Annotated in this window: 57 protein-coding genes, 1 tRNA gene and 1 riboswitch (1 of these 59 running past the window's edge); of the genes, 57 read left to right on the top strand and 1 reads right to left on the bottom strand. The window is 45.3% G+C overall.

Annotated features, from left to right (window positions below; genetic code table 11):
• From GC093_RS35060 to rsmI, 6 genes are all read left to right on the top strand, one after another.
• Positions 1-226 carry the 3' portion of a YaaR family protein gene (locus GC093_RS35060; protein ID WP_171656597.1) on the top strand. Its footprint begins 221 nt before the window's first position, so only the last 226 of its 447 coding nucleotides appear in the window; its start codon lies beyond the left edge, outside the window; the stop codon is at positions 224-226.
• Between the two features lie 52 nt (positions 227-278).
• A complete protein-coding gene (gene holB / locus GC093_RS35055) occupies positions 279-1,256 on the top strand; it encodes a DNA polymerase III subunit delta' (RefSeq protein WP_171656596.1) in 978 nt (325 codons plus the stop codon).
• 1 nt (position 1,257) lies between these two features.
• On the top strand, positions 1,258-2,061 hold the full coding sequence (locus tag GC093_RS35050; RefSeq protein ID WP_171656595.1) for a PSP1 domain-containing protein: 804 nt from the start codon (positions 1,258-1,260) through the stop codon (positions 2,059-2,061).
• Positions 2,062-2,078: 17 nt separating this feature from the next.
• Complete coding sequence (gene yabA, locus GC093_RS35045; RefSeq protein WP_171656594.1) at positions 2,079-2,432, top strand: DNA replication initiation control protein YabA; 354 nt, start codon at positions 2,079-2,081, stop codon at positions 2,430-2,432.
• 98 nt (positions 2,433-2,530) lie between these two features.
• Positions 2,531-3,307 (top strand): tRNA1(Val) (adenine(37)-N6)-methyltransferase, encoded by a 777-nt coding sequence (locus GC093_RS35040; protein WP_171656593.1) that lies wholly within the window; start codon positions 2,531-2,533, stop codon positions 3,305-3,307.
• A gap of 13 nt (positions 3,308-3,320) precedes the next feature.
• The gene (gene rsmI / locus GC093_RS35035; protein WP_312886702.1) at positions 3,321-4,193 is read left to right on the top strand and encodes a 16S rRNA (cytidine(1402)-2'-O)-methyltransferase; all 873 of its coding nucleotides are present in this window, start codon (positions 3,321-3,323) and stop codon (positions 4,191-4,193) included.
• Between the two features lie 753 nt (positions 4,194-4,946).
• On the opposite strand, the gene GC093_RS35030 is transcribed toward rsmI, so the two are convergent.
• Positions 4,947-5,201: an AbrB/MazE/SpoVT family DNA-binding domain-containing protein gene (locus GC093_RS35030; protein WP_010501678.1), complete on the bottom strand. Its 255-nt coding sequence runs from the start codon at positions 5,199-5,201 to the stop codon at positions 4,947-4,949.
• Positions 5,202-5,563: 362 nt separating this feature from the next.
• On the opposite strand from GC093_RS35030, the gene GC093_RS35025 reads away from it, so the two are divergent.
• The 51 genes from GC093_RS35025 to lysS all read left to right on the top strand — a co-directional run bounded on the left by GC093_RS35025 (position 5,564) and on the right by lysS (position 57,382).
• Positions 5,564-6,853: an HD domain-containing protein gene (locus GC093_RS35025; protein ID WP_171656591.1), complete on the top strand. Its 1,290-nt coding sequence runs from the start codon at positions 5,564-5,566 to the stop codon at positions 6,851-6,853.
• Positions 6,854-6,902: 49 nt separating this feature from the next.
• The gene (locus GC093_RS35020) at positions 6,903-7,670 is read left to right on the top strand and encodes a TatD family hydrolase (protein WP_171656590.1); all 768 of its coding nucleotides are present in this window, start codon (positions 6,903-6,905) and stop codon (positions 7,668-7,670) included.
• 225 nt (positions 7,671-7,895) lie between these two features.
• Positions 7,896-8,090: riboswitch (cyclic di-AMP (ydaO/yuaA leader) on the top strand.
• Positions 8,091-8,468: 378 nt separating this feature from the next.
• Complete coding sequence (locus GC093_RS35015) at positions 8,469-9,608, top strand: resuscitation-promoting factor (protein ID WP_312886701.1); 1,140 nt, start codon at positions 8,469-8,471, stop codon at positions 9,606-9,608.
• 743 nt (positions 9,609-10,351) lie between these two features.
• Entirely contained in the window at positions 10,352-10,897 is a 546-nt protein-coding gene (rnmV, locus tag GC093_RS35010) for a ribonuclease M5 (RefSeq protein ID WP_171656589.1), read from the top strand.
• An 11-nt stretch (positions 10,898-10,908) separates the two neighbouring features.
• On the top strand, positions 10,909-11,811 hold the full coding sequence (rsmA, locus tag GC093_RS35005; protein WP_171656588.1) for a 16S rRNA (adenine(1518)-N(6)/adenine(1519)-N(6))-dimethyltransferase RsmA: 903 nt from the start codon (positions 10,909-10,911) through the stop codon (positions 11,809-11,811).
• Positions 11,812-11,933: 122 nt separating this feature from the next.
• On the top strand, positions 11,934-12,812 hold the full coding sequence (gene yabG, locus GC093_RS35000) for a sporulation peptidase YabG (protein WP_171656587.1): 879 nt from the start codon (positions 11,934-11,936) through the stop codon (positions 12,810-12,812).
• A gap of 186 nt (positions 12,813-12,998) precedes the next feature.
• Positions 12,999-13,271, top strand: a complete 273-nt coding sequence (gene veg, locus GC093_RS34995; protein WP_133236016.1) for a biofilm formation stimulator Veg — start codon at positions 12,999-13,001, stop codon at positions 13,269-13,271.
• Positions 13,272-13,460: 189 nt separating this feature from the next.
• On the top strand, positions 13,461-13,658 hold the full coding sequence (locus GC093_RS34990; protein WP_171656586.1) for a small, acid-soluble spore protein, alpha/beta type: 198 nt from the start codon (positions 13,461-13,463) through the stop codon (positions 13,656-13,658).
• A gap of 167 nt (positions 13,659-13,825) precedes the next feature.
• Entirely contained in the window at positions 13,826-14,680 is an 855-nt protein-coding gene (gene ispE, locus GC093_RS34985; RefSeq protein WP_171656585.1) for a 4-(cytidine 5'-diphospho)-2-C-methyl-D-erythritol kinase, read from the top strand.
• Positions 14,681-14,812: 132 nt separating this feature from the next.
• Positions 14,813-15,640, top strand: a complete 828-nt coding sequence (gene purR, locus GC093_RS34980) for a pur operon repressor (RefSeq protein WP_171656584.1) — start codon at positions 14,813-14,815, stop codon at positions 15,638-15,640.
• Between the two features lie 6 nt (positions 15,641-15,646).
• Positions 15,647-16,033: a RidA family protein gene (locus tag GC093_RS34975; RefSeq protein WP_171656583.1), complete on the top strand. Its 387-nt coding sequence runs from the start codon at positions 15,647-15,649 to the stop codon at positions 16,031-16,033.
• 121 nt (positions 16,034-16,154) lie between these two features.
• A complete protein-coding gene (spoVG, locus tag GC093_RS34970) occupies positions 16,155-16,439 on the top strand; it encodes a septation regulator SpoVG (RefSeq protein WP_089201676.1) in 285 nt (94 codons plus the stop codon).
• A 223-nt stretch (positions 16,440-16,662) separates the two neighbouring features.
• Positions 16,663-18,054 (top strand): bifunctional UDP-N-acetylglucosamine diphosphorylase/glucosamine-1-phosphate N-acetyltransferase GlmU, encoded by a 1,392-nt coding sequence (gene glmU / locus GC093_RS34965; RefSeq protein WP_281365365.1) that lies wholly within the window; start codon positions 16,663-16,665, stop codon positions 18,052-18,054.
• A 145-nt stretch (positions 18,055-18,199) separates the two neighbouring features.
• Positions 18,200-18,823, top strand: coding sequence for a 50S ribosomal protein L25 (locus tag GC093_RS34960; protein WP_171656582.1), 624 nt, complete (start codon positions 18,200-18,202; stop codon positions 18,821-18,823).
• A gap of 148 nt (positions 18,824-18,971) precedes the next feature.
• Positions 18,972-19,532, top strand: coding sequence for an aminoacyl-tRNA hydrolase (gene pth / locus GC093_RS34955; RefSeq protein ID WP_171656581.1), 561 nt, complete (start codon positions 18,972-18,974; stop codon positions 19,530-19,532).
• 107 nt (positions 19,533-19,639) lie between these two features.
• Positions 19,640-19,870, top strand: a complete 231-nt coding sequence (gene fin / locus GC093_RS34950) for an anti-sigma-F factor Fin (protein ID WP_171656580.1) — start codon at positions 19,640-19,642, stop codon at positions 19,868-19,870.
• Between the two features lie 183 nt (positions 19,871-20,053).
• A complete protein-coding gene (gene mfd / locus GC093_RS34945) occupies positions 20,054-23,575 on the top strand; it encodes a transcription-repair coupling factor (RefSeq protein WP_171656579.1) in 3,522 nt (1,173 codons plus the stop codon).
• Between the two features lie 4 nt (positions 23,576-23,579).
• Complete coding sequence (locus GC093_RS34940) at positions 23,580-24,656, top strand: peptidylprolyl isomerase (protein ID WP_246315837.1); 1,077 nt, start codon at positions 23,580-23,582, stop codon at positions 24,654-24,656.
• A gap of 281 nt (positions 24,657-24,937) precedes the next feature.
• Entirely contained in the window at positions 24,938-25,480 is a 543-nt protein-coding gene (gene spoVT / locus GC093_RS34935; RefSeq protein WP_171656577.1) for a stage V sporulation protein T, read from the top strand.
• 308 nt (positions 25,481-25,788) lie between these two features.
• Entirely contained in the window at positions 25,789-27,480 is a 1,692-nt protein-coding gene (locus tag GC093_RS34930) for a putative polysaccharide biosynthesis protein (protein ID WP_171656576.1), read from the top strand.
• 607 nt (positions 27,481-28,087) lie between these two features.
• Entirely contained in the window at positions 28,088-29,584 is a 1,497-nt protein-coding gene (gene yabN / locus GC093_RS34925; protein WP_171656575.1) for a bifunctional methyltransferase/pyrophosphohydrolase YabN, read from the top strand.
• 63 nt (positions 29,585-29,647) lie between these two features.
• Positions 29,648-29,920: a non-specific DNA-binding protein Hbs gene (hbs, locus tag GC093_RS34920; RefSeq protein ID WP_171656574.1), complete on the top strand. Its 273-nt coding sequence runs from the start codon at positions 29,648-29,650 to the stop codon at positions 29,918-29,920.
• Complete coding sequence (locus tag GC093_RS34915) at positions 29,920-30,204, top strand: RNA-binding S4 domain-containing protein (RefSeq protein ID WP_171656573.1); 285 nt, start codon at positions 29,920-29,922, stop codon at positions 30,202-30,204. The genes hbs and GC093_RS34915 overlap by 1 nt, the downstream gene beginning before the upstream one ends.
• Before the next feature lie 289 nt (positions 30,205-30,493).
• Entirely contained in the window at positions 30,494-30,778 is a 285-nt protein-coding gene (gene yabP, locus GC093_RS34910; protein WP_171656572.1) for a sporulation protein YabP, read from the top strand.
• Positions 30,775-31,353, top strand: a complete 579-nt coding sequence (gene yabQ / locus GC093_RS34905) for a spore cortex biosynthesis protein YabQ (RefSeq protein WP_171656571.1) — start codon at positions 30,775-30,777, stop codon at positions 31,351-31,353. The genes yabP and yabQ overlap by 4 nt, the downstream gene beginning before the upstream one ends.
• Before the next feature lie 15 nt (positions 31,354-31,368).
• Positions 31,369-31,701, top strand: coding sequence for an FtsB family cell division protein (locus GC093_RS34900; protein WP_171656570.1), 333 nt, complete (start codon positions 31,369-31,371; stop codon positions 31,699-31,701).
• Between the two features lie 105 nt (positions 31,702-31,806).
• Positions 31,807-32,373: a S1 domain-containing RNA-binding protein gene (locus GC093_RS34895; protein ID WP_171656569.1), complete on the top strand. Its 567-nt coding sequence runs from the start codon at positions 31,807-31,809 to the stop codon at positions 32,371-32,373.
• Positions 32,374-32,507: 134 nt separating this feature from the next.
• Positions 32,508-32,581 (top strand) — tRNA-Met (locus GC093_RS34890).
• 365 nt (positions 32,582-32,946) lie between these two features.
• Positions 32,947-35,436, top strand: coding sequence for a stage II sporulation protein E (spoIIE, locus tag GC093_RS34885; RefSeq protein WP_171656568.1), 2,490 nt, complete (start codon positions 32,947-32,949; stop codon positions 35,434-35,436).
• Positions 35,437-35,685: 249 nt separating this feature from the next.
• Positions 35,686-36,462, top strand: coding sequence for a vWA domain-containing protein (locus tag GC093_RS34880; RefSeq protein ID WP_171656567.1), 777 nt, complete (start codon positions 35,686-35,688; stop codon positions 36,460-36,462).
• Positions 36,446-37,366, top strand: a complete 921-nt coding sequence (locus GC093_RS34875; RefSeq protein ID WP_171656566.1) for a protein kinase domain-containing protein — start codon at positions 36,446-36,448, stop codon at positions 37,364-37,366. Before GC093_RS34880 ends, GC093_RS34875 begins: the two co-directional genes overlap by 17 nt.
• A 31-nt stretch (positions 37,367-37,397) precedes the next feature.
• Complete coding sequence (tilS, locus tag GC093_RS34870) at positions 37,398-38,843, top strand: tRNA lysidine(34) synthetase TilS (protein ID WP_171656565.1); 1,446 nt, start codon at positions 37,398-37,400, stop codon at positions 38,841-38,843.
• A gap of 40 nt (positions 38,844-38,883) precedes the next feature.
• Complete coding sequence (gene hpt, locus GC093_RS34865; protein WP_171656564.1) at positions 38,884-39,423, top strand: hypoxanthine phosphoribosyltransferase; 540 nt, start codon at positions 38,884-38,886, stop codon at positions 39,421-39,423.
• Between the two features lie 70 nt (positions 39,424-39,493).
• Positions 39,494-41,443, top strand: a complete 1,950-nt coding sequence (gene ftsH / locus GC093_RS34860; protein WP_171656563.1) for an ATP-dependent zinc metalloprotease FtsH — start codon at positions 39,494-39,496, stop codon at positions 41,441-41,443.
• A gap of 286 nt (positions 41,444-41,729) precedes the next feature.
• A complete protein-coding gene (gene nadA, locus GC093_RS34855; protein ID WP_171656562.1) occupies positions 41,730-42,668 on the top strand; it encodes a quinolinate synthase NadA in 939 nt (312 codons plus the stop codon).
• A 38-nt stretch (positions 42,669-42,706) separates the two neighbouring features.
• Positions 42,707-44,317, top strand: a complete 1,611-nt coding sequence (gene nadB / locus GC093_RS34850; RefSeq protein ID WP_171656561.1) for an L-aspartate oxidase — start codon at positions 42,707-42,709, stop codon at positions 44,315-44,317.
• The gene (gene nadC / locus GC093_RS34845) at positions 44,310-45,179 is read left to right on the top strand and encodes a carboxylating nicotinate-nucleotide diphosphorylase (protein WP_171656560.1); all 870 of its coding nucleotides are present in this window, start codon (positions 44,310-44,312) and stop codon (positions 45,177-45,179) included. Before nadB ends, nadC begins: the two co-directional genes overlap by 8 nt.
• A complete protein-coding gene (locus GC093_RS34840; RefSeq protein WP_171656559.1) occupies positions 45,176-45,940 on the top strand; it encodes a type III pantothenate kinase in 765 nt (254 codons plus the stop codon). Before nadC ends, GC093_RS34840 begins: the two co-directional genes overlap by 4 nt.
• Positions 45,941-45,990: 50 nt before the next feature.
• Positions 45,991-46,860 carry an Hsp33 family molecular chaperone HslO gene (hslO, locus tag GC093_RS34835; RefSeq protein ID WP_171656558.1) on the top strand — a complete coding sequence of 290 codons (870 nt, stop codon included), beginning with the start codon at positions 45,991-45,993 and terminating at the stop codon, positions 46,858-46,860.
• A gap of 57 nt (positions 46,861-46,917) precedes the next feature.
• Positions 46,918-47,850 carry a peptidyl-prolyl cis-trans isomerase gene (locus GC093_RS34830; RefSeq protein ID WP_171656557.1) on the top strand — a complete coding sequence of 311 codons (933 nt, stop codon included), beginning with the start codon at positions 46,918-46,920 and terminating at the stop codon, positions 47,848-47,850.
• A gap of 103 nt (positions 47,851-47,953) precedes the next feature.
• Positions 47,954-48,892, top strand: coding sequence for a cysteine synthase A (gene cysK / locus GC093_RS34825; protein ID WP_171656556.1), 939 nt, complete (start codon positions 47,954-47,956; stop codon positions 48,890-48,892).
• Positions 48,893-49,007: 115 nt separating this feature from the next.
• A complete protein-coding gene (locus GC093_RS34820; RefSeq protein WP_312886699.1) occupies positions 49,008-50,561 on the top strand; it encodes an anthranilate synthase component I family protein in 1,554 nt (517 codons plus the stop codon).
• Positions 50,562-50,576: 15 nt separating this feature from the next.
• Positions 50,577-51,158, top strand: a complete 582-nt coding sequence (gene pabA, locus GC093_RS34815) for an aminodeoxychorismate/anthranilate synthase component II (RefSeq protein ID WP_171656555.1) — start codon at positions 50,577-50,579, stop codon at positions 51,156-51,158.
• Entirely contained in the window at positions 51,155-52,042 is an 888-nt protein-coding gene (pabC, locus tag GC093_RS34810) for an aminodeoxychorismate lyase (RefSeq protein ID WP_171656554.1), read from the top strand. The genes pabA and pabC overlap by 4 nt, the downstream gene beginning before the upstream one ends.
• 8 nt (positions 52,043-52,050) lie before the next feature.
• The gene (gene folP, locus GC093_RS34805) at positions 52,051-52,896 is read left to right on the top strand and encodes a dihydropteroate synthase (RefSeq protein ID WP_171656607.1); all 846 of its coding nucleotides are present in this window, start codon (positions 52,051-52,053) and stop codon (positions 52,894-52,896) included.
• A gap of 1 nt (position 52,897) precedes the next feature.
• Entirely contained in the window at positions 52,898-53,260 is a 363-nt protein-coding gene (gene folB, locus GC093_RS34800) for a dihydroneopterin aldolase (RefSeq protein ID WP_171656553.1), read from the top strand.
• A 5-nt stretch (positions 53,261-53,265) separates the two neighbouring features.
• Positions 53,266-53,766 (top strand): 2-amino-4-hydroxy-6-hydroxymethyldihydropteridine diphosphokinase, encoded by a 501-nt coding sequence (gene folK, locus GC093_RS34795; RefSeq protein WP_171656552.1) that lies wholly within the window; start codon positions 53,266-53,268, stop codon positions 53,764-53,766.
• A complete protein-coding gene (locus GC093_RS34790) occupies positions 53,751-53,960 on the top strand; it encodes a helix-turn-helix domain-containing protein (protein ID WP_171656551.1) in 210 nt (69 codons plus the stop codon). Before folK ends, GC093_RS34790 begins: the two co-directional genes overlap by 16 nt.
• Before the next feature lie 21 nt (positions 53,961-53,981).
• Positions 53,982-54,998, top strand: a complete 1,017-nt coding sequence (gene dusB, locus GC093_RS34785; protein WP_171656550.1) for a tRNA dihydrouridine synthase DusB — start codon at positions 53,982-53,984, stop codon at positions 54,996-54,998.
• Positions 54,999-55,194: 196 nt separating this feature from the next.
• Positions 55,195-55,671, top strand: coding sequence for a transcription elongation factor GreA (gene greA / locus GC093_RS34780; RefSeq protein WP_171656549.1), 477 nt, complete (start codon positions 55,195-55,197; stop codon positions 55,669-55,671).
• 211 nt (positions 55,672-55,882) lie between these two features.
• The gene (gene lysS / locus GC093_RS34775; protein ID WP_171656548.1) at positions 55,883-57,382 is read left to right on the top strand and encodes a lysine--tRNA ligase; all 1,500 of its coding nucleotides are present in this window, start codon (positions 55,883-55,885) and stop codon (positions 57,380-57,382) included.
• Positions 57,383-57,671 lie beyond the last annotated feature (289 nt).

Here is a 57,671-nt window from a genome sequence, read left to right as displayed (position 1 = left end):
GCTTGTTAAGCAGTTTCTGGAGGAAACGGCACGCCGCGGTGTTCAACTCCGTGATACGCGGGGATGGGATCGCCGCGGGCGCGCCAAGCGCTACAAGCTGCTTGAGGAAGTGGATCAAGAGCTGCTCATGATGGCGGATGATATGCTTGAAAGCGAGCAGGGGCGGATCGATTTGCTGCATAAAATTGGCGAGATTCGAGGCATGCTGATTAATCTTACTTTTTAATAGTAGCTTTATACATCTATAGATAACAAGGAAAGGATTTAATGGACCCGCGATGTCTTTTCAATCCATACCAGGGCAAGAACGTGTTAAACGAATACTACAAAACAGCTTGCGTACAGATAAAGTTTCGCATGCCTATATTTTTACAGGTCCTTCAGGCACAGGACGGAGGCAGATGGCGCTCGCTTTTGCTCAAGCGTTATACTGCCAAGTGCTGCCTGATGATGCCTGTGGGGAATGCCTGGACTGCCGCAAGGTAGAGCATGGCAATCACCCGGACCTTCACTGGGTGAAGCCGGATGGCGCATCCATCAAGATTGAACAAATCCGCGAGCTGCAGAAGCAGTTTTCATATCGTGCCGTTGCCTCGGGATTAAAAATGTATGTGCTTGAGGACGCCGACAAAATGACCGTGCAGGCTGCTAACAGCCTGTTGAAATTTTTAGAGGAACCAACCTCGCGTGTCGTAGCCGTACTGATTACTGATAATGGACAAGCTCTTTTACCGACCATCCGATCGAGGTCCCAATGGGTGCCTTTTGCACCGCTTAGCCGTCATTTGATGGTTTCTGCGCTTCAGTCTGAAGGCCATTCTTCTGTACTCATTCAGGCCGCTGTGCGCTTGGCTGCAGGTACGGATGCTGCTCGTGAGCTAATTCAAGGAAATGGGTTTGCAGAAATAAGAAACCTAGTGATACAATTGACTAAGGAAAGCTTGACCCGATTGCCGACAGCTATGTTGACAGCGCAGCAAAAGATGGCTAAATCGGAGCTTTCGGACCAGCTTCCTATGTTTATGGACATGCTGATTCTTTGGCTTAAAGATATGGTACGGCTAAGTCTCGGTGATCGAAACGATTTGGTTTATGCAGACCAAACGGAATGGATGGCAGGACAATCCCTGTCTTATGATATGAAGCACTGGGTTCACTGCTTGGACCAAGCGATTGAATTGCAAAAAAGACTTCGCTTTCACGCTAACCCGCAGCTTGTGCTGGAAAAAATGTTAATGCAACTGAAGGGGGTGTAGCATGTACTCAGTAGTTGGCGTTCGCTTTAAAAAAGCGGGTAAAATATATTATTTTGACCCTATTGATCTACCTGTAGACAATGAAAGTGCAGTCATCGTTGAAACGGCTCGTGGGATAGAGTATGGTAAAGTGGTTATAGGCAAACGGATAGTGCAGGAATCTGACGTTGTATTGCCTCTGAAGAAAGTGATTCGGATTGCGGATCATACGGATGCCCAGCTTGTAGAAGATAACAAGTCTGCGGCCAAGAATGCATTTGCATTATGTCAGGAAAAAATTAAAGATCATCAATTAAAGATGAAGCTGGTGGATGTTGAATATACATTTGACCGCAATAAGATTATTTTTTACTTCACGGCCGAAGGAAGGGTTGATTTCCGGGAGCTGGTAAAAGATTTGGCTGGTGTGTTCCGTACACGGATTGAACTGCGACAAATTGGGGTTCGTGATGAAGCAAAGATGCTTGGAGGAATCGGTCCTTGCGGCCGTATCTTATGTTGTTCTTCCTTTTTAGGTGATTTTGAACCGGTTTCCATTAAAATGGCTAAGGATCAGAATCTATCATTAAATCCTACGAAAATTTCCGGGCTTTGCGGCCGGTTAATGTGCTGCTTGAAATATGAGCACGATAATTATGAAAGTGCCAAAGAGGACGTGCCACGAGTAGGTAGTGATGTCATTACTTCGTTAGGAAATGGACGTGTGGTATCGCTAAACATTGGCGGGCGAATAGCCAAAGTACAGATTTACGAGTTAGGAAAAGTAATGGATCTTTCCTTTGACGATGTGGTAGCGCAGCATTAAGCTTTTGAGGTGAGCGTGTGGATAAACGAGATGTTTTTGTGCAGATCGATCAGTTGGAAAAGCAGATGGGTACCATATATGAAGAGTTGGGCCAAATGAAACAACAAATTATTGAGCTTTTGGAAGAGAACAAAAGGTTAAGCATAGAAAATCAGCAGCTGCGCAAGCTGTTAAAGAAGGATGTCGACCCTGTCGACACGGAATTGCCGCTCGTGCCTATCACAGCAGCACAAGCAAAAGAGATTACAGGTGTTGGCCATGATAATTTAGCTAAGCTTTACCACGAAGGCTTCCATATATGCAACGTTTATTACGGACATTTAAGGACAGAAGGCGACTGCTTGTTCTGCATGTCATTCCTAAATAAATAACTGCATGTGCAGTGTGAAAACTTTCATGTAATAAGAACCACCGTAGGGAAGTATAAACTTCTCTGCGGTTTTTTTGAAGAAAGAGGATAAACTATAATATGGAAAATATTCAATTGAATAGTAGTGAGAGGCTCGATGATTTACTAACCGAAAATTTAAAAATCATACAAAGCGATGAAGTGTTTAGCTTTTCTTTGGATGCGGTGCTGCTGGGACGCTTCAGTTATGTTCCTCTATCCGCTAAAGGACGTATCGTTGACTTGTGCACCGGTAATGGCGTCATTCCGCTACTGCTAACAACCAGAACTAAAGCTTCAATTGTCGGCGTAGAAATTCAGGATAGGCTTGCTGATATGGCAGAGCGTAATGTCAGGATTAATAAGCTGGAACAGCAAGTTCGAATTGTTCACGGTGATTTACGCAATGCCGATAAGGAACTAGGCTATGGAGCATTCGATGTGGTTACAGTCAATCCTCCCTATTTGCCGGTTCCGAATGGTGAGCAGAACATAAATGAGCATTTTGCTGCTGCGAGACATGAAGTTCATTGCACGTTGGAGGATGTAGTTAGGGCTAGCAGCCGTTTGGTAAGAAATGGGGGGCGTGTAGCCATGGTGCACCGGCCAAGCCGATTAGTGGAAATCTTTTGTACCATGCGCGAGTACAAGCTGGAGCCTAAGCGAATCCGCTATGTACATCCACGTGCTGGCGAAGAAGCGAATATGGTGCTTATAGAAGCAATCAGGGATGGGAAGCCAGAGCTTCGAACGCTGCCGCCATTGATTGTTTACAAAAATAAAACGGAATATTGCGATGAGCTGTTGGAAATTTATTATGGCCAACGAACTGAACTCATCCAACCGCCCGTACTTTAATGAGGGAACGCATGTGAAAATTCAAAAAAGCTATCATCCGGATGCAGGAGCAGGCAAGTTATATTTAGTAGGTACCCCGATTGGCAATTTAGAGGATATGACCTTCCGGGCCATTAGGACATTAAAGGAAGTGCAGCTGATAGCAGCTGAAGATACAAGGCAAACACGTAAGCTGTTGACGCATTTCGAAATTTCGACGCGGTTAATTAGCTATCATGAGCACAACAAGCAAGCCAGTGGTCCGGAATTGATCCGGTTACTGCATACAGGCGAGTCTATTGCATTGGTAAGTGATGCGGGACTGCCTGCTATATGCGATCCTGGAGCCGATTTGGTGAAGCAGGCTGTGGAGGAAGGGATTGATGTCATCCCGATACCTGGCGCAAATGCGGCTTTATCGGCGTTAATCATATCAGGGCTTTCAACGGAACGGTTTACCTTCCTCGGATTCCTGCCGAGAGAGAGGAAAACGCTGCTTCAGGAGCTTCAGCTGCTGCAATCGGCGAAGGAAACGCTAATTTATTATGAGTCGCCTCATCGAATAATGAAGACCTTGGAAGCTATGCTTGAGGTGTGGAATCCGGAACGGCAAATGTGCCTAATTCGCGAGCTCACCAAGAAGTATGAGGAAGCGGCACGAGGCACGATTCAAGAGTGTTATGATTTACTGCTGGCACAGCCTCCACAAGGTGAGTATTGCATCGTTGTTGAGGGTATGACTGCCACCGAGAATGCCGCGTCTGTAGCTTGGTGGGAGGCATTCAGCTTGGAAGAGCATGTGGAGCATTATGCGACACAGGGTCTCGACCGCAAAGAAGCGATCAAACGCGCCGCTGCTGACCGGCAGATGCCCAAGCGTGAGCTTTATAATTACTTGCATAAGTAAGCAAACTAGAATTTTTGGTAATAAATAGTAGTGAGACGCTTGAGGTTTTCGTGGGGAGTTAACGAGGGGCTTTAAAGGTCTTAAAGAGCGTCTTGTGTGAGCTAATGCCAAACATGGCATCAGGCAGCAGCACGGCTTGGCTTGCGAAGCCCAAGCGCTCGTCTCTCTACTATAATAATGGAGTTTGAAATAATGGAAGAGCCTACCCTCAATTCCCGCATCTATACAGCCTTTTGGCCATTTCCTCGGCAGTCCTGGTGAATTCATGCAAATGTGCAGCCTTTTTACATTCCTAGCTGAAACCGGACCGCTCTGCATTAAATTGCTGTACTTTTGCAGTTCTTTCCTCTCACAAGCAAACTGGGTAAGATAATAACTGCATGTTTGCAGGATTGTGCAGGGTGATGATCGGAGGAGCGTCAAGCGCTGATTTTGAGGTTGAACCTAGATTTAAGACAACTTTAATTCAAGAGCGGTGGAGTACCATCCCTTTCCCGCAATAACGCAGTAATGAATACATATTCACGGATTTACTTCATCTGACAGGCTCCTAGTCTAATCAAAAGAATCTAGCTTCAACAGCGGTTGTAGCATATCCCTTATCACTGGTAGTTACACTTTTTTAAACTCCTACCACCACTCAAAAAAAATCCCTAATCTGCAGAAACCTGCAAATCAGGGACATAGAGGAGATATGAAAAAGGTTAGAATTACCTAAGTAAGAAGTGCTATCCTTATTATAACCTATTTTTCTTATTTTGTCACAGGTATTGGCATTTCTGATAAACATTCGTGACAAACAATTTTTCCTTTGAAATAAGAAACGTTTTCAGCGTTGCCGCAGAAGATACAAGCAGGCTCATACTTCTTCAACATAATGCGTTCGCCGTCCACATAGATTTCCAAAGCGTCCTTCTCGCCTATGCCCAAAGTGCGGCGAAGCTCGATAGGTATAACAACGCGACCCAATTCGTCGACTTTTCTAACGATACCAGTAGATTTCATCATAATATAAGTACCCCTCTCGGAAAATAAATCGTCATGTTTCGACATAATTCTTATCATTAATGATACCAACCATTCCCATAATAGTCAACCTGCTAATTGGCAAATTGTCTCTCAATATTTGGTAAAAAAAGTCCGATTTAACCAAAATTTTATCATATTTCAAGGAAAACCGAGAGAATGAAGCAAAATTGTGAACAAACTTACTTAAGGGTATTTTTGAAGCTATTTGCTATTAAACTAAAAAATGTAAGCCTTTTACAGCTTGTAATTGGAAGATGTTTATGACACTATTCGACATAACGAGAGACTATTAAAAGCTACAATGTCGAAAAATATACTTTAACTCAAGGAGGTGACCCCTTATGTCCAATCCCCTAAGAGAAGAAAAGGTATTTAAGGATCCGGTTCATAAGTACATTTATGTGCAGGACCGAACGATCTGGGATCTCATTAACACGAAGGAGTTTCAAAGACTGCGCCGGATACGTCAATTGGGTACCTGTTTTTTAACTTTTCATGGTGCAGAGCACAGTCGGTTTTCTCATTCTCTTGGTGTGTATGAAGTAACACGTAAAATCATCTCGCAATTTGAACGCAATCGGTATGAAGACTGGCCTAGTGAAGAGCGGCTCTTGTGTTTATGTGCAGCTCTGCTCCACGATGTTGGCCACGGTCCCTTCTCCCATTCCATTGAAAAAACTTTTGGCACCCATCATGAAGACTGGTCCTGCCGCATTGTTCTTGGAAACACGGAAATTAATCGGGTATTAAGTGAAGTGTCGCCAACTTTTCCTCAGCAAGTAGCAGGGGTAATCGCCAAAACGTACCATAAAGAAATTGTGGTCAGTCTTGTCTCTAGCCAATTAGATGCGGATCGAATGGATTACTTATTACGCGATGCTTATTTTACGGGTGTAAATTATGGCACGTTCGATTTGGAGCGAATTTTGCGTGTTATGAGGCCTTTTCAAGGGCATATTGTAATGAAAGAAAGCGGTATGCATGCTGTTGAAGACTATTTAATGTCACGTTATCAGATGTATTGGCAGGTCTATTTCCATCCAGTAACGCGCAGCGCCGAGATTATCCTACATAAGATATTTCAAAGAGCGAAGCAACTGTATGAAGAGAACTACAGCTTCACCTTCATGCTATCACCACTGCTCAGTCTATTCCGCCAATCTCTTACCGTTCAGGAATACCACATGCTGGATGAAGCGTTGATGCAAACGGTGCTGATGCAATGGTCATATGAAAAGGACGAAATTCTATCAGACCTGTGTACGCGGTTTCTGAACCGCAGTCTGTTTAAGTATGTGTTACTGGAGCAGATTGAAGCGAAACAGATCGAGCGTCTGCGTGAAACCATGCAAGGACTTGGAATTGATCCTGATTTTTATCTCGCCATTGATTACCCGTCCGATCTTTCGTATGATGTGTATCGGCCTGGCGATCATGACGAAAAACTGCCTATTTTGTTGCTGGATAATAAGGATACTTTAACAGAGATATCTCTTAAATCCGACATTGTAAGATCTATCAGCGGTATTCATATGGGGAAATATCATCTATACTTCCCGGAAGAGCTGCTTCTTCATAGTCAACGGAAGTCTATTGCACCTGATATTCGCAAGCTGTTGGGTATGGATTAAGACACAGTTTCTTACTACCAAAGCCTTTAAAAGGAGAAAAATTAATTATATGCTAACAGACACTCATACTCATCTTAATGCTCCCCAGTTCGATGAAGATCGACATGACGTTATTCAGCGCGCACTTGAGAGTGGAATCAGTCGAATCATTAATGTCGGATTTAATCGAGAGACCATCCCAAGCTCGATTGCATTAGCGGAGCAATATGATTTTATTTACTCGACCGTTGGTTGGCATCCTCAGGACGCGAAGGATATGACGGCGGATGATTTGGATTGGATTGAACAATTATGCTCTCACCCAAAAGTGGTAGCCATCGGTGAGATTGGTCTTGATTATTATTGGGATACTTCCCCTAAAGATGTGCAAGATCGTGTATTTCGTGAGCAAATTCGGCTAGCTCGTAAACTTGGCATGCCGATTGTGATCCATAACCGCGATGCACACCATGACATTCTTCAAGTTCTTCGAGAAGAGAAGGCTTCAGACGTTGGAGGAGTCATGCACTGCTTTTCAGGAAGCTGGGAAACTGCGAAGCTCTGTATGGATATGAATTTTCACATTTCCTTCGGAGGTCCAGTCACATTCAAAAATGCAAAGCAGCCAAAAGAAGTGTTAGAGAAGGTGCCGCTGGACCGTCTATTGATTGAAACAGATGCTCCATATTTAACTCCGCATCCATTTCGCGGCAAGAGGAATGAGACTGCATATGTGAAATTAGTCGCAGAAACCGCTGCTGAGATTAAAGGTCTGACTTTGGAAGAATTGGCTAGGGCAACTACCCAAAATGCGGTTACTTTATTCGGGTTACTTTAATTTGATTAAGGGGGTTGGGACGAGTCTATTTTCGTCGAAAACACGATAATCAAAGAAATATATGCAATATCGTACGATTTCAATAGAAAAACAATGGTTTTATTCGTAGAAACGGTTGAAAATGCTGAATACGATCTAAAATCGAGGTTTTTTGACCAGTTTGTATACTTTACAACTTTGTATCAGACAGCGTAAACTCAATATTAACTTAATACGTTTACCAAGTTTTCATTTTCGCTGAGTTTCCATCAGGGAAACGGGGGAACCGCAAAGTGACTGTCCCAATTTTTCAATGAGACAAAGGTCACATTTTCAGGGGTGAATCATGGTTAGGTCATGTTACAGTGAACCGATCCAAGTAGGGCGACTCTCAAGTCCGAATCCGTCAGCTAACCTCGTAAGCGTTAAGAGAGAGGTAACGATTGTCGTGCGCTTTATTTCATATTGTGAAATAACTCAAAGTCACGGGAAGAGTCCTCTTTCCATGACTTTTTTGTGTTGAAAAGAAAGGATAAGTTGTTGCTTATCTACGTTCAACCTTTGACAAACGCGCTCATCCTAAGGACGGCGCAGCCGGTTATCTTTGGTTTTATCGTTACGGTATTCCAAACGTTGTCTGGGTAGATTTTGTTGCACAGGTAAACAAGGAGGTGCGTTCAGCACGCAGGAAGAACGATATGGAAAGTAAGATTGCAGCCCCTAGTTGATTAACGAAAAGATTGCAAAATTAAACCATAGTCGCGTCAGATGAATCATGCGTAACACACGACGGCGGGGCTTTGAAGGAGGACCGAACAAGTGGGAGCTATTCAACATGAGCAACCCCATGTAAGACGATCATCCAGCATGTCCTTCGCATTGCGATGGAAGCATGAAAACTTGCGTTTGATATTGATCGTTGGACTTATTTCAATCGCTATGATTTTCATGTTTATGATGATGTTACACGGTACGGCTACCAAGAAGGTATCTGTAGTTGTGAACGGACAGGAATCGGTTGTTTATACTAAACAATGGGTTCTACAAAGTTTTCTGGATGAGCAAGGAATATCTGTTGGAGAGCACGATCGTCTCTCTGCAGAGCTTGGAACCAAGCTGAAGAGTGGGGACCGGATTGCAATAGATCATGCACAACCGGTGCAGCTAACAGCGGATGGTGAGACCAAGACCCTATACACGGTGGCCAAAACCGTAGGGACTGTTTTAAACGAATTGAAGGTGCCAGTTGGCGAGTTAGATAAGGTTAGTCCTGCTATCGATGCCGATTTGACGGAGAATAGGGCCATTCAGATCGTTCGTGTCAAGAAAGAAACAGAAGAGGTATCGGAATCGATAGCTTTTGATGTGGAAAAGAAAAATGATCCTCAGCTTGTAAAGGGCAAAGAGCAAATAGTTCAAGAAGGACAAGAAGGACTACTCCTAAAAACGAAAGAAAAGCTGTTTGAAGATGGCAAGCTTGTTTCCGAGCAAGTGGTTGACGAAAAAGTGAAATCCGAAAGCATCAATAAAATTGTTGCCATTGGAACGAAAAATCCGGTAGTGGCGTTATCAGCCTCCTCGCCGAATTTGCAAGATGTGATGAAGAGCGGCGTTTCTTTTGGAGTGAAGCAGGTTATTAACAATGTGACGCTTACTGCCTATTCGGCTGGAGCCTCATCAACCGGCAAAAGCGCCGAACACCCGCAGTATGGATTAACATCCTCAGGCACGAGAGTAACGGAAGGTCGTACGATTGCAGTGGATCCTAAAGTGATTCCGCTGGGTTGGTGGGTTTATATTGACGGACTTGGATTCCGCAGGGCCGAAGATACCGGCAGTGCTGTGAAAGGTAACAAGGTTGATGTCTATTTTGACAGCAACGACTATGCGAACCGATTCGGCACTAAGCGCGGGTATACCATTTATGTAATTGGACCCAAGAAACCAACAGCGGACTAAAGGCCTGCAATTGGGGCAGACTCATCATATATAAGGTTTTGAAAGGAGAAGGGGGCATCCTCTTCTTTTTTCTGTTCTGTAGACCCCCACGCAAACCTCTTGAATCCCCCACCCAAACCCACCCCACCGGGAGAGCCCCAAGGGCTGACCGCCCTCTGGACGCCCGTAAAAATTGGGGTAAGAGGTGAGGTGGTGCTTCATATGATATAATGGTTGGAGGATTGCTACTGTCCCTACGGGACTTGCTTTCAGTTAGTGCTCTACAGCCCACACCCAAACTCTCCTCAAGCTGATGCTTTCGAAGTCAGTTTTGCTGCGCAAAACTCTTAGGGAGGGCTCTAAGAACTACTGCACTCTGGACACCCGTGAAAATTGGGTGAGAGGCGAGGTTGTGCTTCATGTGTTATTATAGGTGGAGGAAAACTCTTTCGTCCTTACGGGACGCGCTTTTAGGAAGGCTACAGCTAGGGGCAGCAACAAACATAGCTATTAGGTGGGATTTGTCCTGATTAAAGGGGATAATGGCTATAAGAAGGCAAACTGCTTGTATGCTTGTATTTATGCAGGTGAACCAAAAGTGAAGCGTGTCCCATAGGGACGAAAGGGATGTAAGCATATATAAAGCTCCAAAGGAGCGCCACCGAACCTTCTTCACCAAGCTGTTAAGGGGTGTCTAGTGGGCAGAGCCTTCGGAGCCCTCCAAGCGGGGAGGGTTTAGGCGGGGAGCCGGGAGGGGACTAATAGTGATTAAGGAAATAATAGTGGTTGAAGGAAAAGATGATACGACCGCTATAAAGCGAGCCGTTGAAGCGGAAACGATCGAAACTGGTGGATCGGCGATTAACAAGGACATTATTAAACGAATTAAGCTTGCTCAGCAGCGCCGCGGTGTGATCGTGCTGACTGACCCGGATCATGCCGGAGAGCGAATTCGTAAAATCATTACGGCCCAAGTTCCTGGCTGTAAGCATGCTTTTATAACGCAGGAGGCTGCGACAAGCAAAGGGGATATAGGAGTAGAGAATGCATCTGTGGAGACAATCCGTGAAGCACTCGCTAACTTGCGTACGGACTATGAGTCAGTGGAGTCCGATATTACTTTGGAGGATTTGGTTGCGGCGGGGATGATAGTCCATCCACAAGCTGCCTCACGTCGCTTGGCTGTAGGGAAGATACTGGGGATTGGCTACTGTAATGGCAAGCAATTTTATAATCGATGCAGAATGTTCCAAATCACACGTGATGAATTTGCGGCTGCTTGGCGGCAGCTAGATAAAGAAGAGGGGTAAGTAAAGTAACCATGGATACTGTCAAACCAACCGTACAAGAGGATATAGCTTCCCCAAAAAGAACCAATGAACTATTGAAGAGACATGGTCTAGTGTTGAAAAAAAGTCTGGGACAAAACTTCCTGGTAGATCCGAATATTTTACATAAAATTGTTTCGGCTGCCGAGCTGGATAAGTCTAAGGGCGTTCTGGAGATCGGTCCCGGGATCGGCGCATTAACCCAGCAGCTGTCCAAAATAGCCGGCAAAGTAATAGCGATCGAGATTGACCAGCGGCTACTGCCGCTACTGCAGGAAACCTTAAGCGCTTATCCTCACGCCAGTGTTATTCACGGTGATGTGCTCAAGGTGGATTTAAAGCCCTTATTCGATGATCAATTTCAAGGGTCGGACCAAGTCAGTGTCGTCGCAAATTTGCCCTATTATATAACGACGCCAATTATTATGAAGCTGTTGGAAGAAAAGCTCCCTTTGGAGAACATTGTTGTCATGATTCAGAAGGAAGTAGCGGATCGGATGTCTGCAAAGCCGGGCGGCAAGGAGTATGGCAGCCTAAGCATTGCCGTTCAGTATTATTGCGAGCCGGAGATTGTAACGATTGTTCCGCGTACCGTCTTTATTCCACAGCCCAATGTGGATTCAGCCGTTATCAGATTAAAGGTGCGTAAGCAGCCGGCGGTTGAGGTAGAGGATGAAGATTTTTTCTTTGATGTGGTTCAAGCATCTTTCGTACAGCGCAGAAAAACGATTTATAACAACCTAGCAGCTCGTTATTTCAGTAAAGAGACAAAAGGGCAGCTGGAAGCCATTTTACTGGGAGCAGGAATTGAGCCTTCCCGTAGGGGAGAAACGCTTTCTATGCAAGAATATGCACAGCTCAGCCGTGCTTTGTCGGCAGCTCTGGAAAAGGCTTGAGAAGTGGCTAGCAGATAAAAGGACGTAATCATTTATTGCAAGGCTTCTAAGTGTAAACTGATTATGGATATTCACCAAATGCCCATTGAAGCCATAGGATAGACGAGGGAGGCGATTTGCCCATGAAACAGGGAGACCTGGTCACTCGTAGATCTTATGGTGGTGACATCCTTTTTAGAATTCAGGACATCCTGATGCAGCAAGCGGTGCTGCGGGGGGTGGACTATCGTTTGCTTGCCGACGCTCCTATTCAAGATTTAACCACGGCGGCACAATTTGACCCGTATCAGTATGCAGGATCACTTAAACCAACATGGATGGATTCAATGCGCAGAACACAAATACTAACTGCGACAGCCCCCCTTCAGGAGGGGGTGAATGCGTCTGCAGCAGAGGATGCGGCCCAAGGCTATTTTGAAATGCCTGGAAAGGTGCTTCATTTGGACGGAGACCCCGCTTATTTGCGAAAATGCATGAGCCTGTATGGCGAGCTTAGAGTGCCTGTAGAAGGCTTTTATGTGGCTGAGGCGGATATGGCAGATGTTTTATATCGAATGCTGCCTCAAATCAGGCCGGATATAGTGGTCATAACAGGTCATGACGCCATACTTAAGGGTAAACGAAATGGAGATATCAGCCAGCTCAGCAGCTATAAGAATTCGCATAACTTTGTTAACGCGGTCAGGGTGGCAAGGCAATACGAGAAGAATAAAGATACGCTCACAGTCATTGCCGGTGCTTGTCAATCTCATTTCGAAGCCTTGCTGCAAGCAGGGGCTAACTATGCCAGCTCTCCGGCAAGGGTCTTGATTCATGCGTTTGATCCACTGTGTGTAGCAGCGAAGGTATCCTTTACCTCCATCAAGGAAACGGTGAATATGGTTGATGTCATCAGGCTTACGCACAGTGGATTGGAAGGCATGGGAGGCATAGAATCCAGAGGCAGCTATCGGCGCGGAGTTCCCATAGTTCAAAAAAATATTCCTGTTAAAGCGCCCTAGGGTGCTTTTTCTTTTGTAAATAAGACAATTGTGTGAACGCGCCATGTCTTTTTTTAGCCAAAACCTTGCTGAATATAGGAAATATGCCGTTGACAACAGGTTTGTGTGGCTGATATAATATTTGTTCTAATTTGACATACTACCACTATTGCTGTATACTTTGTAAGGAAAGAGGTGGAGTGGTCAATGGCTAAAAACGCGCTGTTGGAGATCAAACGCAGTTTGGAACCTCATGTCGGACAGAAAATCATGCTAAGAGCAAATGGTGGTCGCCGTAAAACGATCGAACGATCCGGTGTATTGGAGGAGACCTACCCTTCCGTTTTTATCGTGAAACTGGATCAGGAACAAAACGCGTTTAAGCGAGTCTCATACAGTTACGCAGACATACTTACGGAGTCCGTTGAAGTAACGGTTTGTAACGATGACGGACAAGTACGGATCACTATACAGCAATAATATACATAAACAGCATGCCTGCGGGGTGTGCTGTTTTTTGTTATTTAGTTTTTGCGAGGCTCCTTCCTCTTGTGAACACGGAGATAAGCGGGTTTAGTACCTCTGGGGTCCGGGTTGAAGGCTATAGTGCATGTAACATAAAGCCTCAGGACATACTAAACCTATCTTAGCACGAAGGAGGGAACGCGCATGTCACGCAGGAACCGTGGAGTAATGTCGGAAGGGTTCAAATACGAGCTAGCGAAGGACTTAGGTTTTTATGAAACAGTGCAGCGTGAAGGCTGGGGAGGTATACGTACGAAGGATGCGGGCAATATGGTAAAAAGAGCGATTCAAATTGCCGAGCAAGCATCCAAACAGCAACCGCAGCAACCGCCAAGGTATTGATTAGGTAGTTCAAAACCGTCTAACGGAAGCTAGAGTGCGCAGAGCGCGGCTTTAGCTTTTTTTTGTTGCTTTTTTGGTATACTATAAGTATTAGAACTTTTCCAGTACTTTCTCCGTATTAGAGAATGATGAACTGTGAAGCAATAGAGCTGCAAAGAAGGTGTCCTATGAAGGTTTTTGAAAAAGCTCCAGCCAAAATCAATCTAATGCTGGATGTACTGCGTAAACGGGAAGACGGCTATCACGAGGTAGAGATGATCATGACTATGGTTGACCTCGCTGACCGTATTGAAATGCAGGAGCTGCCTAGAGATACGATTATGATTTCAAGCCAGGCCGGATACATACCGTTAGATGAGAAAAATTTGGCGTTCCAAGCGGCGAGGTTGATCAAGGATCGTTATGATGTGAAGCAAGGTGTTTACATACATTTGGATAAAAAGATACCAGTTGCCGCAGGCCTGGCGGGAGGAAGCAGTGACGCTGCAGCCACTCTGCGCGGTCTGAATCGTCTGTGGGAGCTTGGCATTCCGACGGATGAGCTACAGCGCTTAGGAGCAGAACTCGGCTCTGACGTGCCTTTCTGCGTTACTGGCGGAACCGCGATTGCTCGCGGACGTGGAGAAAAGCTGGAGCCGATTGAGTCGCCGCCGCAGTGTTGGGTCATATTGGCCAAGCCTCCCATCAATGTCTCCACTGCAGATGTTTATGGTAAATTGAGAGCCAATGCTATCCAACATCATCCGTCTGCGGAGCTGGTGCTGGAGGCCATTCGCCTGAAGCGTTTTGATCTGTTGTGTGACCGGCTGGGTAATGTGCTGGAGGAAGTGACACTGGATTTATATCCGGAGGTTAGGCGGCTCAAGGAATGTATGCTACGGCTAGGTGCTGAGGGTGTGCTTATGTCTGGGAGCGGGCCCACTGTATTTGGTTTGGTATCCAAGGAAGCGAAAGTGGCCAGAATCTATAATGGACTGCGCGGATTTTGTAAGGATGTATTCGCCATTCGTCTTTTGACCTGAAGATGTTAGTTATTGATGTCAGATACATGTTAGAATAATTTTCATGGACATCTTGAAAAAATACGTATAAAAATGGTATATTCACATTATATTATTCGGATTTTATGCCATTTTACGATGAGGGGTGCACCAATGAAAAAATTAAAACGAAGTGCAAGATTGGTCGAAATGACGCAATACTTGCTTTTTCGCCCCCATACACTTATTCCTTTAACTACATTTGCGGATCGGTACAATTCGGCTAAATCGTCAATAAGCGAAGATTTAGCGATTATAAAGGAAGTGTTTGAGGAAGAGGGGCTTGGAGATTTATTAACTTTAGCGGGCGCGGCCGGAGGGGTAAAGTTTATCCCTAAGGTTTCCAAAGCAGCATCTCTGCAGTTTATTCAGGGTATCTGCAAACAGCTAGAGCAGCCAGAACGAATTTTGCCAGGCGGTTATATGTATATGTCAGACATCATGGGCCAGCCTTTTATTTTGAATGAAGTAGGGAAGATGTTTGCAACCGCTTTTTCTGCAAAGGATATTGATGTGGTTATGACCGTAGAAACGAAGGGGATTCCGATTGCTTATGCTACGGCCTCTTTCTTAAATCTGCCTGTCGTAATTGTTAGACGCGATAATAAAGTGACGGAAGGCTCAGCAGTGAGCATCAATTATGTATCCGGCTCCAACAAGCGTATTCAGACGATGTCTTTGTCGCGACGCGCTTTGAAGGAAGAATCACGAGTGTTGATTATTGACGACTTTATGCGGGTTGGCGGAACGGTGCATGGAATGATGGATTTGCTGAAAGAGTTTAGAGCGACAGTAAAAGGGGTCGGCGTTTTTGTGGAGTCTGGAGAAGTAGAAGAGCATTTGGTAGAAGAGTATATTTCATTGGCCAAGCTATCAGGTGTTGATCCGAAGACTAAGCAAATTACAGTAGAGCCCGGAAATTATTTCTACGATGGAGTGTGACCTATTATGGCATTGGATATCATTGCAACGAAACAAGCTCCAGCAGCTATAGGCCCTTATTCGCAAGCTGTACGATTTGGAGAGCTGCTTTTTACGTCTGGACAAATTCCGCTTGGGCTCGATGGACAAGTTGTGGATGGCGGGATCGAGGAGCAGACACATCAGGTTTTTCGAAATTTGAAAGCGGTTTTGGAAGCGGGAGGCTCATCGTTTAACCGTGTAATTAAAGCAACGGTGTTTATTAAAGATATGAATCAGTTCGCACAGGTCAACCAGATCTATGCTGACTACTTTGGAGACCACAAACCGGCTCGTTCAACTGTCGAAGTTGCACGGTTGCCAAGGGATGTTTTTGTCGAAATTGAGCTGATAGCTACAGTTATTGTCGAATAATTTAAAATTAATCAAATATTTATTAAATTAAATAAATTTATATAAAATAAGAAGGAATTTGACCTAAAATGTGGAATTTTATAGACCAAGTCTTCTAGATGGGAAAAGGTGGTGAACACTAGTGCAGATTACAGACGTGAGACTCCGTCGGGTTAATTCCGAAGGAAGAATGAAAGCCATTGCTTCCATAACCATCGACAACGAATTTGTGGTTCATGACATTCGTGTGATTGACGGTAACAACGGTATGTTCGTGGCAATGCCAAGCAAACGAACACCCGATGGAGAGTTCAGGGATATCGCTCATCCGATTTCTTCCTCTACCCGCGAAAAGATTCAAGCTGCTGTTTTGGCAGAGTACGACCGTGCAGCGACTGAGGAAGAAGTAATCGTTGAAGGGGCATAATCGACGAGTTTGGGGAGAGCCGCGAGCGGCTCTCTTTTCTTTTTGCACAAATTCATATATATTTGAATGCAGGGCGTGAAGGCTGCGCATAAGACTAGAGGCTGTTTATAAAGTTCGTTTTGAAAATGAGGAAGCTTGAAATAATGGGGCGTGCGTGTTTCTGGCTCGCTTCTTTTTGCGACATGACACTAGTGACTATTTTCTAATAGAGGGAGTGACCGGATTGAATATAATGGGGATCGTTCTGGCTGCAGGACAAGGCAAGCGAATGAAATCGAAATTGTACAAGGTTTTGCATAAAGTTGGTGGAAAACCAATGGTCGGGCACGTAATTGATGCATTGGAGCAAGTAGAGACACAAAGAACCATTGTAGTGGTCGGACATGGGGCTGAGTCAGTTAAAGCGTATCTGGGAGACCGGGTAGAATATGCTATGCAGGATCAGCAGCTCGGTACTGGACATGCTGTACTTCAAGCGGAATCGCTGTTAGGAAATGAAGAAGGGTTAACCGTTGTTCTGTATGGTGATACTCCCTTGATTACAAGTGAGTCCCTGCAGGAAATGATCCGTATTCACTGTGAAAAGGATGCAGCCGCGACTGTCATGACAGCGATCATGGACGATCCGTTCGGCTTAGGCCGTATTATCCGGAATGAGCATGGTAGAGTATCCCGCATCGTTGAGCAGAAGGATTGCAATGCAGAGGAACGAGAGATCAAAGAGATCAACTCGGGTATGTACTGCTTTTCCAACCGTAAGCTGTTTGATGCCTTGAACAAAGTGACTAACAACAATTCGCAGCAGGAATATTATTTAACGGATGTGCTTGGCATATTAGTTAGTCAAAATGAGATTGTCGAGGCTTATTGCACTCCAGATGCGATGGATACGTTCGGTGTTAATGATCGTGTAGCGTTATCTGAAGCGGAGAGGATCATGCGTGCGCGGATAAACCGTAATCACATGTTGAACGGGGTTACTTTAATTGATCCAGCGAACACCTATATTGATGCTGATGTGCAAATTGGTTCGGACACGGTTGTGCTGCCAGGAACCATTTTAAAAGGCCGTACTGTTATAGGGGAAGAATGCTTAATCGGTCCGCAAACGGAAATAACCGATAGCACGATTGCAGATGGAGTTCAAATCAAGCAATCGGTGCTTTTGGATGCTGAAGTGGGGAGCCAAAGCAGTATCGGACCTTTTGCGTATTTACGTCCGGGTGCAAAGCTTGGGGAGAATGTGAAAATCGGTGATTTTGTTGAGATCAAAAATGCCACTTTGGCTGATGACGTCAAAGTTTCGCATCTTAGCTACATTGGCGATGCCAAGATAGGTAAGAATGTAAACTTCGGCTGCGGTGCGATCACCGTTAACTATGACGGCTTCAATAAGCAGCTGACCGAGGTAGAGGAAGATGCTTTTATCGGCAGTAATGTGAATTTAATTGCTCCAATCAAAATAGGCAAAGGTGCCTATGTCGTAGCGGGTTCCACAATTACGCATAATGTGGATGATAATGATGTGGCTATTGCTCGTGAGCGGCAGGTTAACAAACCGGGCTATGCTGAGAAGTTGCGCAATAAATTTTCTGAGAAGAAACGGCGGCCGTAAAAGAACTAAAGCGTAAAGCAGATGCTTTATGGAGCTCGCTTTAGAAAAAAAAAGGTTTGATTCTCCTTCAATTGGGTAAATTAAGATTAGGATATTTATAAGCCTAATCATCTCGGTTTGCTAAATTGAAGGAGGTATTACCCTTATGACAGTTACAATGATAGCGGAAGAACGCAACAGAGGCACCAAATCAGAACGCAAAGGGCTTCGCGCAAAGGGGAAAATTCCGGCAGTTCTATATGGTTCGAAGGTTAGCAGTACTCCTATTGCTATATCAGAAAAGGAGCTTTTGGTGCTGCTTCGCTCCAATCCACACGCAATTATCGAAATGGATGTGCCGCAGCTAGGTAAGCAGCCTGTTATGATTAGCGAGGTGCAGCGTGACGCACTTTCCAGAAATGTGCTGCACGTTGATTTTCATCAAATTAATATGGATGAACCCGTATCGACAACCGTTCGTTTGGATTTCACGGGCGATGCAGCAGGAGTAAAAGCGGGCGGCATTCTGCAAATACAGCATCACGAAATAGAAGTTCGGTGTTTGCCGAAGGATATCCCTGCTTCCATCTTGGTGGACGTCAGCCAGTTGGAGATTGGAACTAATATTCTGGTTTCGGAGCTGAAGCTTCCAGCCGCTATTGAAATCAAAACGGATGTGCATGATGTTTTGGCTACGGTGTTGATGCCTCAGAAAGAAGCGGAAGCAGTTGATGCCGATGAGGAAAGTGAGCAGAAGGCAGAAGCGGTATCTGCAGGAGCGGCTGATTAAACATATTGCAGCAAGCTTTGTTCGAATCTGTTGTGATCTTATCTGGGAGCGTGTCGAATTATGATGCGCTCCTTTGTCGCGTTCCCTAGGCTTCATCTATAATGAAAAGTTTGGTATGATCGACTAAAGAAAGGGGAGAAGGTGCAACGTGAAATGGTTTGTGGGTTTAGGGAATCCTGGGACGCCTTATCAATCAACTAGGCATAACATTGGATTTATGGCAGTGGATCGGTTTGCTGATAGGCATGGTATCAAGATTACACAAAGTAAATGCAAAGCTCTTATAGGAGAAGGTAATATAAACGGGACTAAGGTTTATTTGATTAAGCCGATGACTTATATGAATTTATCCGGAGAATCGATCCGGGCGTTTATGGACTTTTACAAAGCCCCAGTAGAAGATTTAGTCGTTGTTTATGACGATCTGGATACGTCCTATGGACAAATAAGGCTGCGATATCAAGGCAGTGCCGGAGGCCATAATGGTATTAAGTCTACTATTCAGCACTTGGGAACACAGTCCTTTAATCGCATTCGAATGGGCATTAATCGCCCTGCTCCCGGATATAATATAGCAGATTATGTATTGTCTTCTTTTTCTAAGGAGGAATTCAAGTCCATGCCGCAAATGCTAGACACAACCTGTGAAGCTATGGAATACACACTTGAAAATCCCTTTGAAAAGACTATGGCTAAGTTTAATCTTTAATAAAGTGCTTGGCTCTGGTTCCAGCATGCTGTGGGATGACAGATTTGGAAATCCGGGCTAAATTCCTCCTTTTTTGGTCATAATGAATGAAAAGGAGGAGAGTGCTTGTGGGAGTAAAATATTTTTGCCGTCATTGCCAGACACTGATAGGCGAGCTGGAGCAACAATATATCAGTGAGGAGCTGTTAGGCTTCCATTTCTTGACCCCCGAGGAACGGAGAGATATAATATCGTATAACCCAAATGGTGATGTCACCGTTAAAGTGGTATGCGATTATTGCAAGGAAGCCTTAGACAGTAACCCAGAGCTTTCGCTTCTTACCAGTCCGCTTCAGTAAGATTTAGTTTTAACACTGATTTGCAAATCTTGACGGATACCGCCTAGGCTGAATGTCTAGGCGCTTTTTCAGGTACACGGATGGGATATGTATAGTTTAGCCCAGGACGGATCGTCCTTAAAGGACGGCGTAATTCATGATGATGGGGTTGCTTTTGTTAATGGGTGAGAGGGGTGTACGTTTTTGCAGGCTTTAATTCAAGCATTCTCCGCAGATCCTGATTTGCAGAGTATTGTATCGGGCGTACGCTCCGGGATGAGAGAGCAGCTGCTGTCTGGTTTGTCGGGTTCCTCACGACAGGTCATGCTGGCGGCTCTTTATGAGGAGTTACAGCAGCCGTTATTTATCGTGACACATAACATGTTTTCGGCTCAAAAAATATTTGAAGATTTGATCGAGTGCTTGCCTTCCGACAAAGTCTTGTTGTTCCCAGCGCAGGAGCTTATGGCGGCGGAAACGGCTATTGCGAGTCCGGAGATGTTAGCGCAGCGTATTGACGCATTAACCCGGTTGGCGGCTGGCTTTCATGGTATTGTCGTTGTGCCTTATGCGGGGATGCGTAGGTTTCTTCCGCTCAAAGGACTGATTGCCGAAGCGAGGATTCCGATCCAAGTGGGCGAGACGCTTCAGCTGGATGATTTTATTGCTCGCATGGTTGGGCTTGGCTACGAGCGTGTTGAACGTGTGGAAGCCAAGGGCGAGATGAGTGTGCGGGGAGGCATTATTGACTTTTTCCCGTTATATTCAATCCATCCGTACCGGGTCGAGCTGTTCGATGAGGATATTGATTCTATTCGTACCTTTGATGTTACGGATCAGCGTTCTATTGACAAGTTAAATGCTCTAGTGATTACGCCGTGCCGTGAGATTATTGTGGATGGAAAACGTTTACAAGGAGCGGCTCAGCACGCCTATGAGCTGCTGCAGACGCAGCTAGAGAAGATGGCGGATCGTGGAGCTAAGGACCGACTGCTTGAAGGTGTGGGCCATGAGATTGAGATGATGCGGGAGGGGCAATATTTCCCGGGGATTTTCAAATACGTCTCCTTGCTTTATCCCGAACGGCAAACGCTGCTTGATTACATGCCTACGGACACTATTTTGCTAATCGACGAGCCGGCCAGATTGTTGGAAACAGCAAAGCAGCTGGAGCGGGATGAAGCGGAATGGACGACCATGTCACTTCAGGATGGGAAGAGCATCCCTGCGTTTGTGCTGTCGAAGTCCTATGAAACCTTGCTTCAGCGGAAGTCTTATCCGACCCTGTATATGTCGTTATTTTTGCGGCAGGTTCCGCAAACACAACCGCAGAATATTGTGAATTTTATGTGCCGGGTTATGCAAAATTTCCACGGTCAGATGAATGTGCTTAAGTCTGAGATGGAGCGGTGGAAGAAATCCGGCGCTAAGGTGCTGATCCTTGCCAACGGGGAAGAGCGGGTAGACCGTGTACGCCGTGTGCTAGCTGATTACAATATCGATGAGCCGATAATCCTTAAAGGAAACCTGCAGACTGGCTTTGAGCTTCCCAATATTCATTTAGTGGTCATTACCGAAGGGGAAATGTTCACTCAGAAGCAGCGTAAGGCGCGTAAGGTAGACAAAAAGATAGAAAATGCCGAGCGTATCAAAAGCTACCAGGAACTCAAGGTTGGCGATTATGTAGTCCATGTGAATCATGGTATCGGCAAATTTGTTGGCATTGGCACACTCGAAATCAATGGAATTCATAAAGATTATTTGCATATTGTGTACGCCGGGGGAGATAAGCTATCTGTCCCGATCGACCAGATTGACCATATCCAAAAGTACGTAGGTTCTGAAGAGAAGGAACCGAAGATTTATAAGCTTGGTGGAGCTGATTGGAATCGCGTCAAGAGTAAGGCAAGAGCTTCGGTTGAAGACATTGCGGATGATCTGATCAAATTGTATGCGGAACGACAAGCGATAACGGGCTACGGATTTAGTCAGGATAGCACATACCAGCAGGAGTTCGAAGGTATGTTTCCTTATGAAGAAACAGCCGACCAGCTGCGTGCCATTAGTGAGATCAAAGAGGATATGGAGAAACCGCGCCCAATGGATCGGCTGCTTTGCGGCGATGTAGGTTATGGGAAGACGGAGGTTGCCATCCGTGCTGCGTTTAAGTCCGCTATCGATGGCAAGCAGGTAGCCGTATTGGTACCGACAACGATTCTAGCGCAGCAGCATTATGAAACATTCCGCGAGCGTTTTTCTGGCTATCCTTTTAATATTCAAGTGTTGAGTCGCTTCCGTTCTAAGAAGGAACAGACAGAAACTATGAAGGGCGTCAAAGCAGGAACTGTGGATGTCGTCATCGGCACACACAGGCTATTGTCAGCAGATGTGAAGTTTAAAGACCTTGGACTGCTTATCGTTGATGAGGAGCAGCGTTTTGGTGTGTCACACAAAGAAAAGCTAAAGCGGCTGAAAATGAATGTAGATGTGCTTACGCTTACAGCAACGCCGATTCCTCGGACGCTGCATATGTCTATGCTTGGCGTCCGTGATTTGTCAGTAATCGAAACGCCGCCGGAGAACCGATTCCCCGTACAGACCTATGTGGTGGAACAGAGCAATGCTTTGGCGCGTGAAGCGATTGAACGTGAATTGGCTCGGGAAGGACAGGTGTATTATTTGTTCAACCGTGTCCAAGGCATCAATCAGATGGCTGAACAAATTTCGATGCTTGTGCCGGATGCGAGAGTGACCGTAGCTCACGGTCAAATGTCCGAGCAAGAGCTGGAGAAAACCATCCTCGACTTTTTGGATGGCGAATACGATGTACTGGTCAGCACTAGCATTATAGAAACCGGTGTTGATATTCCGAATGTTAATACCCTGATTGTCCATGACTCCGATAAAATGGGTTTATCCCAGCTGTATCAGCTAAGAGGACGGGTAGGACGTTCCAACAGGATTGCCTATGCCTACTTTACTTATCAACGGGATAAAGTGTTGACCGAGGTTGCTGAGAAAAGGCTTCAAGCCATAAAAGAGTTTACAGAATTAGGGTCAGGGTTTAAAATTGCCATGAGGGATCTGTCCATACGCGGCGCTGGTAACTTACTGGGGGCCGAGCAGCATGGTTTTATTGCATCGGTAGGCTTTGATTTGTATTCCCAAATGCTTGCTGAGGAAATCGCCAAGCGCAAGCATGAGATTACAGGCGAAGAGCCAGAAAAAATTAAAACTTGGGTAACGCAACTGGATATCCAATTGGACGCCTATATCCCTGGTGATTATATTTACGATAGCGTGCAAAAAATAGAGATTTACAAAAAGGTTGTAGCCGTCAAATCTTTGGAGGAAGCAGCTGAACTGCATGATGAGCTTGTAGACCGTTTTGGCGATTTGCCAGAAGCCGTGCACAATCTGCTTGCCGTCGCAAGATTAAAAGCATATGGCTCCATGTATGCCATCGAATCCATTTCGCAAAAAGGACTGGATTATGAGATTAAGATCCATGCGGATCAAACTGGCAATTTGGATGGGCAGTTGCTATTCGGTATAGCAGGTGAGTTTGAAGGCCGTGTTAAGTTGATTGCTGGTCCGCAAATTCATATCCATCTTAAGGGCAAAGGGTTGCAGCCGGATCAATCCATTGAATTGTTGGAAAAGTTTCTGAGTCAATACAAGCGCGCGTTGAAATCGAAGGGAGAATTGCAGAATGCTGTCAAATAAATGGATGAAAACAAAAAAGGGGTTAATTACTGTATTAGCCGCGGTGACCTTAATTTCGGTGGTTGCTACTGGCTGTGGGAAGAAGGTTGAAGATCCGGCTGCAGGTGCTGTGACACCGGCGAAGCCTGATGCGAATGCTAGTGAAGTATTGGTAACATACAAAGATGGCGGAAAAGTAACCCGTGGCGAGTTCAATACGTTCCTTAACATCAATACCTTTTTCTATAAAGAATATGCCCAATATAAAGATGATCCTGCATTCCAGCAGGACATGATGAAGCAGTTCGTAACATTCCGTGTATTATCTTCCCGTGCAGACGATAAAGCGAAAAAGGAAGCAGAAACTAAGGCGAATGAACAAATGGAACAGATTAAAACATTTCTTGGCATGCAGGAGGGCGGTTTAGAGAAGCAGCTTAAGGATGCCAACCTGACAGAAAAGGATATTAGCGATTTTATTCTCCGCAGTATGCAGGGTATTGCAGCAATGGAGAGCAAGGTTACAGATCAACAGGTGAAAGAAGCTTATGATAAACATCTAGCACAGGATAAAAATGCGTATGATACCGCAACAGTCAGCCACATTCTAATTGGAACGATGGATCCGACAACACAAAAGGAAAGCCGTTCGAAGGAAGAAGCTAAGAAACGTGCAATAGAAGTGCAGGACAAGCTGAAGAATGGCGGCGATTTTGCTGCTCTAGCTAAGGAATACTCGGAAGATCCGGGTTCTAAGGATAAGGGTGGTAAATATGAGAATGTTGAAGTTTCTCAATGGGTGCCTGAATTTAAGAAAGCTACAATTGAACTGCCTCTAAATCAAGTTAGCGATCCTGTTGAAACTTCATACGGTTACCACATCATCAAGGTGGAATCCCGTAAAACCAAGACTTTCGACGAGGTAAAGCCAAGTTTGCGCTCTGAAGCGGCAGAAACGCAGGTGTATGAGTTTGTAGAAAAAGAACTGCCGACAATCATTGAAACTAATAATTTGCCGAAGCCTACTCCAGCTCCAGCTCCAACAGCGCCAGCAGGAACACCGACTCCTGAGGCTCCAAAAGCTGAGACACCGGCTAAGTAATATATTACCAGAGTACCCGAGAGGGTACTCTGTTTTTATTTCTCAAATATGGACATAATGAAATCAACGGCGTCAAGGGTACATAAACTCAAAGTGGTTGATCAACGATATGAATGCCAATTTGTGTATAGCTAGCTCAACTGACGTCTTACAAGCAACACATGTATAAGCCGATGGGAATCGAAGAATACTATGGTTACAATATGAAATTCCCTCTAATTGAATAAACAAAGCTATCCAGTCGTAACTAACTCTTCAAGGAAAGTGAGGCATCTAGAAACATGAAAGCAACTGGAATCGTTCGTCGTATTGACGATTTAGGAAGAGTGGTAATCCCCAAGGAAATTCGTCGCACATTACGGATCAGGGAAGGGGATCCACTGGAAATTTTCGTGGATCGCGATGGAGAAGTCATCTTGAAGAAATACTCTCCAATCGGTGAATTAGGTGATTTTGCGAAGGAATATGCGGAATCATTGTATGAAAGCACCAATCATATCACTATGATTACGGACCGTGATAACATCATTGCTGTTGCTGGAGCGTCTAAGAAAGACTATCTGGAAAAATCAATCGGTTCTTTGGTGGAAACGTGTATGGAAAACCGTAAAACTTCGATGGAAAGCAGTACCGGCCAATATGAGGTTATCAAGGATGTAAGTGATACGTATACATCTTATGTCATTGCTCCTATTATTGCGGGTGGCGATCCAATTGGGTCCGTGGTTCTCTTCAGTAAGGATGAAAATGTTAAGATGGGCCAAATGGAGATTAAAATGGCTGAAACAGCTGCCGGATTTTTGGCCAAACAAATGGAGCAGTGAAGATTATCAATACTAGCTCCGCTGCGCAAGGAAAGTACCTGTTCCCCTTTTGAAGACTTGTTTCTTTGGATTAGATGAATGTGGTCGGAACAGGGCTTCAAAATGGGGAACTTAAACTATCCGGTATCTTTCCTTGCTCCGCTTCGCCGCAGTTTAATTAAGGGGAGAGATAGAGAAACCTGAAAAGGGGGTCTAGGGATCCCTTTTTTTGCTGTTCTTAGCAACAAAGATTGGTATATAATAAGTGGATTGCAAGAAGGAAAAAGCAGGAAACGGGACAAGCCAGTCATGCAAGAAGGGGAAGCGGTATGAAAGTGGATTCAGAGACTCGAAGCAATGAAGGGCAGCAGGCAGGGGTGACACTGTTAAAAGGTGCAGCCGTTCTGGGTGCGGCGGCGGTTATATCGAAGCTGATTGGAACGATGCAAAAGATCCCGTTGCAAAATATGGCAGGCGACGAAGTATTCGGTATTTATAATGCGGTTTATCCACTGTATATATTAATTTTGTTTTTGGCTACGGCGGGATTTCCCATTGTGGTTTCCAAATTTGTGTCGGAGCATGCATCCGTGGGACGTTATGAGGAGGCTCGCCGCGTACTCAAGGTATCGTCAGCAGTACTAGCCGCTTCGGGCTTCTTGTTTTTTCTGTTTTTATTTTATGGGGCAGACTGGTTGGCAGGGTTGATGGGGGCCAGTCAAACAAGTAGAGCCATTCGAAGCGTGTCCTTTGCATTGTTGATAGTGCCTGTGATGTCTACACTGCGCGGGTATTTTCAAGGTTTCCAGAATATGGTTCCAACAGCAGTCTCTCAAGTGGTTGAACAAACCATTCGAGTAGGTACTATGTTTGGGCTGCTGTTGATATTTGTTCATTATGGATATGGACCGGATTGGATTGCTGCGGGGGCAACCTTCGGCTCGGTAATGGGAGCACTTGCCGGGTTGCTCGTCATGCTTTACTACTACCAGAAGGAGCGGAAGGTAGATAAAACGTCTCTTCAAGAGACTGCCGCTATTGCTTCAGATGAACTTGGAGAGGCTTGCTACGAAAGGGAAGGTAATGGTAGCTTAATACGGCGTCTTTTACTGTACGCTTTGCCGATTTGTCTGGGGACGATAGCTTTGCCGATTCTAACCTTGGTAGACTCGTTTACTATGCCCCGACTGTTGAAGCTCCACGGTTTGGATGAAATGGGAGCCTTGTATCAGTTTGGGCTGTATAATCATGGATTACCTCTGGTGCAGTTGGTCGCAATGATAGCTTCTTCTGTGTCTGCAGCGCTTGTGCCTGCAATAGCACAGTCGAAGTCTAAGGTGGATTCGGCGGTGCTTCGCAGTCTGACTGAAAAGTCGCTTCGTCTAACTTGGTTGATAGGGCTAGCTGCTTCGGTAGGATTGGCTGTGCTGGCTGAGCCCATCAATGTGATGTTCTTCAGAAGCGGCGAAGGATCTTTGGCAATGGCTATCCTTAGCTTTACTGCGCTGTTTAGCATACTCAACATTGTAGCAAGCAGCGTGCTCCAGGGCTTCGGCGCCGTGGCGGCGCCGGCGCTCTACCTGCTCGCCGCGGCGGCGGCCAAAATCGCGGCAAACGCCGCCCTCGTGCCCCGTTGGGGCATCGATGGCGCCGCAGCCGCGGCGGTGGCCGCCTACGCGCTCGCAGGAGGCCTTGCGCTCGCCCACGCGCTGCGCGCCACCGGCGTCACGCCGGCGGTCGGCCGCACCGTCATCAAACCGATGCTCGGCATCGGCTTGATGACGGTGGGCCTGCTCGCCGTGACGCACGGCTTGCCCGCGCTGCTGGGCGCGCTCCACGTGGACCTGCCCCCTCGGGGCATGGCCACTGTGGTCTCGCTCACAGGCGTAGCTATTGGAGCGCTTGTGTACGCGCTCGCGCTGCTGCGTCTCGGCGTCGTGTCTTCAGCCGAGCTGGAGCAAGTTCCGCAGCTTAGAGGCAAGCCTCTCGCGCTGCTGCGCAGAACGAAGCTTTTGCGATAAGAGCTTACTTTTTTAAAATATTTAACACTTTGCCCTCTCTTTTTTAGGCTCAATCTCAAAATCGGTGCTTGACCCTCTCCCGATCATCGGTCTGCACAAAATCCTGCAAACATGCAGTTATTTACTAGTGAAATTTACGGTTGAGATGAAAAGCTGCGAAAGTGCAGCAATTTCATGTAAAATGGTCTGATTTCAGTTTAGAATGAAAAGAGAGATGCACATTTACATGAATTCACGAAAACGGCTGATAAAACTTCCAAAAGACTGTATAAATGCAGGTTTTGGGAGTATGGAATGGCTCCGAATAATGTTTTATATGCCGCCATTGCTGTTCGTAAAGTCTCATCAAGCGAGAAGCTAGGTATCGAGCCGAAATCGAATGATTTCGTCGAGCGCTGATTTCAGTATTGAGCCCCATTTTATTTATCTCTTTTACTTAACTCTTTTTTATCTTTTATATACTTATCGCTCTTGTGTTCTATTCTCAATCGTTCTACTCTTTAATGTTCTACTCTCTAGTGTTCTATTTCTCTATCGTTCTAATCCTCATCACGCTTATATCTATAACTATTCTCAATACCACATGAACGAAGGAGGCTAATTTTTCATGCAACCACACATCACGGTTGTCGGCTTAGGCTCAGGCAACGAAGATCAGCTGACGCTAGGCGTCTGGAAGCTACTGCAGGCGGCAGATAAGCTGTATCTGCGAACGGATCAGCATCCGATGGTCACCATGCTGACAATGAACAATATCGCTTATGAATCATTTGACGCATTATATGAAAGTCATGACACGTTCGAGGGTGTATATGAGGCTATTGCTGGAGAACTGATAGCATTGGCTAAGTCTGCAACGGCTGGTATTATCTATGCGGTTCCAGGTCATCCAATGGTAGCTGAGATGACGGTACAGCTGCTGCGGGACCGCTGTTCACAGGAGGGCATAACGCTGCAGCTGCTAGGCGGAGAAAGCTTTCTGGATCAAGCGTTTCTGCGTCTCGGCTTTGATCCGATTGATGGGTTCCAATTGCTGAATGGAACGGCACTATCCGTTCACAGCTTGAACCCGCAGCTGCATACGGTAATCGGCCAAGTGTATGACACCTTTACTGCTTCAGATGCGAAGCTGACGCTAATGGAGCTGTATCCGGACGACATGGAAGTCGTGGTCGGACATGCTCTGGGTGTAGTAGGCGAAGAGAAGATACATCGCATACCGCTGTTCGAGCTGGACCATCTCCAGGATTACGGTAATCTGTCGCTCGTATGGATTCCCAGAACAGATGAGGATAAGCTGCGCAACCGAACCTTCGCCCGGCTCCATGAAATTGTAGAAGTTCTGCGCAGTCCGGAGGGATGTCCTTGGGATCGGGAGCAGACGCATCAATCCTTGCGCAAAAATTTAATTGAAGAAGCCTACGAGGTTCTGGAAACGTTCGACGAGGAAGATCCTGATCATATGGCAGAAGAATTGGGTGATTTACTGCTGCAAATAATGCTGCACTCCCAAATTGAAGCTGAAGAAGGTGGATTTACAGTGTTGGACGTCATTGAAGCCTTGAATGAGAAGCTGATTCGCCGTCACCCTCATGTTTTTGGTGAAGCTTTAGCCGGGGATGCGAACGAAGCTCTTCAAAACTGGCAGCAGATTAAACAGGAGGAAAAGCGCCAAAAAGGGATTGATCCTGAGGAGCTCCCTCTGCTAAGCGGTGTGCCTCGTGAGCTTCCGGGCTTGATGAAGGCGTATAAGCTTCAGAAAAAAGCAGCTGCCGTCGGTTTTGATTGGAATCGGTTAGAGGATGTGTTGGAAGTTGTCGAATCAGAGTTAGCCGAAGTGAAGGAAGCGATCGCTCAATTTTCGAAAAAAGAACAGCAAGAGGAAATTGGAGATCTACTATTCTCAGTTGTTAATTTGGCCCGTTTTCTGAAGGTTGAACCGGAGGAAGCCATGACTGGCGCCAATCGTAAATTTTTTGAGAGATTCGGGTATATCGAGAAACAATTGCGTTTAAAGGGCAAAAATTTTGACCAAACTGATCTACAAGAGATGGAATCTTTGTGGCAGGAAGCAAAAAAAGTTTTATATATCGACAATAACTAGCAGGAATTTCCTGAAAAACAAAGAATACATAACATAGAGTTATTTTGAGGAGGAAAAGTATCCATGAACAAAACAGACTTGATCAGCAACATTTCAGAAAAAAGCGGTTTGACCAAGAAGGACGTGGAAACCGTTCTTAACAACTTCTTGGGTGAAGTAACCGATGCTCTATCTACAGGCGACAAAGTCCAACTAATCGGTTTTGGAACATTTGAAATCCGTAAACGTTCCGGACGTACAGGACGCAACCCTCAAACAGGTAAAGAGATTACAATTCCTGAGTCAAAAGTTCCGGCTTTCAAAGCAGGTAATAAGCTTAAAGAAGCGGTAAAATAATGCGCCTTGACAAATTTCTCAAGGTTTCCCGGTTAATCAAGCGACGTACCGTTGCAAAGGATGTATCCGATCAAGGACGTGTCTGGATTAATGGGAAAGACTCAAAACCGAGCAGTGCCGTCAAGGTCGGCGATGAATTGAAAATTCAATTCGGACAAAAGAGCGTGACGGTTCGTGTGGAACAACTTGCCGAGTCTACCCGCAAGGAAGATGCGGCGAACATGTACACCCTGCTCAAAGAAGAAATGCACAAAACCGAACTATGGCAAAGCCAAGGAGACTGACGTGTTCAGTCTTCTTTTTTTTGTAGTTCTATTCTTGGACATCCCCCCATATTTTTAAGTAAACAAGCTTTGTTGTTGGGAATTTTTTATTGCCATGCTAGTAGGCGGAGGGTAGTGTAACGAACCGGAGAGTTTACGTGCCGCCTTTGAAAACGAGTTTTCACCTCTTAGTCTGATCAAGAAACTCGTTTTCAAGAGCGGCCGGAGGTCGTTACACTGACCCGCTGCCTGACGAAGTCATGGCAAGAACTGCTTCCCCAACAATCCAAGCTGCCAGGAGGGATCGTCCATGGCAATCGAGCCGGGAAAAGTGAAGCGACAAGAAATCAAGATGCTCAACCGCAAGCTGCTCGAAGTGTCCGGAGTTATGAACGTAGAAAGCTTCGATAGCGAAGAGTTTTTACTGGAGACCGAGTATGGATTCCTAATGATCAGAGGTCAGAACCTGCATATTAAGAACTTAAGCCTGGAGCAGGGGCTGGTGGCGATTGAAGGATTAGTGAACGAGCTGGCCTACGTTGACGCAAATTCCCAAGGAAAGTCCAAGGGACTATGGGGTAAGCTCTTTAAGTGACCTTGCAAACTCAGTTTGTTACGATGGGCATGATGCTGCTGGGGGGACTATCGTTAGGTGGGTTGTTTGATTTGTACCGGGTGCTTGCAAGCCAGCTGAAGGCACCGCGTTACGCTTACTACCTCCTGGATCTCGTGTTTTGGCTCATCGGAACATTGCTTGTATTCAAGCTTTTGTATGCAAGCAATTTAGGACAAGTACGGATGTTCATTTTTGTCGGTTTGCTAATAGGTATCGCTGTGTACTTCATGCTGTTCAGCCGAACGGTCATCCAAATAATTCTATGGATGATTCGGTTTGTCCGAGCGTTGATCCGTATAGGTAAACGGACAATTGAAATCCTTATAATAAAACCCATCGTATGGATATATAGGGCAACTATTATAATTTTAGGATTTTTATTGGCTATAGCTATTTTCCTGTATAAAATTATGTTACAATTACTCCATCCTGTGTGGAGACTGTTTTTGTGGCTTCTTAGGCCGCTCATCCGTCGGATTCGCATTACTTCATGGGTAAACAAAATAGGTCAATCGGTTTCGTCGTTTATTAGGCGGCTTTTTGGTCGGACGTAGGAGGGTTTTACAGCTATGAATTCTGCCCCATTGGCAAGAAACAATACAAAGCCGTTTAACAAAGGGTCTTATCGCAGACGCCGATTGGTCATGATTGTTTTTGCTTGCTTTTTAAGCTGGGCTGGGGTCACTCTGTGGAATCAAATCGCTAAAACCAATGACAGAAGCGAGAAACTAACCGCATTGGAGCAGAAGTACAAAGAAACGCAGCAAACCAATGGGGATACGAAACGTGAAATTGTTCGGTTGAACGATCCGGAATACGTAGAACAAAAAATTCGAAAAGAGTTACATTATGTTAAGCAGGGAGAAACCCTGTTCTATGTACCTAAGGAACAAAAGAGATAGGCACGATAGCGCTATCAAACCTTTTGTTGACCATATTGTAGCTGTACGTTATAATCTGCATTGTCAGGGTTTCGTTAACTATTTAAGGGAGGAACATTTTACTTTATGGCAATTGAAGTGGGCAGCAAGCTGGAAGGAAAGGTTACGGGCATTACTCACTTTGGGGCATTTGTAGAACTGCCTGAGGGCGGTACTGGCCTGGTGCATATCTCGGAGATAGCAGATAACTATGTTAAGGATGTCAACGATCATCTTAAGTTGAATGACATGGTTACCGTCAAAGTGATTAATGTTGACAAGGACGGCAAAATCGGCCTATCGATTAAACAAGCGGTAGACAAACCGGTTGAAGCTCCGAGGCCCGCTCGTTTTGAAAGACAAGGTGGGGGACCCGGCGGACCTGGCGCTGGCGGCGGAGATCGTGGAGGTCGACCAGGCGGTGGATTTGGCGGCGGAGGCCGTGGAGGCGGTTTTGGCGGCGGAGGCGGTGGAGACCGTGGAGGCCGAGGTGGTGGATTTGGCGGCGGAGGCCGTGGAGGTAAACCTCCTGCTGGTAAACCGACATTCGAAGACAAAGTATCGCGCTTTCTGAAAGATAGCGAGGAACGCATCTCGTCCCTGAAGAAGAACACTGAAGGGAAACGTGGAGGCCGAGGCGCTAGACGCGATTAACTATAGCATATGCAGCCGTATGGGCGAGATTCCGCCTGCACGGCTTTTTAGTTATTGTCACGCCAAGGTGGGGATCAGAACTGCTTTCTAGCTTGACAAGATGTACAGGCCTATTATATACTCATGCTTGTTGTGGCGGTGTAGCTCAGCTGGCTAGAGCGTACGGTTCATACCCGTGAGGTCGGGGGTTCGATCCCCTTCGCCGCTATTGTAAGATGAAAAAAAGGCGCCTTGCCGAGAACTTGATTCCGGCGGGGCGTTTTTTGTGTTGAATGGCTTCTTAGGATTTGGAGGTTTTGTCGTATATTATTAAGAATTGGGTGAATCGACAACATCTAACGGCAATAGTGCACGGTTATTGGACCTTTGTATGAATGATTGAGAAGGAGAAAGCTTAATGAAAATTATGAAATCGCTTACATATATTGAGGTGACAGGATTCCCAGCATTAGCGCGCCAGTTCTGATTTTTGTCGGAAAAAACTTTCTACCTACCAACTCATTCTGACAAACTTTATAATAGACTGCCATTATACTAAGACCACTAATAGGCTATGGGTGGTGTTCATGAAGGATGCAAAGAAAATTAGATCATGTTGGGCTTTCTTGGAACAGATGGAGTCAAAAAGCGAAACAAAAGACAACAAATGTGTTGGTGGAGAACCGATTGGTACAATCGGTAATCGCGAAGAAGTGGTCAATCCTGTTATTGATAATGGCATTTTTGTTGGGTAGAGCGATGATTCTGGATCAATTAGCTCCGTTTTCGATTGCATTTTTTGCTGTAGTGTACTTTTTACGGCGGGAGCTTCTGTTCATGACGGGCTGCTTCTTGATTGCAGGCAGTTTGCTCTCGGGGGATCCCATGCATACCAGTTATATGGTGTCAGAAGTACTCGTGTTTATATTAATCCAAAAAGGTGTGGAAAGGTTTGAGCGCTCAGATATTTCGTATTCTCCTGTGATTGTTTTTGTGGCTGTTTTTCTAGTTCAATTGTTTTCGCATCTCGTTTCAACCGAATTGAGCTGGTACACCTTTATGCTTACTGGAGTCGAAGCAATGCTCAGCTTAATATTGACGCATATCTTTTTGCAAGCTGTTCCTGTATTTACCCTTACCCGCAAAAACTATAGTTTAAAAAATGAGGAAGTCATTTGTCTTATTATTCTACTTGCGTCAGTAATGACTGGTACAGTTGGTTGGTCGCTTGGATCTGTGACTGTGGAGCATGTGCTTTCACGATATCTCATCCTGCTTTTCGCTCTAGTTGGAGGAGCACCCCTTGGAGCTTCGGTAGGAGTTATTACAGGGCTGATCCTAAGCTTGGCTAACTCGAATGCCATTTACCAGATGAGTTTGTTGGCATTTGCCGGTATGCTCGCAGGTTTATTGAAAGAAGGCAATAAGCTGGCAGTGGGGCTCGGGATGTTGCTTGGATCTTCGATTCTCTCCGTATATATTGGCAATCAATCTGAAGTGATTAATTCGACATGGGAATCGGTGGTGGCTGTCCTGTTATTCTTGCTTACCCCGAGAGGGGTTATAGATACACTGGCTAAATACGTACCGGGTACCCAAGAAAATTTAAAGTCTCAACATGATTATGCGAAAAGAGTAAGAGATATTACTGCAAATCGAGTGGAGCAATTCTCGGAGGTGTTCCGTCAGCTCTCCAAAAGCTTTAAACAAATTACGGTAGACTCTGAGCCTAGGCAGAAAGAAGAGGAAGTCGGGCATTTCATGAACTCTGTGGCTGAACGATCATGCTCCTCTTGCTGGAAACGCAATCAATGCTGGAATGATAAGTTTTATCAGACGCATAAGTTCATGACCGATATGATGACAGAGGTTGAGCTCAGGCAAGAGATTAGTCGTAAAGATATTTTGCCGCAATGGAAGAAAGTTTGTATCAAGCCTGATCAGGTGCTCGCTGTGATGAAGCAGCAATATAGCTTGTATCAGAATGATCAGCACTGGAAAAAACAAATTATCGATAGCCGCCAGTTAGTGGCCGATCAGCTATATGGTGTATCACAGGTCATGGAGGATTTGGCTAAGGAAATCAAACGAGAGGGGCAGGAGTTGTTTTTACAGGAGGAGCAAATTCGAATTGGACTGGAGGAGCTGGGTTTATCCATTCATAGCATTGATATTATTAGCTTAGACGAAGGGAATGTGGAAATTGAAATCATACACCAATATACAAGGGGCTTCGATGAATGCCGCAAAATTATAGCTCCGTTGCTGACGGATATTTTAGGTGAGCATATCGCGGTGAAAAATGAACAGATGCTGGAGCGAAAGGAAGGGTACAGCACGGTAGTGTTCGGATCAGCCAAGGAGTACGAGGTAGAGACGGGGGTTGCCGCGGCGGCTAAAGGGGGGGATTTGCTGTCGGGGGACAGTTTTAGTACAGTAGAGCTGGGTAATGGAAAGTTTGCAGTTGCTTTAAGTGACGGCATGGGTAATGGAGAAAGAGCGCGAGCAGAGAGCAGTACGGCACTGACGATTCTGCAGCAGCTGCTGCAATCAGGCATGGATGAAAGATTGGCCATAAAATCGGTCAATTCAGTGCTCATGCTGCGATCCTCTGATGAAATGTATGCAACGGTCGATGTGGCGATCATTGATTTGTATAATGCGCATACTACCTTTTTGAAAATTGGTTCCACTCCTAGCTTTATCAAACGAGGGGGCGAGGTGTTCCCAATTACAGCTAACAATTTACCGGTAGGAATCCTGCATGAGATTGACGTTGATTTGGTTAGTCTGCCACTGCAGCCGGGTGACATCCTGATCATGATGACTGACGGCATCTATGATGCGCCAGGACATGCCGTTAATAAAGATATATGGATGAAGCGATTGCTTACAGAAATTGATACGGAATCGCCGCAGGAGTTCGCTGACATCTTGCTGGAGAGGATTGTGCGGTATCATCATGGCGAGATTTATGACGATATGACGGTAGTAGTAGCTCGTTTGGAGAAATATCAACCAGAATGGGCCACGTTCAGCTGGCCAGGTATGCAGCGTATTGAGCGGCCGAAGACAGTTAGTTGATATAGAACCTGCTTCATAACGCGACTTGCCCAAATCTAGGGGCCTGACATAACAAGGACTATCCGATATTTTCGGACAGTCCTTGTTCGAGTTCAAGTCTTATTAAGTTTAGGAAACTTGTAAAGTGGAAAAACTGATAGGAATGGTAGGATCAATTAATGCTCACGATGCTAGTTTCACTTAAGGTGAAGCTTAGCAGTGCTTACGATGCCAGTTTCGCTAAAGCGAAACTCTTGGGAGGGGACCGAAATGAAACAGATTATACTGATTACTGACGGGTGTTCGAATGTAGGGATAAGTCCGGTTATTGCAGCTGCGAATGCAAAAGCGGAAGGCATTACGGTGAATGTCATAGGGTTATTAGATTCGGGTCTGTTGGGGGAGCATGGTTCTGAGGAGATTAATGAAATCGCGAGTGCAGGTGGAGGGATGAGTCGGATTGTCACGACGGCTCAGTTATCTCAAACGGTTCAGATGATGACACGGAAGACAGTTGCGCAGACCATTCAGAAGGTGATTAGTAAAGAACTGCAGCATATTCTAGGAGATGCCAAAATTGAAAGCTTGCCTCCGGATAAACGTTCGCAAGTTGTTCAAGTTATGGATGATTTAAGCGAAAGCACGACTTTAAAGGTTGCTTTACTGATTGATACGAGCGCAAGTATGAAACCGAAGCTGCAAGCTGTAAAAGAAGCGATTTACGATCTGCAGCTTAGTCTACAGGCGCGAACGGGGATAAGCGAAACAGCCGTATTTCATTTTCCTGGCTCGCCTTCGTCGCAGCAGGATGTAGAAATGGACTTGGATTGGACAAGAGACCTTGCAAATTTGAACCGTTTGTTCTATAAATTAAACATGAAGGGTACGACGCCTACGGGGCCTGCGCTTCTAAAAGTAATTCAACTTATGACAATCGGTATCGCTGACGATAAAAGCAATAGAGAAGGCGATGATGTGAATCCTGGGATAGTATCAGGGCGCACGCCTGCAGGCAAGGAAGGGATACTGGGTGATTACGTCGTTTGAGCAAGAATTACATTCAGGTAAAATCATAATCGGAAAATGGAATAAGGCACAGTACCGTGTTGAACGACTATTGGGGGTTGGGGCTAACGGGAAGGTCTATCTTGTGATGAGGGGGAAACTCCAATATGCAATGAAAATAGGCTTTGACACAGTGGATCACCAGTCGGAGATTAATGCGCTTAAGGAGCTGTCAAAGTCGAATACATCATTCCGTCATTATTTGCTGGATGTGGATGATTACGAGGAAGACGGCTTCCACCTTCCGTTTTATGTTATGCGCTACATTAAAGGGCAGTCTATGACAGATTTTATTTGGAGAAACGGTAGGGACTGGATCGGTCTAATTGGGACCAATATGCTGCGCAAGCTGGTGGAGCTGCATGGGCAAGCCTATATTTTTGGCGACATAAAAGTACAGAATATGCTTGTGTCCGGTTATGGTGATGTTGAATTAATTGATTTTGGCGGGGTGACTGCCAAAGGCCGCTCTGTTAAGCAGTTTACAGAGGTATACGACAGAGGCTATTGGGGAGCAGGGACTCGCTCAGCAGATGAAGCTTACGACTTGTTTGCGTTCGCTGTTTTAATAATCAGTAGTGTCGAGACTGAGAAGAGAATGAAAGGGATCGATAAGCTGCTCCCGCAAAACCGCAGCGTAGACATGCTGCTCGACATGCTTCAGTCGAACCCTGCACTACGGCAGGTAGCTCCGATGCTTCGTAAAGCGCTTCTCGGGCAATATTCAACTTCGAAGCAGGCTTTGGCTGATTGGCGTAGACAAGGTTTTGCTAAGCCTTTACTTGCAAACCGCAAGAAGGGCAGCCTATCCTCTTTGCTGAAATTGTGTTTCACTATCTCTTTATTGATGTTTGGATTAGCCGTATATTTTTATTGGCCATCGTGATGCGTATTGTTTCGAGGAAAGGAATTGAACAATGGATTTTGTATCCAGGGTTGAACAGGAGATCAGAACGGAACGGCTTTTTGAAGAAGGGGACAGTATTGTGGTTGCGGTATCGGGGGGGCCGGACTCCGTGGCGCTGCTGCATGTCCTTTTTGCGTTGTCTAAACAATGGAAATGGCGCTTGAGTGTGGCCCATCTTAATCATGGGTTTCGAATCAAGGAGTCGGAGCAGGAGGAAGTGCTCGTTTCAGAATTGGCCGCAAAGCTTGGTTTACCTATTGAAGTGGCCCGCCTCGATGTCCCAGAGTACATTAAAGAAACCGGAAAAAATTCGCAAAGCGCAGCCAGAGAGCTTCGATATCGCTTTTTGCACAAGGCTGCAGCGCTTTTCAAGGCAAATCGAATAGCACTTGCGCATCATGCTGACGACCAAGCGGAGACTGTTCTCATGCGACTGCTTCGCGGCACAGGACCATCCGGACTGACTGGAATTCCAAAACGCCGTATGGAAAAAGAAATGGAACTTGTTCGCCCTTTACTCCGTATATATAAAACAGAAATATTAGATTACTGCCATACTCAGCAGTTACCGTATTCTATCGATAGCAGTAATCTGGAAAGAAAGTATGTTCGTAATGAATTAAGACTGGATCTTATACCATCGCTTCAGAAGCAGTATAATGAACAATTGCCTCAGGCGCTTAACCGTTTATCCGAGATGATGACTGCAGAAGACGACTATATGGAACTGCAGGCAAGGGCTTTATTAGTAGAAGGTGTGGCTAAAGAAAGCGATTCCGTCAAATGGTCAAGAAAATGGTTCATGGGGTTACATGTTGCTTTACAAAGACGTTTGATTAAACTAATATTAAATTATCTTGGCTTAGACCCCGATTCGATAGATTTCCTGAAGCTGGAGAAGATGCGGGATGGTATTGTTAGCGTCAAACCTTCTAATATGCGTTTAAATATTGGGGGGAGCCTGATTCTAACCAGGGAATATGATAGGATTTATCTACATAATTATGTGGTACCACCTATCTCCTTTTCTTACTCATTCGAGTCTGGTCAGAATAATTTGGAAATACCGGAAATAGGTGTGAGCCTGGAATGCACATGGTTAGACCGCGAATTATTCAATAGAGCGGCTGTGCCGCTTTCAGATAATCCTTACACCGCGTGGTTCGATGCGGAGCAACTGCAGCAGCCGATAGAAGTACGAAGCCGCAGGGATGGAGACCGTATGAGCCTGTTTGGATTAAACGGTTCGAAAAAAGTAAAAGATATTTTTATTGATGCCAAAATTCCACCGAGCTTACGTGCCAAGGTGCCTATTATAACGGATGGTCAGGGCCGTATAATTTGGTTGTCTGGCGTTCGGAGGTCATCGCTTTCAACAGTTACTGACTCGACCAAGTTGATTTTGTATATGAAGCTTCACATGCCTGAGGGATTATCCTTCAGTATGTCAAGATAGTATAAATAATTGTGTAATCATTCCAGTAGGAGGTTCTCTCTTGCAAAAAGACATTCAAGAAATACTTTACAGTGAGCAAGAAATTCAAGACAAAGTAAAGGAGATGGGCCAGCAACTAAGCCATGATTTTGAAGGGCGCAATCCATTGGTTATTTGTGTGCTGAAGGGAGCGTTTATTTTTATGGCGGATTTGGTCAAACAAATCACCATACCTTTAGAACTTGATTTTATGGCGGTTTCAAGCTATGGGCAATCCACTAAATCTACAGGGGTCGTAAAAATCATTAAAGATTTGGACATTTCGGTAGAAGGTCGGCATGTTCTTATTGTTGAGGATATTATCGACAGTGGGCTCACATTGAGTTATTTAATCGATGTGCTGGAGCGCCGGAATGCATTGTCAATTACCGTTGCCGCATTATTTGATAAACCTGCGCGTAGAACGGTCGACTTAGATGCAGACTATAAAGGGTTTATTATCCCTGATGCATTTGTTGTCGGATACGGACTTGATTATGCGGAAAAATACCGCAACCTGCCGTATGTAGGCATTTTGAAGCCCGAGGTGTACTCCCATTAGCATTTCTTGTGATGCCAAGACGTGCTGTGGTACAATAAACAAAGTTGCCGTTTTTGAGAGGAGGTAGGGGATGAATCGAATCATTCGCAATACAGGCTTTTATTTGCTTATTTTTTTGGTCACTGTCGGTATCGTTCACTTTATCAGCACACAAAATGATCAGAAAGACGCGATTAGCTACGATAAGCTCCGACAGGCCTTAATAGAAAAAAATGTAGAATCGGTCAATGTGAAGTTTGACGGATATACATACTTGGTTCGCGGTAAATACAAAAATCCGCCTACGCCGGATAAGAAGAATTTCGAAACCCGTGCACCTTTTGACCAAGAAGTTATCCAAATGATCGAAAAGGGTGAAGTTCCAACCATTAATGTTGAAAAAATGGAAGGAGACAACGTTTGGATCAGCTTCCTTACCTCCATTATTCCGTTCGTTATTATTTTCATCCTGTTTTTCTTCCTGTTAAACCAGGCTCAGGGTGGCGGCGGTAAAGTAATGAACTTCGGGAAAAGCCGCGCTAGGCTGTATAATGAAGAGAAGAAGCGCGTGACCTTTGAAGATGTGGCGGGGGCCGATGAGGAGAAACAAGAACTTGTTGAAGTTGTAGAGTTTTTGAAGGATCCTCGGAAATTTGCTGCTGTAGGAGCTAGAATTCCTAAAGGGGTGCTATTGAATGGCCCTCCGGGAACAGGTAAAACCTTGCTTGCGCGTGCTGTTGCAGGTGAAGCAGGCGTTCCATTCTTTAGCATAAGCGGTTCCGATTTCGTGGAAATGTTCGTCGGTGTCGGCGCATCCCGTGTACGTGACTTGTTTGAGAATGCTAAGAAGAATGCTCCTTGTATTATATTTATAGACGAGATTGATGCTGTAGGCCGTCAACGTGGTGCCGGTTTAGGCGGCGGACATGATGAGCGTGAGCAGACTCTTAACCAGCTCCTCGTGGAGATGGATGGTTTTGGCGCCAACGAAGGTATTATCATCGTTGCTGCAACAAACCGTCCGGATATTTTGGACCCAGCTTTATTGCGTCCAGGCCGTTTTGACCGTCAAATTACGGTTGATCGCCCAGATATTAAGGGCCGTGAAGCTGTGCTGAAGGTGCATTCTCGTAACAAACCGCTTAATAAAGATGTTAAGCTTGAAGCATTGGCACGTTATACAACAGGTTTTACCGGTGCCGATCTGGAAAATTTAATGAACGAAGCGGCGCTGATTGCAGCTCGCCGTAATCGTAAAGATATTTCAATGGACGAACTGGACGAAGCATTCGACCGTGTAGTTGTAGGTACACAGAAGAAGAGCCGGGTTGTCAGCGAACGTGAGAAGCGGATGGTCGCTTTCCATGAAGCAGGACATACTATTGTCGGTTACCATGTAGAAAATGCGGAAATGGTTCATAAGGTCACGATTGTTCCGAGAGGACGCGCTGGCGGGTATGTAATGATGCTGCCTAAAGACGGCGAAGACCGGATGATGAATACCAAGACCGAACTTCTTGATAAAGTAACGGGTCTCCTTGCGGGACGTGTATCTGAGGAAATGTTTATTGGCGAAGTTGGAACAGGCGCTTATAGTGACTTCCAACGTGCAACGACTATTGTTCGTAAAATGATCATGGAGTACGGAATGAGCGATAAGCTGGGTCCGATGCAATTCGGTAACGTACAAGGGCAAGTGTTCCTTGGCCGCGACCTGGGTCATGAACAGAATTATAGTGATGCTATTGCTTACGAAATCGACCAAGAAATGCAGACAATTATCCGCAGCTGCTACGCTAACGCAAAGGCAACACTTGAGAAGTATGCAGATCAGGTTCGTCTTATTGCAGAAACTTTGATTGTGAAAGAAACGTTAGAAAAGGATCAGATTAAACAGCTTATTGATAACGGTAAATTGGACGATGTCGCTACTACGGATGTGAAGGTTAACATCCAAAGTCAGCAGGCGACATCTGAAGCCAACAAGCTGGATTTCGATAAATCTCCTGATCCAGGCGATGACGAAAAGAAAGAATCTTGATTTAATGATTACTCAAAAAAGCCGGGGCATACCAATGCTTCCGGCTTTTTCTTCATTAATAACAGGTTAAATATCGACCTCTGACGAGAAACTAGTCCTAAGAGAAAGAACGAGGAATTAAGCCACCTAACAATTGTAATTTTGGGCTAATTTGTGGTTATTTAAGCATTGACACCACCAAGGATGTTGTGTAAATTAGTTGTAAATCTTTAAATATTATGTGAACATTTTCACTAGGTATTTTGCAACCAATAAAGGGGTACAGGGACAGAAGGGACGGTGTGAGATGGAAGCTTTGGCTTTAGAACGTAAAGAGGAACAAAAGCGTGAGCTGAAGGAAAGAATCCTTCAATTGAAGAAAGAACGTAATGCCATTATTCTTGCTCATTATTATCAACGGGATGAAATTCAAGAGGTAGCAGATTTTAGAGGAGACTCCTTTTTATTAGCACAAAAAGCAGCATCAACCGATGCTGATGTTATAGTGTTTTGTGGTGTGCATTTTATGGGAGAAAGCGCGAAAATCTTAGCTCCTACTAAAACAGTCTTAATACCGGATGAGCGGGCTGGCTGTCCTATGGCAGATATGGTTAATGTGGAAGGATTGCGCGCGTTAAAGAAGCAGCACCCTAATGCTAAGGTTGTTGCCTACATCAATACATCCGCTGATGTTAAATCCGAGACCGATATCTGCTGTACTTCAGCTAATGCGATAAAAGTAATCGAATCTGTTGATTCCGATGAAATCATTTGGGTGCCGGATAAAAATTTGGGAGATTACGTATCCAAGTTTACCGACAAAAAAGTGATCATTTGGGAAGGGTATTGCAATACGCACGACATGTTGACTGTAAAAGATGTAGAGGAAATGAGAGCGCAATATCCAAATGCCAAGTTCGTAGTTCATCCAGAATGCCGTCCTGAAGTAGTTAAACTGGGAGACTTTGTTGGGAGTACTACAGCTATTATTAAATATTGTAAAGAATCCGAACATCAGGAGTTCATTGTAGGAACTGAAGATGGTACAGGATTTCAATTAAGGTTGGATAGTCCGAACAAAGCATTCCATTTCGCTACTAAATATCTGGTTTGTCCCAATATGAAGGTTAATAATTTGAAAAAGGTTGTACGCTGTCTTGAAACCATGCAGCCGCAAATTTATGTGCCGCCTCATGTTGCAGATCAAGCCAGAGCATCCCTGGAACGCATGCTGCTAGTGAAGTAGCATGCGTTACTCTCTTGTAAGAAGAGGTGAGCCTAACTATGATTCCACGTTATCTAGTTGATGTTGATATTAACGAATTACCTCAAGTGCATATCGAAGTAATGGTGATCGGCGCAGGAATCGCCGGTCTTTTTACCGCTATAAAGGCTAGTGAGAAGTATAAGGTGCTTATGGTTACTAAGAAGTCTCTTCTCGACAGTAATACTCGCTATGCACAAGGTGGAATTGCAGCAGTTATCTCTGATGAAGATTCACCCGCCTACCACCGTCAGGACACTTTGATTGCTGGAGCCGGACTATGTTCGCCATCCGCTGTTGATGTGCTGGTTCATGAAGGACCTGAGGGCGTTAAAGATTTAATACATATGGGTACACAATTTGATTTGGAAAATGGTGAATTTGCTCTTACGAAAGAGGGGGCGCACAGCCAACGGCGTATTTTACACGCACATGGCGACGCTACCGGCGCTGAGATTGTTCGTGCTTTGTCTGAGAAAACGAAGCAAGATCCGAATATTGAGATTTGGGATGATCATTTTGTTATTGATTTGATCACGGAAGATGGCGAGTGTTTGGGTGCATTGGTCCAAAAGCAAGACGGTCAGAAAGTATTTGTGAAAGCGAATGCGACTATCCTTTGTACAGGCGGAGCGGGACAATTGTACCGCTATACAACAAATCCGGATATTGCAACAGGCGACGGGATTGCTATTGCTTACAGGGCGGGAGCTTTAATTCAGGATGTTGAATTTATTCAATTTCATCCGACAGCTTTATGTTATCCTGGAGCTCCGAGGTTTCTTGTATCGGAAGCAGTACGCGGTGAAGGCGCTATCTTGCGCAATATTAAAGGCGAGCGTTTTATGGAGAAGTATCACCATCAACTGGAGCTAGCTCCGAGGGACATTGTTGCCCGAGCTATCGTAAATGAGATGGAAGAGACGAGATCTACGTTCGTCTATATTGATTTTACCCATGAATCGGAAGAAACGGTTAAGCATCGTTTTCCTACGATCTATGAGTTTTGTTTGAATTATGGATTGGATCTATCCTCTGATTGGATTCCTGTAGCACCGGCAGCTCATTATATGATGGGTGGCGTGAAAACGGACCTATACGGCGAGACAGAAGTCAGGCGTTTATTTGCGTGCGGGGAAGTTTCATCGACGGGTGTGCATGGAGCGAATCGTTTGGCAAGTAATTCGTTGTCAGAAGCGATTGTTTTTGGGCGAAGGATACTGGAACGTATTCACCAACTTAAGCCTTTGGAACAAACGGATGTTACAGCAGTGAATAATAGAAGAACAGAGCACGCTCAGCAGCCTATTGTGGAAAAGAAACTGAAACTTCAAAAGATCATGCTGCGATATGCTGGATTGAAGCGCACAGCAATAGGTCTTCAAAAAGGCTATGATGAGCTGCGCCGACAGCTGTCTATATTCGATACATGCTTGACCAAACGCGAGGATTATGAATTTGCCAACTTGCTAACCTGTGCTCTGTTGACAACTCAGGCAGCCTTGATTAGGGAAGAAAGCCGAGGGGGACACTATCGGGAGGACTTCGCTGAGAAGGATGATTTGTTGTGGAGAAAACATACTGTTTTCAGCCGGGAGCATGGTATTACGGAGGGACACATTGATGTATGAACTGCAGATGGAAGTTATAAATAAGAATCTTCGGTTGTGGCTGGAGGAAGACGTAGGCATGGGTGATGTAACTACCATGACTACAATTTCGAAGGAGAGCCGTTCCAAAGGAATTATTCACTTAAAGGATAACGGCATTATCGCAGGCGTGCAGATTGCTGAGGCTGTATTTGCAATGGTTGATCCCGAATTGGAATTTGAAGCGAAAGTACAAGAAGGACAGGCAGTAAGCTACGGAACCATTGTGGCTGAAGTGTCAGGAAGTACGCGAAGCATCCTGCTGGGCGAACGTCTTGCGCTAAATCTAATGCAGAGAATGTCGGGGATTGCGACGCGTACCAAGCAGTATGTCGATGCCTTGCAAGGACTGCCTGTTCGTCTAGTCGATACGCGAAAAACAACCCCAGGACATCGCCTGCTTGAAAAGTATGCGGTTCGTGTCGGCGGCGGCCATAATCATCGGTTTGGCCTGTATGATGCTGTTATGATTAAAGACAACCATATTAAAGGCTCTGGCGGTATTGTAGAAGCCATTCAATCGGCGCGCTCCCAAATTCCGCATACGATGAAGATTGAAATAGAAGTTGAAAGCATGGAGCAGCTGGAGCTGGCTTTGTCAGCGCGGCCGGATATCATCATGCTGGACAACATGAAGCCAGAGCAAATGCGAGTAGCGGTTGCACGCATTAAATCGCAAGCTCCGCATATTCTGGTAGAAGCATCAGGTTCCATTACATTAGAAACAATAAAAGCTGTTGCCGAAGCAGGTATAGATGTTATTTCCGTCGGCCGATTGACGTATTCTGTTCAAGCTCTTGATATCAGTTTGGATCTTAATGAGCAGAAGGGGGTACAGTCGTGATTCTTGTCGTAGATGTGGGTAATACCAATATTGTATTAGGCATCTACAAGGGAAAGCAGCTTCAGCATAATTGGCGGTTAAGCACGAATCGTTCGGCAACGGCTGATGAGTACGGAATGACGATGTACAATTTATTCCGGCATGCAGGTATTTCATTAGATCAAGTGGAAGGCGTGATTATTTCTTCCGTTGTGCCGCCCTTGATGTTTGTGCTTGAGCAATTATGTGTAAAATACTTGAAGAAAGTCCCGTTGATTGTGGGACCAGGTATTAAAACAGGGCTCAACATCCGTTATGAAAATCCGCGGGAGGTTGGTGCTGACAGGATTGTTAATGCGGTCGCAGCGCTTGAGGAATATGGGCCGCCTTGTATCGTGGTTGATTTTGGAACAGCAACTACCTTCGACTATATAGATGAAGCGGGACAATATATCGGAGGAGCCGTTGCTCCCGGAATCGGCATTTCTACAGAGGCATTATATCAGCGTGCCGCTAAATTACCGCGAATCGAGCTGGTGAAGCCGAAAAGTGTTGTTGGGCGCAATACAGTAGCTTCGATGCAGGCGGGGATTATTTATGGTTTTGCCGGACAGGTGGATGGGATCGTGGACCGGATTTGTGAGGAATTCGGAGTTAAACCGAAAGTAGTCGCCACCGGTGGATTAGCGGAACTTATTTCCAGTGAATCACGTACTATTGAGTGTGTGAATCAACTGCTGACACTGCAAGGCTTGCAAATCATTTACGAACGAAATCAATAAATGGGACCGATCAGACAGATTATTACAGCCGATCATGAAAGGGAACACAGATGCGAGATTATTTAATTAGAGCGACTGCCATGGAAGGCAAAGTAAGAGCTTTTGCCGTTAGGGCAACGGGTATTGTAGATGAAATCAGTAAGCGCCATGTTATGACGCCTACAACTACTGCTGCATTAGGACGAACCATTGCGGCTGGGTTAATGATGGGTGCCATGCTGAAGGGTGAAGAAAAACTAACGATTCTTGTCAAAGGTGGAGGGCCGATCGGTCAGATCGTAGTCGATGCCAATGCTCACGGCGAGGTTCGTGGGTATGTTGATAATCCTGAGGTTGATTTACCGTTGAACGAGGCGGGGAAATTGGATGTTGCAGGAGTGGTAGGTACCGAAGGGTTCTTGAATATTATCAAAGACCTAGGACTCAAAGAGCCGTATCGCGGTAGTATTCCTCTTATATCTGGGGAGCTGGCCGAAGATTTCACCTACTATTTTGCCAAATCCGAACAAACTCCTTCCGCTGTAGCGCTCGGAGTATTAGTTGGCCTCGATTACACGGTAACGGCAGCGGGTGGCTTTGTGATTCAACTTTTACCGGGGTTAACGGATGATGAAATTTCGATTATAGAGCTTCAACTATCACGGATTGAACCGATTACCAAGATGCTGGAGCAGGGGTTGGATCTTGAAGATATTTTACATAGACTGCTGCCAGAGGTACAGGTAATGGGAGAAGCGGAAGTCAAGTTCCGCTGCAAGTGCTCTAAAGAGCGAGTGGAACAAACCCTAATTTCCTTAGGACGGGAAGAAATTGAGGAGCTTCTTAGAGAGGACGAGAAAGCGGAAGTTATTTGCCATTTTTGTAATGAGGCTTATCAGTTTGATAAAGAGGATCTAAGGGCCATACTACAACAGATGTAATTAATCGGGCGTTACAATAATAGGAAAGCTCGAGAGGACCATACGAGGGGATTAGGAATGCGAAACATTAGGGTATTGTGGGGAGTCAATGCGGTTTTGCTGCTTGCTGTTGTCATCCTTTCCTACGTATTGTTTGCCGATTTCTTTACCCAACCCAATGCCGACATGAAGCCGGGCCAGACAAACCAGAACCAATCAGCGCGTGTAATTGCAACAATCGGTGAGAAAACTATAACGAGCGTGGATTTGGAGCAGCAGCTGCTGCAGAAGCACGGCCGGGAATTGTTGAATCAAATGGTGGATCATGAAGTTATTCGCATGGAAGGAAAAGCACAGGGCACCAATGTGGAGGATAGTGAGATCCAAAAAGAATTAAAACGCATGCAGCAAGGCTATGACAGTGAAACACAATTTTATGAATCAATGAAAGAGCAGCTGGGAATGACTCCGGAAGCTTTAAAAACGGATGTTTATGATAAGCTGCTGCTAGAAAAGCTGGCCATCCGCTATATTACGATCTCGACTGAACAGGTAGACGCTTATATGAAAGCTCATCCCGAAGAGTTCAGATCAGCTTTGCAGTTTCGCCTGCAGCAGATTGTTGTTGGCAGTAAAGATCAAGCCGCAAGGGTAACGGCTGATCTCTCGAAAGGGGTAGACTTCGCAAAAGTTGCCAGGGAGAGATCTCTAGACGATGTTACTCGGGAAAATGGGGGCGATCTGGGATGGATGGAGGAAGATGATCCATTCGTTGCTGAGCCTCTATTGAAAGCCGCTGGACAATTGAAGACAGGCGAGGTTAGCAAACCGATTGAGCTAAATGGTCAATTTTATTTTATTAAACTGAAAGAACGCAAGGAAGAGCCAAAAACTAGCAAAGATCAATTGAGAGAAGCCGTCAGAAAAGAAATGGCATTGCGAGAGGCGCCTCCATTGAAGGAAGTTATTAAATCAATCCGGGAAAAATGGAAGGTCACTATGACATTTTAAGGTAGATTGGTATTGACAAGCCTTATAGGGGTTGATAAGATTAGTGAAGAATACCTAGCATTTTACTCGGATATTATTGATATCATTTTAGGAGGAACTCATAATGGCTAAATTAGTTCAAAGCATTACTGAATTGATTGGTGGTACGCCCCTGGTAAGATTGAATCGTGTTGTACCAGAAGGAAGCGCAGAAGTTTATGTGAAGCTAGAGTATCAGAATCCTGGAGCAAGCGTTAAAGATCGTATCGCAATCAGCATGATTGAAGTAGCGGAGCAAGAAGGTAAAATTAAGCCTGGAGATACAATTGTAGAACCAACGAGCGGTAATACGGGGATTGGTTTGGCATTAGTGGCTGCAGCTAAAGGATATAAAGCAATCTTGGTTATGCCTGAAACAATGAGTATTGAACGACGCAACCTGCTTCGTGCTTATGGAGCGCAATTGGTATTGACTCCAGGAGCAGAAGGAATGAAGGGTGCAATTAAAAGAGCTGAAGAAATCCAAGCTGAGAATCCTTCCTACTTCATCCCTCAGCAATTTAAAAATCAAGCGAACGTTAAAGTTCACCGTGAAACAACGGGTCCAGAAATCGTTGAGGCGATTAACTCGCACGATGGCAAGCTGGATGCTTTCATCGCAGGGATCGGTACTGGCGGTACTATCACAGGTGCAGGCAGCGTGTTAAAAGAGAATTTCCCTAACATTAAAGTTTATGCAGTCGAGCCGAGTTCTTCACCTGTATTATCTGGAGGAAAACCGGGCCCTCATAAAATCCAAGGGATTGGCGCAGGTTTTGTTCCTGACATTTTGGATACTAATATCTATGATGCTGTTATTCAAGTGGACAACGAAGATGCATTCGAAACTTCCCGCCGCGTAGCGAAAGAGGAAGGAATCTTGGGTGGGATCTCCTCTGGAGCAGCCATCTTCGCAGCACTTAAGGTAGCCAAGGAGTTGGGAGCCGGCAAACGTGTGGTTGCAGTCGTTCCTAGTAATGGGGAAAGATACCTCAGCACGCCATTGTACCAATTTGAAGATTAATTTGTGAGCAGGAAGCCCTTCAGTTCGCTGAGGGGCTTTTTTTCATAGGCAATTTCAAGTATACTAAGTCCAAACTTATATGTTCGTTGATTGAGTAGAGGGAGGGGGCTTTGTAGTGGCTTTGATAACCAATGAACAGTGGCGGGAATGGTCACAGCACTATACGATGCTTCCCTATGTACAATGTTACCCGCTGGAATCGGACCGGCTCATTTCATGGGATCTTGCGTGGAAGGAAGCCATGCCAGGTTCCTTTGTATTAGAGAGCGGTAAGGGGGGAAGGTATACCTTTCTTGGACTGAAGCCTCTATCGGAAATTCGGGGTAATGGATGCCAAGCGTCCATTAAGGATGCTGATCGGCCTCATATGGTTAATCAAGTGCAAGGCTCACCATTAGAGCTTGTGAAGCAGTGGATGGAGCCCTATCGCGCTCCAGTTGTTGAGAGCCTGCCGAAGTTCGTTGGCGGCTGTGTAGGGTTCTGGGGCTATGATGTAGCCCGGACGATTGAACGGCTGCCGGAAGCGGCGGCAGATGATTTGCTGATCCCTGACTATGCCTTTGTACGTTTGGATAAGCTGTGGATCATCGATCACGAGGAACGTAAGCTTTACTGTTCCGTACACACATCGTTAACGGATGCGAAAGCTGAAGGGCTTTCCTTGGAGCAGAGCTATGGGCGGGCTCAAGCTGCTGCTGAGCAGATGAAGCAGCAGTGGGATCGCATTGCCGAAGTGAACACTATGGCTTCGTACGTTAGAACCCGAGACGAGATGCAGCAGCAGACAGCTGAGGATTTACTGCATGTGGATTTTGATTCGATTAAAGGCATTCAAGCTGACTTCTCAAGAGAGGCTTATATGGAAGCCGTGCGGAAGATTCAAGCTTATATTGGAGCAGGAGATGTCTTTCAGGTTAATTTGTCAGTACGGCAGCATAAGCAGCTTCAACAGGCTCCAGAGCTGATTTATGAATGGCTTCGTTTGGTCAATCCGTCTCCTTATATGGGGATGCTGCGTTTTCACGATTTTCAATTGGTTTCGGGTTCGCCAGAGCTCTTGGTTCAGCTTGAGAACGGCACGGTACGCGCGAGGCCGATTGCCGGTACCCGCCCCCGCGGGCAAAATGCTGAAGAAGACCGTCGATTAGCGGACGAGCTGATCCATAATGAGAAAGAGCGGGCTGAGCATATCATGCTGCTAGACCTTGAACGCAATGATCTGGGGCGTATTTCGTCCTATGGCACCGTTCGGGTCAAAGATTTTATGGTAATAGAGTATTACTCGCATGTGATGCATATTGTATCACAGGTGGAGGGTCTTCTGGCGGAAGAGAAGCAAGCCTTCGATGTTATAGCTGCGGCTTTTCCGGGAGGTACGATTACAGGTGCTCCAAAAATTCGCACGATGCAAATTATTGAAGAGCTAGAGCCTGTTCGTAGAGGTCCTTACACGGGGTCTATCGGTTGGATTGACTATAATGGTAATATGGAATTTAATATTATAATCCGCACTTTAGTCATTGCAGATGGAGTAGGGTACGTTCAAGCTGGAGCAGGGATAGTTATCGATTCCATTCCGGAGAAGGAATACACCGAGTCCATTAATAAAGCAAAAGCTATGTGGAAAGCTATTCAGTACAGTGAAATGAATGTTGAAAATTTAGTGTAGTGGAGGCGGATAGGCATGATTCTCGTTATTGATAACTACGATTCGTTTACGTATAATTTGGTGCAATATTTAGGTGAATTAGGAGAGCAGGTAGAGGTCCGTCGTAATGATGAGATAGATTTGGCCGGAATCGAAGCGTTGAAACCTGATCATATTTTGATTTCTCCTGGACCTTGTACTCCGAATGAAGCGGGGGTCAGCTTAGCGCTGATTGATCACTTTAAAGGCAAGATTCCCATTTTCGGCGTTTGCTTAGGACATCAATCTATCGGACAAGTGTTCGGAGGCGAGGTTGTGCGGGCAGAGCGTCTTATGCACGGCAAAACTTCACCTATTATTAACGATGGTAAAACCTTATTTAAGGGCCTGCCTTCGCCTTTCACCGCAACACGTTACCACTCGTTAATTGTAAAGCGTGAGACGCTGCCGGACTGTTTGGAAATCAGTGCGGAAACTGCAGAGGGTGAAATTATGGGGCTTCGACATAAGGAGTATCCGATTGAGGGTGTTCAATTTCATCCTGAATCTATCATTACCGATCACGGGTTGCAAATATTGCGCAATTTCTTGAGTGAAACGACTGTGAAGCAAGCGTGAAGATATATGTGAATGGAGTTCTTATAGATGAAGGGAAGGCCGTGGTCTCTGTATATGATCACGGTTTTCTTTACGGTATTGGATTGTTTGAGACATTTCGCACCTATGGGGGCATTGCTTTTTTGCTTCAGGAGCATGTGGATCGTTTGAAGGCGGGTTGTGAGCAGCTTGGAATTTCCTATAGTCCCTCAGCGGAACAGTGGCAGCTAATCGTAAAGAAGCTGCTTCAGGCGAATGAGCTCGAGGATGCTTACATACGCTTTACCGTTACTGCGGGACGGGACCTGCTTGGACTTCCAGGGGGAGACTATGCTGAGCCTTCAGTAATTGTTTATATTAAGGAGCTACCAGCTAGAAATGAACAATTGTATCAGAGTGGCAAGCCGCTTCAGCTGCTGAAGCTAATTCGTAATACACCAGAAGGCGCTGTACGATTGAAGTCACTTCATTACATGAACAATATTTTGGCGAAACGCGAGCTCATGCAGTACCCTTGGGCATTAAATGCCGAAGGGCTGTTTGCAGATGGTAAGGGTAATTTGGCAGAGGGGATTGTCAGTAATCTGTTCTTTTTCAAAAATGAGCAGCTTTTCACGCCTTCTATAGGGACTGGCATATTGCCGGGGATTACACGAGCCTTCCTTATGCGTGTTGCTTCCGAAGCGGGAATGAAGCTAGAGGAAGGTCTATACACTTGGAGTCATTTGTTAGAAGCAGATGAAGTGTATATTACTAACTCGATCCAAGAGATTGTCCCAATTACCTCATTGTTTGATACAAAAGGACAGAAGGTTATTGTGGGTAATGGGAATGCAGGGGAATTGACGAAAGAATTGATACGGCTATATGAACGGCATACCTTACTTTTAGCACAGGGAGAGTGAGTATATTGATGAAACAGGTAGGTAGTCCATTGGATTGTCGTGGTCTCTCGTTGGATGTTACGGGTCGTACGTTGATTATGGGGATTTTGAATGTCACCCCGGACTCCTTTTCGGATGGGGGTCGGTATACGGAGCTGTCGGCTGCAGTGGAGCAAGCAAAACAAATGATTGCTGCAGGGGCGGATATTATTGATATCGGAGGGGAATCCACTCGTCCAGGCTTTCAAACAGTGACACTTGAACAGGAGCTGGAGCGGGTTATTCCTGTCGTTAAGGCGATACGCGAGGCGGGGCTTCAAGTGCCGCTGTCGATAGATACCTATAAAGCGGAAGTTGCGCGTCAGGCGCTTGAAGCGGGCGCTCATATTCTAAATGATATTTGGGGCTTGAAAAAAGATTCTGATATGGCTCGCATTGCCGCTGATTATGACTGCCCTATTGTGCTGATGCATAATCGCGTTGAGGCAGTATATGATAACTTCATCCATGATGTCATCCAAGATTTGCGCGAGTGTATCCGATTAGCTCATGAAGCTGGAGTTAAGGATGAGCAGATCATACTAGATCCGGGGATAGGGTTCGCCAAGTCCTATGAGCAAAATCTTCAACTTATGAATGAACTTCACCGCATTGTGGATTTAGGCTATCCCGTACTGCTTGGAACCTCGCGGAAAAGCATGATTCAGAAGGCACTTCAGCTTCCAGCTAATGATGTTCTAGAGGGGACTGCGGCAACAGTAACTATGGGAATTGTGCAGGGCTGCCGGATCATGCGTGTTCATGATGTATCGGCTATGAAGCGAGTGTCGGTAATGACAGATGCAATAGTGGGTCAGAGGGGGCGAACGGAATAATATGGACAAAATAGTGATGACCGGGATGCAGTTCTACGGCTACCATGGGGTTCTTCCAGAGGAAAATATACTAGGCCAACGTTATCAAGTGGATGTGGAACTGTACTTGCCGTTGGATAAGCCTGGTTCCAGTGATTGTATCGACGATACAATTAATTACGCAGAGGCCTATGAAGTTATTAAAAGCATTGTAGAGCAAGAAGTGTTTAAGCTGATCGAGGCTTTGGCAGAACGTATTGCATCTAGGCTCCTTCAAACTTATACTAGTATAAATGAAATTACCGTACGCGTCATCAAGCCGCATCCGCCTGTAGCGATGTTTTTTGATGGAGTTAAGGTTGAAATTCACAGAAAGCAGGCATAAATCTCATGGGCTTTAAGCCAATTTACGCATATATTGCGCTGGGTTCTAATATAGGAGATCGGGAGCATTATCTGACAGAGGCTATCCGGCAGCTGGATGCTAGCGATCATATCAGCGTATCCGGCCGATCCGGAATTTACGAAACGGATCCAGTGGGTGTTACCGATCAAGCTCCTTTTCTTAATATGGCGCTAGAGCTGGAGACTACGCTCACCGCAGATGAGCTTTTTACGGTTATGCTTCAGATTGAACAAAATCTCGGCCGTACAAGAGAATTAAGATGGGGACCCAGAACGATTGATTTGGATATGCTGCTGTTTGATGAAGTTCGGCAAGATGACCCACAGCTTATTCTCCCGCATCCACGGATGATGGAAAGAGCTTTTGTCCTTGTGCCTTTGGTCGAGGTTATGCAAGCACACAGTCCACAGCAGGCTGTCAGTTTAAAGGCACATTTAGAGGGGCTGGAAGGAAGGGAAGGCGTAACACTATGGAAAAGAATATAATCGCACAGCGCATCCGTGCTTTCCGCAAGCTAAAAGGCTTCACACAAAACGAGCTGGCTGATCAACTCGATGTATCTATTGCTATCCTAGGAGCTATTGAGAGGGGAACACGTAAGCCGGATCCCAAAATTATTCGTAAAATTTCCGAGGTATTGGGGATTGATCCCGAAGAATTATTGCCTGTAGCCAAGTAAAAATAGAAAGGAGTGAAAATAATGTTGAAAATAGGGAATGTTGAAGCACCGAATAAAGTAGTTCTTGCGCCTATGGCGGGTGTGTGTAACCCTGCTTTTCGTTTAATTGCCAAGGAATTCGGCACGGGACTTGTATGTGCTGAGATGGTAAGCGATAAAGCGATTGTTCACGGCAATCACCGTACTATAGATATGCTGTTCGTTGATGATCGAGAGAAGCCGCTTAGTCTGCAGATTTTTGGCGGAGACACGGATACGCTTGTCGAAGCTGCTAAATATGTCGATCAGCATACAAATGCGGATATCATTGATATTAATATGGGCTGCCCGGTACCCAAAATCACGAAATGTGATGCAGGTGCGCGTTGGCTTCTAGACCCGTCCAGAATCGAACAGATGATCTCTACAGTTGTGAAATCGGTGAATAAACCAGTTACCGTTAAGATGAGAATCGGCTGGGATGACGAGCATGTATATGCAGTAGAAAATGCCAAAGCTGTTGAGAATGGCGGAGGCTCAGCGGTATCCGTTCATGGCAGGACTCGTGTACAGATGTATACTGGCCATGCCAATTGGGATATTATTAAAGAGGTTAAGGAAGCGGTATCGATTCCGGTCATCGGCAATGGGGATGTGCTTACTCCAGAGGATGCTAAACGGATGCTTGATCATACAGGTGTAGATGGTGTCATGATTGGTCGTGCTGCTCTGGGGAATCCTTGGATGCTGTATCGAACTGTTCAGTACCTAACTAAAGGGGAGCTTCCTCCAGAACCAACGGGCCAGGAAAAAATTCGTATTGCTCTTTTGCATATGGACCGTTTGGTAGCTTTGAAGGGTGAGAATGTAGCCGTAAAGGAAATGCGCAAGCACCTGGCATGGTATCTGAAAGGATTGACGGGATCAGCACGTGTGAAGGACATTATTATGGAACAAACGAAGCGGGATGCAATGGCGCAGGTGCTTGAGGATTTTGTTGCTTCGATGGACGGAAAGGGCGTAGAGGACGCGCCTGAAGCAGGTACATTAATCCACTGATTGTCAGAAGGATTTACGTATTTGGCTTAGATTGACATTTGTATGGGCTTGCAATATAATCAGTCAATAGTCATTTCCGGAGACGGATCAGTCATCAGGATTTCGTTCGTTAATATATTAATTATTAGTGAATTCATAGTGTCGATGTATCTGCTCGAAATATGAAAATCTTTCACATGACAGGAGATCGTTTGTAATGAGTGAAAAAGAAGTCATCCTGACTCAGGAAGGTTTAAAAAAGCTTGAGGAAGAATTGGAACATCTCAAAAGTGTAAAGCGCCGGGAAGTTGCAGAAAGAATTAAAGTAGCGATCGGTTATGGCGATATTAGTGAAAATTCCGAGTATGAGGATGCTAAGAACGAACAGGCATTTATTGAGGGTAGAGTTATGACTCTTGAGAAATTGCTTCGTAACGCTCGAATCATCAATAATGATGACGTCAGTACGGATACCGTTAGCGTAGGGGCTATTGTTACGTTGAAGGATATGGAATTTGGCGATGTCGTTGAATATAACATTGTAGGAACCGCGGAGTCTGATCCGCTGCACAATAAAATTTCGAATGAAAGTCCAGTTGGCAAAGCGATTTTGGGCAAAGTAAAAGGCGCATTGGTGGACGTTAACGTACCAGCGGGTACCATTCAGTACGAAATTATCGATATTAAGAAGTAAGTGGACACCTGCCATTTTCTGCTAATAACTGTCGATAGAAGCTTCCTATGGAAGCTTTTTTAGTTGAATAAACAGTAAGTTCTTAAGCTTTGCTTCATTTAGACTTTGGCAAGCATACTCGTCCTTAAGGCGGCAGCTGCTTATCTTTGGTTGAAGAACAAAGCCAGATGAATACTATAAAAAACGCTAAGCTATATAAGGAGTTGGAACCATGACTGTAGAACAACAGGAACTTAACGAGCTGTTGCAGATCCGTCGTAACAAATTGGACGAGCTTCGCGGCTTGGGAATCGATCCATTCGGACAAAAATTTGAGGTGACTCATCATGCAGGAGAGCTATTTAAAGCCTATGATGAGCAAAGCAAAGAAGATTTAGATGCAATTGGAGCGGAGGTTAGTGTCGCTGGACGAATTATGCAAAAGCGGGGTATGGGTAAAGCCGGATTTGCGCATGTTCAGGACATTACCGGGAAGATTCAGATCTATGTGCGGGAAGATGCGATAGGATCAGCTAGATATCAAGCATTTGACATACTGGATATTGGGGATATTATCGGCGTTAAAGGTACCATATTCAAAACAAAAACGGGGGAACTCTCAATAAAAGCTCTTAGCATTGAGGTTCTGTCCAAATCATTGCTGCCCCTTCCGGATAAATACCACGGCTTGAAGGACGTTGAGCTTCGCTACCGTCAAAGGTATGTTGACCTGATTATGAATCAGGAGGTTCAGGCTGCCTTCATCCAGCGCTCCAAAATTATTCAATCCATGCGTCGTTATTTGGATACACGCGGCTATTTGGAAGTGGAGACGCCAACTTTGCATGCAATAGCCGGGGGAGCTTCGGCTCGTCCTTTTATAACGCATCATAATGCTTTGGACACGCAGCTGTATATGCGGATTGCCATTGAGCTTCATTTGAAGCGTCTGATTGTTGGCGGTATGGAAAAAGTGTATGAAATCGGACGCGTATACCGTAACGAGGGAACTTCAACTCGCCACAATCCAGAGTTTACGATGATTGAGCTGTATGAAGCTTACGCAGATTACCTGGATATTATGAAGCTAACCGAAGAAATGATTGCACATATAGCGCAGGAAGTGCTTGGCACAACAAAAGTTCAATATCAAGAGCATGAAGTGGACCTGACACCAAATTGGAGACGGGTTTCTATGGTTGATGCTATTAAAGAAGTGACAGGTGTTGACTTCAGCAAGCAGATGACGGATGAAGAAGCGCATCAATTAGCCAAAGAGCATAAAGTCCACGTAGAGCCAATGATGACATTCGGCCATATCGTCAACCAGTTCTTTGAAGCGTTTGTTGAAGAAACCTTAATTCAGCCCACATTTGTGTACGGGCATCCTGTGGCGATTTCGCCATTGGCCAAAAAGAATGAGCAGGATCCGAGGTTTACGGACCGTTTTGAGTTGTTTATTGTCGCTCGTGAGCATGCGAATGCATTTACAGAGCTTAATGATCCTATTGACCAGCGGGAACGTTTTGAAGCACAGCTTGTCGAGCGTGAGCAGGGCAATGATGAGGCTCATGAAATGGATGAGGATTTCATCCGTGCCTTGGAATACGGCATGCCGCCTACAGGTGGTTTAGGTATTGGTATAGACCGTTTGGTTATGTTGTTGACGAATGCCCCATCCATTCGAGACGTACTGTTATTTCCTTCGATGCGCGAGCGTCAGGGCGAATAAAGAAATAGGAATGGTGACATGATATAGCGTATCTTCTCCTTATGGGAGTAGATGCGCTTTTTTGTTTCAAAGGGAAGAAAAAACATTTCAGTTGCTTTTCTGAGTGTGATTTGGTATATTACTTTTTGTCGCTTCTGGCGCAGGTGTTAAATCGAATAAATCGTTATCGATGATTTGAAAATAATACTTGCAATGCGGTGATCAAATGTGTTACATTATAAAAGTCGCCGCTAAACATGGTGACAAAAATCGACAAAGAAGAAAGTCAGAAATGACGTGGCTTTGTCAA

The organism is Paenibacillus foliorum (genome assembly GCF_013141765.1).
GTDB classification, from domain to species: domain Bacteria; phylum Bacillota; class Bacilli; order Paenibacillales; family NBRC-103111; genus Paenibacillus_S; species Paenibacillus_S foliorum.
This window is presented reverse-complemented; position numbering and strand designations above follow the sequence as displayed.

What these genes read in the sequence shown, in the direction of transcription:
- GC093_RS34990 (WP_171656586.1), top strand. Translation starts at nt 13,461, where the DNA reads ATGTCACGCAGGAACCGTGGAGTAATGTCGGAAGGGTTCAAATACGAG.
- folB (WP_171656553.1), top strand. Translation starts at nt 52,898, where the DNA reads ATGGACAAAATAGTGATGACCGGGATGCAGTTCTACGGCTACCATGGG.
- holB (WP_171656596.1), top strand. Translation starts at nt 279, where the DNA reads ATGTCTTTTCAATCCATACCAGGGCAAGAACGTGTTAAACGAATACTA.
- yabG (WP_171656587.1), top strand. Translation starts at nt 11,934, where the DNA reads ATGAAACAGGGAGACCTGGTCACTCGTAGATCTTATGGTGGTGACATC.
- GC093_RS34895 (WP_171656569.1), top strand. Translation starts at nt 31,807, where the DNA reads ATGGCAATTGAAGTGGGCAGCAAGCTGGAAGGAAAGGTTACGGGCATT.
- dusB (WP_171656550.1), top strand. Translation starts at nt 53,982, where the DNA reads ATGTTGAAAATAGGGAATGTTGAAGCACCGAATAAAGTAGTTCTTGCG.
- greA (WP_171656549.1), top strand. Translation starts at nt 55,195, where the DNA reads ATGAGTGAAAAAGAAGTCATCCTGACTCAGGAAGGTTTAAAAAAGCTT.
- GC093_RS35050 (WP_171656595.1), top strand. Translation starts at nt 1,258, where the DNA reads ATGTACTCAGTAGTTGGCGTTCGCTTTAAAAAAGCGGGTAAAATATAT.
- GC093_RS34900 (WP_171656570.1), top strand. Translation starts at nt 31,369, where the DNA reads ATGAATTCTGCCCCATTGGCAAGAAACAATACAAAGCCGTTTAACAAA.
- GC093_RS35025 (WP_171656591.1), top strand. Translation starts at nt 5,564, where the DNA reads ATGTCCAATCCCCTAAGAGAAGAAAAGGTATTTAAGGATCCGGTTCAT.
- hbs (WP_171656574.1), top strand. Translation starts at nt 29,648, where the DNA reads ATGAACAAAACAGACTTGATCAGCAACATTTCAGAAAAAAGCGGTTTG.
- ispE (WP_171656585.1), top strand. Translation starts at nt 13,826, where the DNA reads ATGAAGGTTTTTGAAAAAGCTCCAGCCAAAATCAATCTAATGCTGGAT.
- pabA (WP_171656555.1), top strand. Translation starts at nt 50,577, where the DNA reads ATGATTCTCGTTATTGATAACTACGATTCGTTTACGTATAATTTGGTG.
- rsmA (WP_171656588.1), top strand. Translation starts at nt 10,909, where the DNA reads ATGGATACTGTCAAACCAACCGTACAAGAGGATATAGCTTCCCCAAAA.
- veg (WP_133236016.1), top strand. Translation starts at nt 12,999, where the DNA reads ATGGCTAAAAACGCGCTGTTGGAGATCAAACGCAGTTTGGAACCTCAT.
- yabN (WP_171656575.1), top strand. Translation starts at nt 28,088, where the DNA reads ATGCAACCACACATCACGGTTGTCGGCTTAGGCTCAGGCAACGAAGAT.
- GC093_RS35040 (WP_171656593.1), top strand. Translation starts at nt 2,531, where the DNA reads ATGGAAAATATTCAATTGAATAGTAGTGAGAGGCTCGATGATTTACTA.
- nadB (WP_171656561.1), top strand. Translation starts at nt 42,707, where the DNA reads ATGATTCCACGTTATCTAGTTGATGTTGATATTAACGAATTACCTCAA.
- GC093_RS34915 (WP_171656573.1), top strand. Translation starts at nt 29,920, where the DNA reads ATGCGCCTTGACAAATTTCTCAAGGTTTCCCGGTTAATCAAGCGACGT.
- GC093_RS34790 (WP_171656551.1), top strand. Translation starts at nt 53,751, where the DNA reads ATGGAAAAGAATATAATCGCACAGCGCATCCGTGCTTTCCGCAAGCTA.
- GC093_RS34940 (WP_246315837.1), top strand. Translation starts at nt 23,580, where the DNA reads ATGAAAACAAAAAAGGGGTTAATTACTGTATTAGCCGCGGTGACCTTA.
- folK (WP_171656552.1), top strand. Translation starts at nt 53,266, where the DNA reads ATGGGCTTTAAGCCAATTTACGCATATATTGCGCTGGGTTCTAATATA.
- nadA (WP_171656562.1), top strand. Translation starts at nt 41,730, where the DNA reads ATGGAAGCTTTGGCTTTAGAACGTAAAGAGGAACAAAAGCGTGAGCTG.
- ftsH (WP_171656563.1), top strand. Translation starts at nt 39,494, where the DNA reads ATGAATCGAATCATTCGCAATACAGGCTTTTATTTGCTTATTTTTTTG.
- yabP (WP_171656572.1), top strand. Translation starts at nt 30,494, where the DNA reads ATGGCAATCGAGCCGGGAAAAGTGAAGCGACAAGAAATCAAGATGCTC.
- folP (WP_171656607.1), top strand. Translation starts at nt 52,051, where the DNA reads ATGAAACAGGTAGGTAGTCCATTGGATTGTCGTGGTCTCTCGTTGGAT.
- GC093_RS34930 (WP_171656576.1), top strand. Translation starts at nt 25,789, where the DNA reads ATGAAAGTGGATTCAGAGACTCGAAGCAATGAAGGGCAGCAGGCAGGG.
- GC093_RS34880 (WP_171656567.1), top strand. Translation starts at nt 35,686, where the DNA reads ATGAAACAGATTATACTGATTACTGACGGGTGTTCGAATGTAGGGATA.
- tilS (WP_171656565.1), top strand. Translation starts at nt 37,398, where the DNA reads ATGGATTTTGTATCCAGGGTTGAACAGGAGATCAGAACGGAACGGCTT.
- cysK (WP_171656556.1), top strand. Translation starts at nt 47,954, where the DNA reads ATGGCTAAATTAGTTCAAAGCATTACTGAATTGATTGGTGGTACGCCC.
- spoIIE (WP_171656568.1), top strand. Translation starts at nt 32,947, where the DNA reads ATGCAAAGAAAATTAGATCATGTTGGGCTTTCTTGGAACAGATGGAGT.
- spoVT (WP_171656577.1), top strand. Translation starts at nt 24,938, where the DNA reads ATGAAAGCAACTGGAATCGTTCGTCGTATTGACGATTTAGGAAGAGTG.
- lysS (WP_171656548.1), top strand. Translation starts at nt 55,883, where the DNA reads ATGACTGTAGAACAACAGGAACTTAACGAGCTGTTGCAGATCCGTCGT.
- hslO (WP_171656558.1), top strand. Translation starts at nt 45,991, where the DNA reads ATGCGAGATTATTTAATTAGAGCGACTGCCATGGAAGGCAAAGTAAGA.
- GC093_RS34975 (WP_171656583.1), top strand. Translation starts at nt 15,647, where the DNA reads ATGGCATTGGATATCATTGCAACGAAACAAGCTCCAGCAGCTATAGGC.
- GC093_RS34960 (WP_171656582.1), top strand. Translation starts at nt 18,200, where the DNA reads ATGACAGTTACAATGATAGCGGAAGAACGCAACAGAGGCACCAAATCA.
- GC093_RS35020 (WP_171656590.1), top strand. Translation starts at nt 6,903, where the DNA reads ATGCTAACAGACACTCATACTCATCTTAATGCTCCCCAGTTCGATGAA.
- nadC (WP_171656560.1), top strand. Translation starts at nt 44,310, where the DNA reads ATGTATGAACTGCAGATGGAAGTTATAAATAAGAATCTTCGGTTGTGG.
- GC093_RS35030 (WP_010501678.1), bottom strand. Translation starts at nt 5,201, where the DNA reads ATGATGAAATCTACTGGTATCGTTAGAAAAGTCGACGAATTGGGTCGC.
- GC093_RS34830 (WP_171656557.1), top strand. Translation starts at nt 46,918, where the DNA reads ATGCGAAACATTAGGGTATTGTGGGGAGTCAATGCGGTTTTGCTGCTT.
- purR (WP_171656584.1), top strand. Translation starts at nt 14,813, where the DNA reads ATGAAAAAATTAAAACGAAGTGCAAGATTGGTCGAAATGACGCAATAC.